The organism is Parahoeflea halophila (assembly GCF_900220985.1).
Taxonomy (GTDB): Bacteria; Pseudomonadota; Alphaproteobacteria; order Rhizobiales; family Rhizobiaceae; genus Hoeflea; species Hoeflea halophila.
The window spans coordinates 228,076-285,746 of sequence record NZ_OCPC01000004.1 but is presented as its reverse complement, the minus strand read 5'-3'; the positions used below and the strand labels follow the sequence as shown (position 1 = coordinate 285,746).

Genomic DNA, 57,671 nt, shown 5'->3' with positions numbered 1-57,671 from the left:
GGATCGGGGTTCGTGTCGGAACGCGGTCGTAAAGATCGCAGATATCCTGATTGATCAGCCTGACGCAGCCCGACGAAACGGCCTTGCCGATCGACTTGTATTCGGGACTGCCATGCAGGCGGTAGAGGGTGTCTTCGCCGTTCTGGAAGATATAGAGCGCTCGTGCACCGAGCGGGTTGTCGAGACCTGGCGCCATGCCGCCATTTTCCGCCGAGTAGGGCTCGAGTTCGGGCTGGCGCGCAATCATTTCCGCAGGCGGGGTCCATTTTGGCCATTTCTGCTTCCACTGGACCACGGCGCGGCCCGACCACGAGAAGCCTTCACGGCCGATGCCCACGCCGTAACGCATGGCCCGGCCATTCTCGCGCACCAGATAAAGGAAGCGCTGGCCGGTATCGACCACGATGGTGCCAGGCCTTTCACCCGTCGGATCCGCAACCTCCTGGCGCAAAAAGGCGGGATCGATCTCGTAGTAGGGAATGGCCGGCAGCGGAAACTGCTCGTCAAGTTTCGGGCCGTACATGCTGTCATAGAGCGGCGAAGTCCTGGCAAGACCTGCATTGCGGTTCTCGGGGACACGGTAAACCGGCGCGGTTTCATTCACGAACCGCTCGGTGGTCTGCGGCGCAGCACAGCCTGCGAGGGTTGCCGCAGCGGCAGAGCCAAGCGCGAGAAACCGGCGGCGAGAAAGGGCTTGCGACAGGGCATCACGCCCGGCAGGACCGGTCGCGGTCAGGTTATGGTCATTGGGTCCGGTCATGGTCGCGGGAAGTCCTCAGGTCTGTAAGATGATCATGCGTGTCACTGTCCGTCCAGGGATCCCCCCGGCCCGACTCAACGCGCAGGCCACAATTGGGTTCCGATCGTGACTTTCCCACGCTAGTCTTGTGGCGAACTTGCCACAGTGACCGCAATTGACCGGCGTGCACGCGAAAGCGCCTTGGAAGCCCCGCCTCAACCGGTCCTTGATACCGGTTCAAGGCGTGCAAATCGTTCGAGCCACTCCGCATCGGCTTTCTCGATCGCGAGCAGTCGTTTCAGGAAGGCTGCACTCCAATGGGCGACATCGTGCTTTTCCAGGTGGGAGTATAGCGCTCCGTGCCGTTGCCGGCGCTCGGCCAGCGGCATCTGCAGAGCCGTCCTGATGGCGTCGGCGACATCTTGCGGATCGTGTGGATTGATGATTAGCGCATCGGACATCTCTTCGGCCGCACCGGCAAATTGCGACAGGATCAGCACACCCGGGTCGGCTTCATCCTGAGCTGCCACATATTCCTTGGCCACCAGGTTCATCCCGTCGAACAATGGGGTGACCAATCCCACTCGCGAGTAACGGTACAGCACGGCCAGATCGTCGCGTGGCAGAGCGCGGTGGATGTATTGCACCGGGGTCCATTCGATGGTTCCGAAGCGGCCGTTGATCCGACCGGCGAGATGCTCCAGATCCGATCTGATGGCCTTGTAGGCATCGACATCGTCGCGCGTGGGGGGAGCGATCTGCAACAGGCCGACCTTGTTGCAAAACTCCGGGTTCTGGCTGAGAAAGGTTTCGTAGCCGAGCAGCCGCTGCGGGAGCCCCTTCGAGTAATCCAGCCGGTCGACCCCGATCAGCCTGGGCACCGATGGAGGCGCAGTTCGGGCTGCGCCGTCGACAGCCAGTTGCCTGAAGCCGCGGACGTCGATCGAAATGGGGAAGCAACCCAGGACCACTTCACGGCCATTGATGCCCATGTTGCCGTTTGGGCGGAGCTCGCCGCGCAGGGTATGGCGAAAGATGTTGATCAGGTGGCCGAGGTCGCGTTGGGTCTGCAAACCGAGCAGATCGTAGTCGGCGAGGCATCCGGCTAGTTCCTGCCACTCCGGGATCGCCTTGAAGGTTTGAAGGTCCGGCAAGGGAATGTGCAGGAAGAAGCCGATACGGCTGGTCACACCCAGCTTTCTGAGCTCGTGAGCCAGTGGTATCAGCTGATAGTCGTGCACCCATATCATACCGTCATGCGTAACGATCCGCGCAATCTGCCTGGCCAGCCGCCGTGCCACTTTGCGGTAGGCGGCGGAATAATGCGGCTGGACATCAATGAGGTCGACCCGGCCATGCAAGGCAGGCCAGAGGACCGAATTGGAGTAGCCGAGGTAATAATCGCGGTAAAGCTCTGGCTCCAACTCGAACAGCGCAATCTCGAAATCGGGGCGCTGGTGGAAGTTCAGTTCGTCCGCCGGGTTTTCGCTCTGCTTTGGCGCGCCGCCGATCCACAGCCCACCTTGCTGACTCAGTGCGTCCTTGAGTGCTACAACCAATCCACCCGAGTCACCGGCTCCATCCACCGACGGGGCCCGGTTGGACACAATTACGAGTCGTCCCATGCCTACGATCTCCCGGCTTCGACCTGTTCGCGCAACCAGGCTTTGAATGTGGAAGGGCTATGGGTCCTGTAGCGGGCGCAGGTTGGCCCTTCCCCGATCTTGACTGTGACTCCACCCTGCTGGTTGACCCAGGAGAAGGCACTTTCATCGGTATCATCATCACCGGCAAACATGATGCTGCGGCCTGAGAATTCCTTGAACGCCAGGATTCGTCCGATGGCGTCGGCTTTTGAAATGCCTTTCGGCTTGATCTCGACAGCCATCTTGGCTGACTGAAGTTCAAAAGCATCATCTTCGCCAACAAGAATGGTCAGGAAATCGCGCACCTTGCACTCGAGTTCCGGATGCTGGCGGAAATGAAGAACGATGCCAAAGCTCTTGTCCTCCGCGATTACCCGCGGATCGAGTACGGCAAATTCCTTCACCGCCTTCTTGATGTGATCAAGACGATCGGCATCGCATTTGACACCATGGAGATGCTCGCCTCCGTGACGCAACTCTGCGCCATGGCCACCCGAAACGGTCGGCGCACAATCCCCGAGATAGTGTTCAATTTCCTGAAGGTTGCGACCTGAGACGATGGCGACCGCACCGTTGTGGCGCCGGTTCAGATCTGTGAGCAGCGATTTCAGCGACCCGTCCACCGTAATGGCGTCAGGGGTGGGAGCTATGTCGACCAGAGTTCCGTCGAAATCGAGAAACAGCGCGGTTTCAGCTGCAACGACTGACAGACGCTCGAGATCATCGGGCGGATCCGTCTCGGGCGCAAATCCCACCATGTTGTAGTAATCCCATTGCTTCGACATGGCTGAAATAAGCTCTCTTTGAATGCGCTTTTTCAACGATGAAGCAAACTAATCGTTCCGCTCGTGCTGTAAAAAATTTGCCATTGCCGCCCGAGAGAATGACCGCACCAGCGCAGCCCGTGCACCTGTCGAAGACGGCCCTTTTCTCCTCTAAGATGAAGCAAGTTCTCTAGTCTACGCCGTTGAGGTCCGGGAGGATCATTGACGGCGACAGGTCGCGGTACTCGTCAGGCATTCTTGCCCGGTTGATCCAGAGCGTGCGAAAGCCGAATTTCGTAGCACCGGCGATATCCCAGCGATTGGATGACTGGAACGACACGGCGCCGGGATAGAGCCGGTAAGCCGTTGTCACCATGTCATAGACGGCCGGATCGGTCTTGAAGGTCTTTAGCTCGTCAACCGAGAAAACATCATCTATGACGGTGTCGAGCGCGGCATTTCTGACAGCAGAGTCCAGCATTTTCTCCGAGCCGTTGGACAGGATCCCGACCCGTGCGCCGCCGGCCTTGAGTCCCTTGAGAACCGCCGGGACTTCAGGATAGCAGTCGAGCTTGAAATAGGCCTCGAGCAATTGCGGCTTCAGGCTCTTGTCGGCACTGGGGATGCGTTCGAAGGAATAATCGAGTGCGTCTTCGGTCAGCGCCCAGAAATCACGCCACTGCCCCATCAACGCCCGCGTCCACGAATATTCCAGCTGCTTGGCGCGCCAGATTTCCGACAGAAGCTGTCCGTCCGGTCCGACCGCTTCGGCATGGCGGCGCACGGCGGAATGAACATCAAACAGGGTTCCATAGGCGTCAAAGATGTAGGCGGCATAGGCCATTTCAAGTTTCCTCATGCATGGTGCTTACGATGCCCGTGTTGCACTGCAACAGTCAAGCGTCAACCGGACATCAGATGGCAACGCCGGGTGTGCCCAATTGTTTCCTGGTGTGCCGGGTTGGCGCAAGGATCGTGCTATTGACGGATTCCTGTGTGTTTGAGGCTGTGCGGTGACTTGACGCCGATGGCGCCTGCGTTCGAATGTCGGACAAGAGAAAGCAACTGGCAGGAGGCCCTCATGACCGTCAACACCCAAGCCCGCACCAAGACCTGGACCTATGTCGACGGTGAGTGGCTGGAGGGCAATCCGCCGCTGATCGGCCCGGTCAGCCATGCCATGTGGCTGGGCTCGACTGTGTTTGACGGGGCGCGCTGGTTTGACGGGGTGGCGCCTGATCTCGACCTGCACTGCGCGCGGGTCAATCGTTCTGCTGCAGCGCTTGGAATGCGCGCCACCATGGAAGCCGAGACGATCCAAGAGCTGGCGCGCGAAGGACTGAAGAAATTCGACGGCAAGACGGCTGTCTATATCAAGCCGATGTACTGGGCAGAGCATGGCGGCTACATGTCGGTGCCGGCCGATCCGGAGTCGACGCGGTTCTGCCTGTGCCTGTTCGAAAGCCCGATGATTGCCTCTTCCGGTTTTTCGGTCAGCGTCTCGCCGTTCCGTCGCCCGACCTATGAAACCGCTCCGACAAATGCCAAGGCCGGCTGCCTCTACCCCAACAATGGCCGCGCGGTCATGGAGGCCAAGTCACGCGGCTTCGACAATGCGCTGGTGCTCGACATGCTCGGCAATGTGGCCGAGACCGGCACATCCAACATTTTCATGGTCAAGGACGGCGTTGTGTTCACCCCGGCGCCGAATGGCACCTTCCTGACCGGCATCACCCGTTCGCGCGCGATCAAGCTGCTGCGCGAGGCCGGAACCGAGGTCGTGGAAAAGACGCTTTCGGTCGCCGACTTTATGGAGGCGGACGAAATCTTCTCGACCGGCAACCATTCCAAGGTGGTTCCGGTGATTCGTATCGAGGATCGCGAATTGCAGGCCGGGCCGGTCGGGCGCAAGACCCGTGAGCTCTACATGGACTGGGCGCACAGCTAAGGGCTGCAGCGGCAAGGGGGCACCAGATGAGTGATAGACGCAAACATTCCACAGGCTCGCCGTTCGAAAAGGCGGCAGCCTATTCCCGCGCTATCCGGCAAGGCCCGTTCGTGCATGTATCCGGCACCACCGGCTACGACTACACGGCAATGGAAATGCCGGCCGATGTCGCCGACCAGGCGCGCAATTGCTTCACCACCATCGCGGCCTCGCTGGCCGCGGTAGATGCCAGCCTGAGCGACGTGGTGCGGGTCAGGTACTATGTCACCAAGCCGGAACACTTCGACGCCGTGGCACCGGTGCTGAAGGAGCATCTGGCAGGCATCGACCCCGCGGCCACCATGATCGTATGCCAGTTGATCCGTCCGGAGATGCTGATCGAGATCGAGGTTACGGCACAGGTGAGCTGATCCCGCCCGGGTTCAGAGCTCACCGCCCATTTCATCTTCAATGTGAATACGGATGATCTCTTCGAATGAGCTCTCGGCGCGAAAGCCGAGTGCTATGGCGCGGTCAGCAGCAAAACCGCGCGGCCAGGTGGAGACGATGCGCATGATCTCGGGCGACGGCTCGCGCCGGATCAGCGCCACTGCCGCGTCTCCGGCAACCGTCCGCAAGGCCTCGATCTGCTCGGCTACGGTCGCCGACACGCCGGGCATGTTGAGCACCCTGCGAGGACCGACGGGGCCGGTGTCCATCGTCGCGGCACGGACCAGGAACCCGACCGCAGCCCGGGGACTGGCATGCCAGTGCCGCACCGTATCAGGTACGGGCAGGATCGCCGGTTTGCCGACCAGCGGTTCGCGCAGAATGGACGAGAAGAATCCCGATGCTGCCGCATTGGGCCGGCCGGGGCGGATACAGATGGTCGGCAGGCGGATTGCCAGCCCGTCGAAAAAGCCACGCCGGGTGTAGTCCTGCAATAGAAGCTCGCAGATGGCTTTTTGGGTGCCGTAACTGGTCAGCGGTGCCGTGAGGAATTCATCGTCAATCTCATCGGGCACCGGCGCCCCGAAGACGGCCACCGACGAGGCAAAGACCAGACGCGGGCAATAGTTTGCGGATGCGGACTGATGCCGGACCGCCTCGAACAGGTAGCGGGTACCATCGAGATTGATGCGGTAGCCCTTGTCGAAATCCTGCTCCGCTTCGCCCGAAACGATGGCCGCGAGATGTATGATCACATCGGGCCGACCGGAAAGCAGCCGTGCTGCGGCTTGCGGATCAGAGATGTCGAGCGCCAGGCTAGTCACCTCGCCGGAAAAACCGTCGGGTTGTTCAGGTTCCATCGTGTCGGCCAGCGTCAATTCGGTCACGGTCTCTCCACCCAGCGTGCCGGTCGAGGCTATCGCGGCTGTAAACTTGCGGCCGATCATTCCTGCGGCACCGCTGATCAAGACATGCATGGCAAAGCTCCCCCATTTGCGGAGCGAACGGTACGGAATGAGCTTCGCAAGCGCAACAACAGGCTGGGAGGCCGTCCTGCCAATCCTGCTGCGGGCTCCGGCCTGACGCAGGCGGGTTTCACTCTGTGGTTGCTTTATCGCGCCGAATCCCCTTCTTTGTGCGGCGAGGCTGATGCGGCCATTCGCTTGGTAAGCCTCAACTTACATCTATAATGCCAGCGTTCCGGGCAACTTCACCGGCCGGTTCCAATGGAGATTCCAGCACATGCCTGACACCTACCAGCCGGTGAAGGCCGCACTCTGGATGTGTGGATCGATCGTGTCGTTCTCGATGATGGCGGTGGCGGGCCGTTATGTCTCCGCAGTCCACAACACCTTCGAGATCATGACGTTCCGCTCGCTGGTCGGTCTTGTCATCGTGCTCTCACTGGCGGCCGCCAGCCGCAGGCTGGGTGAAATCCGCCGCGAGCGGCTTAAACAGCATTTCTTCCGCAACCTGTTCCACTTCACCGGTCAAAACCTCTGGTTCTTCGCGCTGGCCTCGATTCCCCTGGCGCAAGTGTTTGCGCTGGAGTTCACCTCGCCGATCTGGGTCATCGTGCTGAGCTTCCTGTTCCTTGGCGAGCGCCTGACCGGTTCGCGCCTCATTGCCGCGGGTCTCGGCTTTCTCGGTATTTTGGTGGTCGCCCGGCCTGATTTTGGCGCCATGGAGCCGGGCACGGCCACGGCGGCAATATCGGCGATCTTCTTTGCAGCCACCATCATCTTGACCAAGGCCCTGACGCGGCATGAAAGCATCGTCTCGATCATGTTCTGGCTGACCGGGTTCCAGCTTTGCTTCGGGCTCGCGGCACTCTTTGCACACGACACCATCACCTGGCCGACGCTGGTGACGGCGCCCTGGCTGGTGGTAATCGGCGCCGCCGGCCTGATGGCGCATTACTGCCTGACCACCGCACTCTCGCTGGCGCCGGCCAGCTTCCTCATGCCGATCGATTTTGCCCGATTGCCGCTGGTCGTCGTTATCGGCATGGTGTTGTTCAACGAACCGGCGGACAGCCTGGTCCTGCTCGGCGGCGGCATGATTATCCTCGCCAACTGGATCAATCTGCGCAGCAGCAAGAGCGCTGTGGTGCGGCCAGCCACCTTGTAGGCCGCAAGATCGTGTCGTGGGAGAAATGGTGCCGCTTACGTGACTCGAACACGTGACCCCATCATTACGAATGATGTGCTCTACCAACTGAGCTAAAGCGGCGTACCGGTTCATGAGGCGCGGCACCCTGTGCCGCGCGGACATGATGGAGGGCAAATACCTTGGTTGCCCCCCGATTTCAAGCGGGCATGCATGGCCCGCCGTTATTTTTGGCGAGGCCAGGCACTGTCCCGATCCGCCGAAGGAAGCGGAAGCAGGTTGGGCCATATTGCCAGTTACAGTGCCAGGCGTTTGCGAGTGGCCGTGTATTCGCTTTCGAGCCGATCGACCAGATCCGCCACGGGGCCGATCTTCTTGACCGCGCCGATGCCCTGGCCCGAGCCCCAGATCTCCTTCCAGGCCTTCGGGCCGGAGGATGCCTTGTCGAAATCCATCTTGGTCGGGTCGGCCACCGGCAGATTGTCGGGATCGAGGCCGGAAGCGGAGATCGAGGGCTTGAGGTAATTGCCTGCAATGCCGGTGAAATAGTTTGAATAGACGATGTCCTTGGCGTCGCTGTCGACGATCATCTGCTTATAGGTCTCTTCCGCACGGGCCTCATCGGTGGCAATGAAAGGCGACCCGATATAGGCCATGTCGGCGCCCATCGCCTGCGCTGCGAGGACCGCACCACCGGTGGCAATCGCCCCGGACAGAAGCAGCGGACCGTCAAACCATTCGCGGATTTCCTGGACCAGGGCGAAGGGTGAAAGCGGACCGGCATGGCCGCCCGCGCCTGCGGCGACCGCGATCAACCCGTCGGCGCCCTTGCGGATTGCCGAGTTGGCATGGCGGTTGTTGATGATGTCATGCAGCACGATGCCGCCATAGGAATGGATGGCGTCATTGACCTCGGGCACCGCACCGAGCGAGGAGATCACCACCGGCACCTTGTACTTGACGCACATGGACAGATCATGCTCGAGCCGTTTGTTGGAACGGTGCACGATCTGGTTGACGGCAAAGGGGGCAGCCGGGCGATCCGGGTTCTTGGCGTTGTGATCGGCGAGGCCTTCGGTGATTTCGGCCAGCCATTCATCCAGCTGGGCTTCAGGCCGGGCGTTGAGCGCGGGAAACGACCCCATGATGCCTGCCTTGCACTGGGCCATGACCAATGGGGGATGGGAAATGATGAACAGAGGTGCGGCCACAACCGGCAGCCTGAAATTGGACTTGAGAATGGCAGGAAGGGTCATAAGGCCTCGCAGATCAGAGTGACGTTTACGCAAACGTCAATTTTCATAGCAGAGCCATTCCACGCTGAAAAGGCTTGACTTGCCGCGCCACATCCACAGCCGGATGCAGCGTGATCTTGCTGCAAGCTTGAGTTTTTAAGGGTTAGCGGATAGGCACAGCGTAACGGCAGGCACCGATGCTCGGCGGTTGACCGGGCATTCCTTGCCCGGCTCCGGCAGCATGATCCTGATTGCCTGCACTGATTGATCCGGACCGGCACCAGCCGGGCCGGACGGCACGGAGACAGACCATTGATCGGTATGGAAGCTGCAATTCGCGGAGCTCTGGACAAGGCAGGCATTCCGGGCGCGCAGGCGCGCCGGCGGATCTACGATTCCGCCCGAACAGCGCTTGACCGCAGCCTCGAACGGCAGGGTATCACCGATCCTGCGCGGATCGGTGAACACCGGGAGAAACTCGAACTGCTGATCTCCGAGATCGAGGCCGAATGGACGCCACCGAACGAGGGTTCCACCCCGGCAGGAGCAGCGCCTGAGGTTTTCGCATCGCGCGGCGGCACGGCAGCCGCGCAGCCGCCGGCCGCTGCTCCACCGGTCCAGCCGGCTCCGGCAAAGCCGCCACAGAGCCGATCTTCAGCAGTTCAAGCGGCACCGGCAGCGCCTTCCGAAAGCCGGCCTGTTCAAAAGGACCCACAAGCTCCAGCCCCCCACGCAGTCAAGCCCGACATGCGGGGTCCGCAGGTGCTCGGCCCGGAGCATGACTATCCCGCAACGCAGGAAGCGCCCTGGAGTGACCTCGATACACCAAGGGCCGTTTCGCATCAGCAGCCCCCGACGGTCGCCCCGGTTTCACCGCAGCCAAAGGGCAATGTCCGGCATGACGCGGCAACAGATGATGCCATGCTGGATTTCGTTCCCGGGGCTGCCGGCGCCTCGGCCGCGGCGGGTGCTGCACCCGAATTGAATGCCGAGCGGCCGCCGCACATCACAGCCCCCGGCGGCGCCAAACCGCAAGAGCCCGGCAAGAAGGAAAAGGTGGCCAGTTTCCGCAAGGAAAAGCGCAAACGCCCGGTCTTCGCCTCGCTGTTCTCGGCTGCGGTGATGCTGTCGTTCGTGGGCATCGGCGTCTGGTGGCTGATTGAAAGCGGCGCCCTGATGAGCGCGGAAGAACGCGACACGGGAGTTCCCAATCCGCCCCCCTCGCTCAGTCGCGACGATTTCGCCGGCGGTCCGCAGCAGCTCAATCCCGGAGCGGGCTTTTCCGGCGACTGGGCCAATATCTACACGCCGGGACGCGACGGCACAGCGGAAGCGGGCGCCAACGCCAGCGCGGAGGTGATCGAGGACGCCGAAGGCAACGTGCTCAGGATCGTGTCCGGTTCCGCTGATGTGAATGGCGAAGTGCGCGTGCCCCTCGGTGCGGAGGTGATGCAGGCCCTTGCGGGCCGCCAATCGATGCTGGCGCTGACCCTGCGGTCGGCAACACCAGAGGCGACCCAGATCTATGTTCGCTGCGAATTCTCGGTCCTGGGGGATTGCGGCCGGCGGCGCTTCGACGTCACCTACGATACCACCGACATCCTGTTGAGTCTCGATTACGACCGGGCGCTTGCGCCCAACCAGGGCGGATATCTGATCATCAACAGTGATGTGTCCGGCGGCGCGAAGGGCGTTGACCTGGTTGCCGTACGGATCAAGCCATTGACGTGATCGTGGGGACCTGGAAGCCGAAGCGCAGCGCTGCTCCCTGGACAAGAAAACGCCCGCTCCACAGCGGGCGTCTTGGGTGGAGAACCTAAGACGGCCCCGCTGCAAGCTCCTGTGCCGCCTGGTGCTGGCTGAGGAAAACCTTGCCGCTGAGGTGACGCAGGAAATCACTGCAGCGCAGCCGGTCCATCACTGGTCCCTTGACCTCGCTGAGATGGAAGGTCACGTCCAGCGCCTTCAGCCGCTCGTTGATCGCTTCCAGCGACTCCAGAGCGCTCATGTCGATCTCGTTGACCGCCGGGCACATCAACACGACATGCTTGAGCTGGGGACGCGCGGCGACCATGTCGTAGAGACTGTCTTCCAGATAGCGCGCATTGGCGAAGTAGAGGCTTTCATCGACCCTGAGCGTGAGCACGGTCTCGTCAGTTTCCACCTGGTGACGCTTGACGTTGCGGAAATGCTCGGTGCCCGGAACCCTGCCGACCACGGCCAAGTGCGGCCGCGACGACTTGTAGAGATGGATCAGGATCGACAACAAGACACCAGCGGTGACGCCGGCCTCGACGCCGAAGAGCAGCGTAAGGACGATGGTGGTGCTGACAGCCGCGAAATCGGCACGCGAATAGACCCAGGTCTTTTTCAGGATCGAGAAATCCACCAGCGAGAGCACCGCGACGATGATGGTGGCAGCCAGCGTTGCCTGCGGCAGGTGATAGATCAGCGGCGTCAGCAGCATGGCCGCAAGCAGCAGCCCGACCGCGGTGTAGGCACCGGCGGCAGGCGTTTCCGCCCCGGCGTCGAAATTGACCACCGAACGGGCAAAGCCGCCGGTGACAGGATAGCCGCCGGTGAAGGCCGCGCCGACATTGGCAGCACCAAGGCCGATCAGTTCCTGGTCGGGAACAATCCGCTGGCGTTTGCGGGCGGCAAGCGTCTGGGCGACCGACACGGATTCGACAAAACCGATGATGGAGATCAGCACGGCGGGGCCAATCAACTGGCCCAGCAGATCGGGCGAGAAGGACGGCATGGTCAGCGGCGGCAGGCCTTGCGGCACGTCGCCGACAACGCGGACGCCTGCGGTTTCGCCGAGATTGAAGACCCAGGCGACAAAGGTGGTGACAAACACCGCAGCAACGGGGCCGGCCTTGGCGAGCACGCCGGCCAGTTTCGGCTTCATGCCGGTCGACAGCAGTAGCGGCATCAGGCCCTTGCGCACCCAGAACAGAAAGGCGGTGGCGCTCACACCGATGACAAGGGTGATCCAGTTGATTTCGCCAAGATGCTCGAACAGGGATTGCAGCAGCTCCGGCAGAGTTGCACCGCTGGCGGAGATGCCAAGCACATGGCGCAGCTGGCTCATGGCGATGAGAATGCCCGAGGCGGTGATGAACCCCGCGATCACCGGATGCGAGAGAAAGTTGGCGAGAAAGCCGAGCCGGAAGACACCGAGCAGCATCAGGAAGACACCTGACAGGAAAGCAAGCGTTACCGCTGCGAGCAACAACTCCGAAGAGCCCGGCTCGGCGATATTGCCGATCGCGGCTGCGGTCATCAGCGAGACCACCGCCACGGGCCCGACGGCCAGCGCCCGGCTTGTTCCGAAGATGGCATAGAGAATGATCGGCGCGATCGAGGCGTAGATCCCGGTCTCCGCCGGCAAGCCCGCGAGAAGCGCATAGGCCAGCGACTGCGGGATCAGCATGATGGTGACAATCACAGCGGCAACGAGATCCCTGCCCAGCGCGTCACGGTCATAGCGCCGTCCCCAATCAAAAACCGGCATGAAGCGCGCAAGGCGGTCAATGAAGGCGGGATCTTTCAGCATGCCGATGTCCTTGCTGTGTACGCAGCTCAAATTTCACGGGTCGTGTTGACCCCCGGCGAAGCTTGCCGGCTGCCGGTGAGGTGGAATTGGGATATGGTTTCGGTCCGCTCAGCCGGCAACCTCCGGCCTGACCGTCAAAGTCCGTTGACAGGTACCTTCAGCACCGGGCGCCCGTCCTTGTCCTTGGGCACTTCACCGGCGCGCATATTGACCTGCAGCGACGGGATGATCAGCCGCGGCATCGCCAGTTGTGCATCGCGCTCGGTACGGAACTTGATGAAGTCCCCGCGGCTCTTGCCGCCGCCAACATGGATGTTGTGCGCCTTCTCGTCGCCGACGGTGGTTTCCCACTGGATATCACGACCGTTCGGACCGTAGTCATGGCACATGAACAGCCGCATCTCGTCGGGCAGCGACAGAACCTTCTGGATCGAATCGTAAAGCATGCCAGCGTCACCACCGGGGAAATCCGCGCGGGCCGATCCCCCATCGGGCATGAACAGCGTGTCGCCGGTGAAGGCGGCATTGCCCATCACGTGTACCATGCAGGCGGGGGTATGGCCCGGCGTGTACATGGTGAAGGCCTGCATGGTGCCGATCTGGTAGGTGTCGCCGTCCTGAAACAGCGCATCGAACTGCGAGCCGTCGCGCTGGAACTCAGTGCCCTCATTGAACACCTTGCCGAAGGTGTCCTGCACGACCATGATCTTGTCGCCGATGCCGATCTTGCCGCCGAGCTTCTCCTGGATGTAAGGCGCTGCCGAGAGATGATCGGCATGGACATGGGTCTCGATGATCCACTCGAGCTTCAGGCCGTTGTCCTGAATGTAGACAATCATCGCGTCGGCATGGCCATAGGTGATCCGTCCCGCGGCATAGTCGATATCCATGACCGAGTCGATTACCGCACAAGACGTCGTGGCGGGGTCCTTGACCACATAGCTGATGGTGTTGGTGTCGGGATCAAAGAAGGCTTCGACTTCGGGTGTGACGGACATGTCCACTGGATAATTCGACATTGCAGCATCTCCTTTTGGTCGCGTCTGGTGTGAAGCCGCCTGAAAGGCGGCCTCGGCTCGGGCCGCGTCACCGCCTGGCAACACGCATTTCAGTCGTTATGCCCTGGCAGGCTTGTGGCGCAGGCCATCGAGCAGGCGGGCAAGCGCGATGCCGGCAATCATGGCGCCGATGAAGGTGACCACCGGCAGGCCGCCAAAACCGAGTGCGGGAATGGCGCCGCCGGGACAGAATCCGGCAATGCCCCAGCCGATGCCGAAGGTGGCCGACCCGGCAATGAGCCGTGCATCGATAGTCTTGTTGACCGGCAGATAAAACGCGCCATCAAAAACCGGCTGCCTGCGGGTGCGAAACACAATTGCGTAACCGATTGCAGTGGTGATGAGCGCGCCGCCCATGACAAAGATCAGGCTTGGATCCCAGGTACCGGCGACATCAAAGAAGTTTAGAACCTTGGCCGGGTTCGCCATGCCGGAAATGGCGATACCAAGGCCGAAAATGGCTCCTGCGAGAGCGGAGAGAAACAGTTTCTGCATGGATCAGATCCCCGCAATGTGGCGGACGACGTAGACGGTCAGCCCGGTGAAAATCATGAAGGTGACGGTGGCGGCGATCGAGCGCGGCGACAACCGCGCCATGCCACAGACTCCATGGCCCGAAGTGCAGCCGGCACCGAAATAGACACCGATACCGACGATCAGGCCGCCCAGCGCCAGCAACGGCAGCGAGACCGGGACGGCGAAGGGAATGGCGCCGCCTGAAGCCAGAAAGACCAGCGGCGCAAGCACTGCCCCGGCCAGAAAGGCGACGCGCCAGGTCCAGTCTGTCGAAACCGGCGGGATGATACCGCTGACAATACCGGTCATGCCGGCAATGCGGCCGTTGAATATCATCAGCAGAATCGCCGACAGGCCGATCAGAATGCCGCCGCTCAGCGACATCCATGGTGTGAATTCTGTTTCCATCGTCTTTTCCTTGTGAGCTCCGCCGGCAGGACCCGGCCTTGCATCATAGTAGCTGACCACGATATATATAAGCGACTTTCTATATTCAAGAGATTGTATGTATTTTCTGCGCGGTCATCGCCAGCCAGTTTCCCGGTTCTGGAAATGGCGCGTCTGAACCAGTGCACGGCAACGCTTGAGTACCGCCCGTCCGTTCTGTCACGCGGCACCGGCAGATCAACCTGTCGGGATTATGCAGGACCAGATGATCCTTGTAGAGGCCGGACAATCTGGCCTGCCTCAGGGGCGTTTGAGCTGATCCATCAGATGTACCAGCAACCCTGCCAGCAGGCCCCAGAAGGCGGCGCCGATCCCGAAGGCGGCAACACCGGACGCGGTGACGGCAAAGGTGGCGGCCGCGGCAAAGCGGGTAGCTGCCAGATCGAAGGCTGAAACCAGCGCGCCGATCAGCGGCGGGATCAGCGCAAGTCCGGCGACCACGGCGATGATTTCGGGTGGCATGGCCAGGATCGCCGGAACAATGACAGGTCCGAACAGACCAAGCATGATCCAGACCAGCGCGTAGACCAGCCCCACTTTCCAGCGCTGGCTCTTGTCGGGGTGAACATCGTCACCAAGACAGATGGCAGCGGTGATCGCAGCCATGTTGATGGTGTGGGCGCCAAACAGGGCTAGGAAAACCGAGAGAAGACCGGTGACACCGAGTGCTTCTGTGACCGGGGGCTCATAGCCGTTGGCGCGCAGCACAGTGAAACCGGGAAGGTTTTGCGATGCCATGGTGACGAGGTAGAGCGGCACACCGAGACCCAGCAAAACGGCTGGATCGAACTCGGGCGCGATGAAGGTCAGCCATGTCCAGTCAACATCGGCGGAAGGCAGTGGCGCCCCACCAAGGGTGAAGGCGATTACCAGACCGGCGATGAGTGTGGCCAGAACAGCCATCAACGGATTGATCAGCCGTACCAGCAGAAAGACGGCGATCAGCGGTAACACCAGCGCGGCCTCACTGGCCGCGTGATGCGCCACCGCCATGGTAAAGGGCAACAGCACGCCGGCAAGCATTCCCGAGGCAATGCCGGCGGGAATGGCGTTGACAGCCCGGTTGAGCGGCTGGATCGCAGCGGTCAGGGCAATCAGAAGACCTGCAAAGATGAAGGCGCCAACCGCCTGATGGATGTCAACTCCGGTGGAGGCGGCAATCAGCGCAGCCCCCGGTGTTGACCAGGCCAACACCACCGGCACCTTCTTCCACGTGCTCAGCAGAGCCGAGCCTATGGCCTTGGAAAAGCAGATGGCCGCGACCCAGGACGCCGTTTGCCCTGCGTCCGCCCCGACGGCTGCAGCAGCGGCGAGCACCAGCGCGATGGTGGAGCCGTAACCAACGAGGGCTGCCACCAGCGCAGCCGAAATCATCGAAACAGGCACGGAAATGCTCCGGTAGATTGGGACGAGGGTCTGGCTCAGGCCGGTCTGCGAGGCGATAGCTCGGGACCGGCCGGATCAGTTTTCGCAGGCTGTCAGGCGGGCGATGCGGTCGATCGCCAGCAGGTAGCCCTGGGTTCCGCAGCCGGCGATAACGCCGTCGGCGCGCAGCGAGACAAAGGAATGGTGGCGGAATTCCTCGCGCTTGTGGACGTTGGAAATATGCACCTCGATCACCGGGCCTTCGAAGGTATTGAGTGCATCAAGGATCGCTACCGAGGTGTGGGTGTAGGCAGCCGGATTGATGACGATGGCCACCGCCTTTTCGCGGGCTTCGTGGATCCAGTCGATCAACTGATATTCGGCGTTGGACTGCAAAAAGTTCACGTCCAGGCCATGGGTCTTGGCCTGGCTGATGGCAGCCGCTTCAACATCGGCAAGCGTTTCGCTGCCGTAGATTTCGGGTTGGCGCTTGCCCAGAAGATTGAGGTTCGGTCCATTCAGGACATAGATCGTGCCGGTCACCAAGGCTGCCTTTCCGTTATGCCCCGTTGGACGGAGCGATGCGTTTTCCTAGCCCGACTGCATGACCTGCCGCAAGCCTGGCCTGGTTACTCCAGACCATAGGGCACGGTTCTGCGGGTGTTGGGATCGACGATCAGCCGGCGCTTGAGCGGCGGCACGGCACGCTGGTGGCAGTTGCGGCGCTCACAGATCCGGCAGGAGACGCCGATCGGCTCGAAGGCCTCGGCGCGGGCAATGTCGAGATCATCGGCATAGACCAGTTCACCGGCGTGCGCCACTTCGCAACCGAGCGCCAGCGCATAGGACTGCACCGGATCGCGCCAGCCGCCGGACGGTTTTGAGACTGCGGTGGCGAGACAGAGATAGCGCACGCCGTCGGGGGTTTCGGCCAGTTGCCGGATTATGCGGTTTGGCGTCTCGAACGCACTGTGCGCATTCCACAACGGGCAGGCCGAGCCGAAGCGGGCGAATTGCAGTTTGGTGGCGGAGTGGCGCTTGGTGATGTTGCCGGCCTTGTCGACCCGGGCGAAGAAGAACGGCACCCCTTTCTGGCTCGGGCGCTGGAGGGTGGAAAGCCGGTGCGCCACCTGCTCGAGGCTGGTCGAAAAGCGGTCGGCCAGAAGCACGAGATCGTGGCGCAGTTCCCGCGCGGCGGCGCTGAACGTACCATAGGGAAGCAATGCGGCGCCTGCGAAGTAGTTGGCCAGTCCGATGCGGCAGATGCCAGCGGCGTCGGCAGAACGAAAGCGGGCACCCTCGATGATGCGGGTCATGTCGGTGTCGTGCTCGATCAACGCGATCTGGCAGGCAATCTGGAAGGCCTGTGTCGAGGCCGGGGTGCGCGGATTTAGCCAGAGCACGCGGGAGACGGGATCGAAACGGCGCAGGCCGCTACCGTTCGGCTCGTCCCGCCCTGCCCCGGACCCGCCGCCAGAACCGATCACCACCCGCACCCTGTGACGGCGCTCGATATGGTCGGCCAGCGCCTTGAGGCTGATGCCGCGGCTCTTCGCCAGATCCCGGCTCAGCGCTTCGCCGGCAAGATCAAGCTCGTGGATATAGTTGTCGACATAGTGGAAGAAGTCGCGGACCTCTTCATAGGGCGTCGGTTCGGAAAGTGCGCCGGAGCGCTCCAGCGTCTCGTCGAGTTCGGCAAGTTGGTCGCCGGATCGGCGCATGGCCTGGTGAAGCGACAGGAAGGCGCGTGCGAAGGAGGGTGCGTTCTGAACCACCAGCTTGACGTCGGTCAGGGACGGCTGCGCGCCACCAGTTACCGGATCGGCAAGCGCCTCGGAAACATCGGCGAGCAGACGATCGGTGTCCTGATCCGACAGTGTGGTGATGTCGACCGAGAAGGCCTCGGCAAGCGCCAGCAGTACCGAAGCACTGACATGACGCTGGTTGTTCTCGATCTGGTTGAGATAGCTGGTGGAAATGCCAAGCTTTTGGGCAAACCCGGCCTGGGTCAGGCCCTGCTCGCCGCGAATGGCGCGTATCTTGCCGCCGATGAAGAGTTTGCGGGTGCGCATGGATATTCGCAACTTTGCAAAATTGCAGTTGCAAACATTGCTAGTGCAACATGCTTACCTTTTCAACCCTGTCCCGTTTACGCCAATTGCGCTAGGACCGGGCAACATGCCGATGGTCGGATTGTACGCGGGCGTGCGATGTTACACTGTCGTCAAGACAGGAATGCTCCCGGGAAACCGGGATCGTGGCGGAAACGGGAGACTTGTATGCGCGAGATTATCGAAGAAGTTGAAAAGCGGCGCGAACAGGCCCGGCTTGGCGGTGGCCAGAAGCGCATCGACGCGCAGCACGCCAAGGGCAAGCTGACCGCGCGTGAACGGCTGGAAGTGCTCCTCGACGAGGGTTCGTTCGAGGAATACGACATGTACAAGACCCATCGCTGCACCGATTTCGGCATGGAAGAACAGATGTTCCCCGGTGACGGCGTGATCACCGGCTGGGGCACCATCAATGGCCGCCCGGTCTATGTTTTCTCCCAGGATTTCACCGTGTTCGGCGGCTCGCTGTCGGAGACGCATGCAGAGAAGATCTGCAAGGTGATGGATCTCGCCGTGCAGAACGGCGCACCGCTAATCGGGCTCAACGATTCCGGTGGCGCACGCATCCAGGAAGGTGTGGCCTCGCTCGGCGGATATGCGGAGGTGTTCTGGCGCAATGTCCAGGCTTCGGGCGTGATCCCGCAGATCTCGGTGATCATGGGGCCATGTGCGGGCGGTGCGGTCTATTCGCCGGCGATGACCGACTTCATCTTCATGGTCAAGGATACGAGCTACATGTTCGTAACCGGCCCGGATGTGGTCAAGACCGTGACCAACGAGATCGTCACCGCGGAAGAACTCGGCGGAGCCTCGACCCACACCAAAAAATCATCTGTTGCCGACGGGGCCTACGACAACGACGTCGAGGCGCTGATCGAAATCCGCCGGATGTTCGATTTCCTGCCGCTGTCGAGCCGCGAGCAACCGCCGGTAATTCCGACGGCGGACGCGCCGGACCGGATCGAGAACGCGCTCGACACGCTTGTGCCGGACAATCCGAACAAGCCCTACGACATGCGCGAGGTGATTTCCCGGGTTGGCGACGAAGGCGACTTCTTCGAGATCCAAGCCAATCATGCCAAGAACATTCTGTGCGGTTTCATCCGGCTCAACGGCTCGACGGTGGGCGTTGTCGCCAACCAGCCAATGGTGCTTGCGGGCTGCCTCGACATCGATTCATCGAAGAAGGCCGCGCGCTTCGTGCGCTTCTGCGACGCCTTCAACATTCCGATCCTGACCCTGGTCGATGTTCCCGGCTTCCTGCCAGGTGTGGGCCAGGAATATAACGGCATCATCAAGCACGGCGCGAAACTCCTGTTCGCCTATGCCGAAGCGACGGTGCCGAAGGTCACCGTGATTACCCGAAAAGCCTATGGCGGCGCCTATGACGTGATGGCCTCCAAGCACATCCGCGCCGACGTCAACTACGCCTGGCCGACGGCGCAGATCGCGGTGATGGGCGCCAAGGGTGCGACCGAGATCCTCTATCGCTCGGAGCTCGGCGACCCGGACAAGATCGCGCGGCGGACAGCCGATTACGAGGACCGCTTCGCCAACCCTTTCGTCGCCGCCCAGCGCGGCTTCATCGACGAGGTGATCATGCCGCACTCGACCCGCCGCCGCGTCGTACGGGCATTCGAGATGCTCAAGACCAAGAAGGTGACGCAACCGCTGCGCAAGCACGACAACATTCCGTTGTAATTACTCGCCCACCCAAAGGATCACGCCATGAAGATCACCCGCGCAGGATCGACGCCCTCGGCCAAGGGGCCGGAAGATTACTTCACCGGAACCGTGCGGCTCGACAAGCTGTTTCAGGCCGAGGAACCGGGACGGGTTCAGGGCGTGTCGGTGACATTCGAGCCCGGGGCACGGACGGCATGGCACACGCATCCGCTGGGGCAGACGCTGATCGTGACCGCAGGCGTGGGCCGGGCGCAGCGCGAAGGCGGGCCGGTCGAAGAAATTCGGCCGGGTGACGTGATCTGGTTTCCGGCAGGCGAGAAGCACTGGCATGGGGCGTCACCTGACGTGGCGATGACGCATCTGGTCATCCAGGAAGCACTCGACGGCGTGGTCGTCGACTGGCTCGAGAAGGTGGACGATGCGGATTATCTGGGATGAGGCAGGGAAGAGGCCGCGCTCACGGGTATTTGACCGGTTACCCGGTGACGGAGGCGGCTGCAATGTGCGGACCATTGACCTATATCCCCGGTGAGACACATCTCGCCAACAAGGATCTGATTTCATGACTGAAGAACACAAGTTCCCGCCTGAAAACAACTTCCCCGCCGGCTATGAGCCTGCGAAAGTGTGGGAATGGAAACAGGGCAATGGCGGTCGCTTTGCCAGTATCAACCGACCGATCTCCGGCCCAACCCATGACCAGAAATTGCAGGTCGGAAAGCACCCGCTGCAGCTTTATTCGCTGGCCACGCCAAATGGGGTCAAGGTGACGGTCATGCTCGAGGAGCTGCTCGCCGCTGGTCATGAGGGCGCGGAATACGATGCCTGGCTGATCAATATCGGCGACGGCGACCAGTTCGGTTCGGGCTTTGTCGAGATCAACCCGAACTCGAAGATCCCGGCGATGGTCGACCATTCGACACCGGAACCTACGCGGGTGTTCGAATCGGGTGCGATCCTTCTCTACCTAGCCGAGAAGTTCGGCGCGTTCCTGCCGAAGGAGCACCACGCCCGCACCGAAGCGCTCAACTGGCTGTTTTGGCAGATGGGGGCCGGCCCGTTCCTGGGCGGCGGCTTCGGGCACTTCTATGCCTATGCGCCGATGAAGATCGAATACGCCATCGACCGCTACGCCATGGAGGTCAAGCGCCAGCTTGACGTGCTCGACAAGCACCTGGCCAAGAACGAGTACATGGCGGGAATCGAATACTCGATTGCCGACATGGCGATCTGGCCCTGGTACGGCACGCTGATGCAGGGCAAGGTCTACAATGACGCAGCCACCTATCTCGACACCGGCATCTATACCAATGTGAAGCGCTGGACCGATCAGATCGCCGAGCGTCCTGCCGTCAAGCGTGGCCGCATGGTCAACCGCGCCTCCGGCGATCCGGCCGGGCAGCTGCGCGAGCGCCACGACGCATCCGATTTCGAGCTGAAAACGCAGGACAAGCTCGAGGCGCAGAAGGAAGGCGGGGCCTGATGGCAAAATTGCCTGAAATGACCAAGCACCGCGGGATCCCGTCCGGCCTGCCCGGCACGGGGTTCCAGTTCACCATCCGCCGCGCCAATCCGCGCGGCGTGACGGCGATCTTCAAGCGGCAGCGCATGGCCGACCGGACATCGACCGAAAAGCTTGCCGACGCGGCCTTCCTGCATGCGCTGTGGCACAAGTTCGGCGACGAGCCGTTCGAGCGCGGCAATCTCGATGCAGGGCGGATCAGCTGGCTGTTCGGACGCGAAATCGTGCCCGCGGAAGAGCCTTTCGATCCGAAATCCTACCAGGCGCTGCTCCGTATCGACGAGCGCGTGGGGCGGGCGAGCTATCCGGCCGCGTTCGAGGATGTGCTGGAGGTTTGATTCAAGCCTCGACCATCTCGTCATCCTCGGGCTTGTCCCGGGGATCCACAACCGGACGAGGCGGCAAATAGCTGGTGCTGCTGGCACCAAAGTATTGGGTCCTCGGGTCAAGCCCGAGGATGACGACGGTAGTAAGGGGCCGCAGGCCCATCAGCGGGGGTAGAAGTGCATGTTTTCCAAGATCCTGATCGCCAACCGTGGTGAAATTGCCTGCCGGGTCATCAAGACCGCGCGGGCGATGGGCATCAAGACGGTTGCCGTCTATTCGGACGCCGACCGCAACGCCGTCCACGTGGAAATGGCCGACGAGGCGGTGCATATCGGTCCGCCGCCGGCGGGCCAGTCCTATCTGATGGCGGACAAGATCATCGAGGCCTGCAAGCAGACCGGGGCGCAGGCCGTGCATCCAGGCTACGGGTTCCTGTCCGAACGGGCTTCGTTCTGCGAGGCGCTCGAGAAAGAGGGCATTGCCTTCATCGGCCCGAAGGTCAAGGCCATCGAGGCGATGGGCGACAAGATCACATCGAAGAAGATCGCCGCCGAAGCCGGCGTTTCGACGGTTCCCGGCCACATGGGGCTGATTGACGACGAGACCCATGCGGCGAAGATCGCAGCCGAGATCGGCTACCCGGTCATGATCAAGGCATCGGCCGGCGGGGGCGGCAAGGGTATGCGGATTGCCTGGAACGACGCCGAGGCCCGCGAGGGGTTCTCCCGCTCGAAATCGGAGGCGGCGAGCTCGTTCGGTGACGACCGGATCTTCATCGAAAAGTTCATCGAGGAGCCGCGGCATATCGAAATCCAGCTGATCGCCGACAGCCACGGCAACACGGTCTATCTGGGCGAACGCGAATGCTCGATCCAGCGGCGGAACCAGAAGGTGGTGGAGGAGGCGCCCTCGCCGTTCCTCGACGAGGCAACGCGCAAGGCGATGGGCGAACAGTCGGTGGCGCTGGCCCAGGCCGTGGACTACCAGTCGGCCGGAACGGTGGAGTTCATCGTCGACAAGCACCGTAACTTCTATTTCCTCGAGATGAACACGCGGCTGCAGGTCGAGCATCCCGTGACCGAGCTGATCACCGGCATCGACCTGGTCGAGCAGATGATCCGGGTCGCCGCCGGCGAGAAGCTGCCGTTCACGCAATCCGACGTGAAGCTCAATGGCTGGGCGGTGGAAAGCCGTCTCTACGCCGAAGACCCCTACCGCAATTTCCTGCCGTCGATAGGCCGGCTGACCCGCTACCGGCCGCCGCAGGAGGGCACGACCGAAGGCATAACCATCCGCAACGACACCGGCGTGACCGAAGGGTCCGAGATCTCGATGTTCTACGATCCGATGGTGGCAAAGCTTTGCACCCATGCGCCGACACGGCTCGAGGCGGTGGACGCCATGGCCGACGCGCTCGACAGGTTCGAGGTCGAGGGGATCGGCCACAACCTGCCGTTCCTGTCGGCGCTGATGCAGCACCCGCGCTGGCGCGAAGGGCGGCTGTCGACGGGCTTCATCGCAGAGGAGTATCCGGACGGCTTTGCTCCGGTGCCGCCCAATGACGACACCGTCGAACGCTTTGCCATTGCCGCGCTGCTGCTCAGCCACATCCTGGGCGAACGCAATGCGCAGATCTCCGGTGCGCGTTTCAGCCAGGCAGAAAAGCGGGCGCATGAGGACAAGGTCGTCCGCATCGCGGGCCGTGAGATCACCGGTCATATCGACGATACCGACGAGGTCTACCTGGTGCGGCTGCCAGGCCAGGAGCCGCTGCCAGTGACGACCGACTGGACGCCGGGCGCCAGGCTCGCAATCTTCGACATCGACGGGGAAACGAACGCCATCAAGGTCGAGCCCGCCGACGCCGGCTGGCGGCTTCGGCAGCTGGGTGTGGATGTGCGGGCACAGGTGTTTTCCCCGCGCGTCGCCGAACTCGCCCGGCTGATGAAGGAGAAAGTGGCGCCAGACACGTCGAGCCTGCTGCTCTGCCCGATGCCGGGCCTGATCGTCTCGATCGCCGTCAACGAGGGCGACGAGGTGCAGGAAGGCCAGACGCTGGCCGTGGTCGAGGCTATGAAGATGGAGAATGTGCTCAAGGCCGAACGCAAGGGCGTCGTCTCGCGCATCCCGGTGAAACCCGGCGACAGCCTGGCCGTCGACGAGATCATCATGGAGTTTGCGAAATGACCAGGACCACGCGCGACTGGCTCGAGCTGGCCACCAGGGATCTCAAGGGCAAGCCGATCGAGAGCCTGAACACCGAAACGCCGGAAGGCATCACGCTGAAGCCGCTCTACACGGCGGAAGACCTGCCCGAAACAGCTGCCTCGGAATTGCCGGGCTTCGCGCCGTTCACACGTGGCGTCCGCTCGACCATGTATGCGGGCCAGCCCTGGACGATCCGGCAATATGCCGGCTTCTCCACGGCGGAGGAATCCAACGCGTTTTACCGCAAGAATCTCGCTGCCGGACAGAAGGGGCTGTCCGTGGCCTTCGATCTCGCCACCCATCGCGGCTATGATTCCGATCATCCGCGGGTGACCGGCGATGTCGGCAAGGCCGGGGTGGCGATCGATTCGGTCGAGGACATGAAGATCCTGTTCGACGGCATTCCGCTCGGCGAGATGAGCGTGTCGATGACCATGAACGGGGCCATCATCCCGGTGCTGGCGATGTTCATCGTTGCCGGCGAGGAACAGGGTGTCGAGCGGGCCAAACTTACAGGCACGGTGCAAAACGACATCCTCAAGGAGTTCATGGTCCGCAACACCTATATCTATCCGCCGGAACCATCGATGCGGATCGTCGCCGACATCATCGAGTTCACGGCAAAGGAAATGCCGAAGTTCAACTCGATCTCGATCTCCGGCTATCACATGCAGGAAGCCGGCGCGACGCTGGCGCAGGAACTCGCCTATACGCTGGCCGACGGCATGGAATATGTCCGCGCGGCGCAGGCCAAGGGGCTCGATGTCGATGCCTTCGCCGGCCGGCTGTCGTTCTTCTTCTGCATCGGCATGAACGTGTTCATGGAAGCGGCAAAACTGCGCGCGGCGCGGCAGATGTGGTCGAAGATCATGACTGATTTCGGCGCCAGGTCGGAGCGCTCGAAGATGCTCAGAACCCATTGCCAGACCTCCGGAGTTTCGCTGACCGAGCAGGACCCGTACAACAACGTGGTGCGGACCGCGTTCGAGGCGATGGCCGCGGTGCTCGGCGGCACCCAGTCGCTGCACACCAACTCGTTCGACGAGGCGATTGCACTGCCGACGGAATTTTCCGCCCGCATCGCCCGCAACACGCAGCTGATTTTGCAGCACGAGACCGGCATCACCAATGTCGTCGATCCGCTGGGCGGCTCCTATTACGTAGAGAAGCTGACCGCCGATCTGGCTGAGAAGGCCTGGGAGCTGATCGCAGAGGTGGAGGCGCTCGGCGGCATGACCAAGGCGGTCGAGCAGGGTCTGCCGAAAATGCGCATCGAGGAGGCCGCCGCACGGCGGCAGGCGCGGATCGACCGGGGCGAGGATGTGATCGTCGGCGTCAACCGGTTCCGGCTCGCCGACGAGCCGCAGGTCGACATTCTCGACATTGACACGGACAAGGTGCGCGCCGGGCAGATCGCACGGCTGAAGAAGATGCGCGACAGCCGCGATCCGAAGGCGCATGAAGCTGCAATTGTGGCGCTGGAACAGGTGGCTAAATCGGGCAAGGGCAACCTGCTCGAAGCTGCCGTCGAGGCGGCACGGGCGCGGGCCTCGCTGGGCGAGATCTCCGACGCCATGGAACGCGGTTTCGGCGGCCGCCACCACGCGACAACCCGCGTGATCGGCGGCGTCTACAAGGACGTTTATCAGGACGACCCGGAGTACAAGGCGATCCGCGACCGCATTGCGGATTACACTGCCGACAAGGGCCGCGCGCCGCATGTTCTGGTCGCCAAGATGGGCCAGGACGGCCACGACCGCGGCGCCAAGGTGATCGCCACGGCATTCGCCGACATGGGCTTCAAGGTGGATCTGACCGACATGTTCGAAACGCCCGCGGAAGTCACCGAGAAAGCCATCGCGCTCGGCGTTGACGTGGTCGGCGTCTCATCGCTCGCCGCCGGTCACAAGTCGCTGGTGCCCGAACTCATCACCCGGCTCAAGGACCAGGGCCGCGACGACATCCAGGTCGTCGTCGGCGGCGTGATCCCGGAACAGGACTACGCCTTCCTGCGCGAAAAAGGCGTCGCCGAGATTTTCGGGCCAGGCTCGAATGTACTCGATGCGGCAAACGCGGTGCTGGCGCGGGTGGCAGGGTTGAAAAGGAACGTGTGAAGCTTTCTTCGGGTGTTCCGTAACTTTCCGGAGACGGATGAGTGGCGCTGCGTCGACGGAATCACACCCCCCAGGTCCGTTCCAGAAGCGCAATCCAGTTCTTCCGGGCGATCTTCTCGATCAGCGCCTCGCCATATTGCCGTTCGTGCATCTGCCCGATCAGCGCCTGAACGCCCGTGACATCGCCGATGACGTCGGGCAGTTCGGCGCCGTCGAAGTCGGAGCCGAAGCCGACATGATCTTCGCCGAGCTTCTCGATGAGATGATCGAGGTGGCGCATCACCGGGTCCCAGCCGCAATCGGTGGCCTTGCGGCCGTCTTCACGCAGGAACACGGTGGCGTAGTTGAGGCCGACCATGCCGCCACTCTCGCGGATCATTGAAAGCTGACGGTCGGTCAGGTTGCGGGTCGAGGGCGTGACCGCGTGGGCGTTGGAATGGGTGGCGACCAGCGGGGCATCCGAGAGGCGGGCGACATCATCAAAGCCCTTCTCGTTCAGGTGCGACAGGTCGATCATGATCTTCAGCTCGTTGCAGGCCTTGACCAGCTGCTTGCCGGCATCGGTGAGGCCTGGCCCGGTGTCGGGATCTCCGGGAAAGCGGAACGGTACGCCGTGGCCGAAGACGGTCGGCCTGCTCCAGACCGGGCCAAGCGATCGCAGACCCATGGCATGAAAGGCGTAGAGCGCGTCGAGGTCGGGGCCGATGGCTTCGGCACCCTCCATGTGCATGATTGCCGCGATGGTGCCGGTCTGCATGCAGGCGTTGAGATCGGCCGTGCTGCGGCAGATCTTCAGAGCGCCCTTCGAGGTTCGTTCCATCCACATCAGATGGGCCGCCATCTGCAATGCGGTGGCTTGCGTTTCATCGGCGCTCATCAGTTGCGGCAGCGGCAGATCATAAGGCGGCGCGTCCATCATCGCCTGATAATCGGGCGCGCCGGGCTCTTCCGGAGACGGAATGTAGATGGCGAAGAAACCGCCGGCGAAGCCCGCCTTCTGCATGCGTGGCAGGTCGAGGTGCCCCTCCTGCCACTCCTCCAGCCACAGCGCCTCGCGGTTTTCAGGCGCGCGCAGCAAACGCAGCAGGAAGTCATTGTGGCCGTCGAAAAATGGCGTCTTTGCCATGGCTGGCTCCATCAGCGCGGACGGGCGGGGCTACGGGTAAAGCCCGCGCTCGCCGTCAGCAGGTTGCGGGTATAGGTCTGGGTCGTCTCGTGGGCCTGCAACGCTTCGCGTGTCAGTTCTTCGACCACCTCGCCCGACTGCATCACCACCAGCCGGTCGCACATGTGCGAGACGACTGCAAGATCGTGGCTGACCAGAATGTAGGTAAGGCCGCGCTGCGCCCGCAAACGGTCGAGCAGATTGAGCACCTCGGCCTGGATCGAGGCGTCAAGTGCCGAGGTCGGCTCGTCGAGCAGGATGATTTTCGGTTCCAGGATCAGCGCACGGGCGATGGCAACGCGCTGGCGCTGTCCGCCTGACAGCTGGTGCGGATAGCGGAAACGGAAGCCTGCACCCAGCCCGACATCCTCAAGCGCCTGTTCAACCCGCTTCTCCACATGATCGAGGCCGTGGATGACCAGGGGCTCCGACAACACGCGGTCGATGGTGTGGCGCGGGTGCAGCGAGGCATAGGGGTCCTGAAACACCATCTGCACCCGGCGATAAAATGCCTGGTCGCGCGGCGACGGCACAGGCTTCCCGTCGATGCTGATGCGGCCGGCGGTTACCGGCGTTAATCCGCACAGCGCGCGCAGAACCGTCGACTTGCCGGAGCCGCTTTCGCCGACGATGCCGAAACTATCTTCTTCCTCGACCGCGAGCGACACGCCCGTGAGTGCGCGGACGTGACGGCCGCCGCCGGAAAACGTGACTTCGAGGTTCTCTATGTCGATCAAGGCCATGCGCGTTTCCTATTCGAGCCAGGCGTCGTCGCGCGCGAGAACCGGCAGCGGGCGGGTGTCGCCGGAAATCGTCGGCAGGCAGTTGAGCAGCCCCCTGGTATAGGGGTGACTGGCCTGATCCATATGCCGGGCGTCGAGTTCTTCCACCACACGCCCCGCATACATGACCAGCACCCGGTCGCAAAAGGTCGCGACAAGCCGCAGATCGTGGCTGATGAAGACCAACCCCATGCCACGTTCGGTGACCAGGCGATCGAGAATGCGCAGGACCTCGATCTGCACGGTGACATCGAGTGCCGAGGTCGGTTCGTCTGCGATCAGCAGATCAGGCTCGGTGATCAGCATCATGGCAATCATGGCGCGCTGGCCCATGCCGCCGGAAAGCTCATGCGGATAGGCCGCCATCACACGTTCAGGGTCACGGATTTGCACGGCTTCAAGCATGGCGAGAGACTTGTCCCTGGCTTCCGTCTTGCCGCCATGCAGCTTGACCGCTTCCATCAGTTGACGACCGACGGTCATCACCGGGTTCAATGAGAATTTCGGATCCTGCATCACCATCGACATGCGGGCGCCGCGCAACTTGCGCCATTGCCGCGGACTGGCATTGCGCAGATTGATGCCGTCGAACTCCAGCCGCTCGGCGGTGGCGGTGCCTGAGACCGGGGTCAGGCCGAGAATGGCGCGGCCGGTCTGAGACTTTCCGGATCCGCTCTCGCCGACAATGCCGAGCCGTTCACGGCCAAGACTGAAACTGACACCGCGCACCACTTCCACAGGGCCCTTTCGCGAGGGAAAGGCAATGCGCAGGTTTTCGACCGTCAGCAGCTGGCTCATTTCCCGGCCTTCGGATCGAGCACGTCGCGCAGGCCGTCGCCGAGCAGATTAAAACCGAGCGAGACGGCGAAAATGGCAATGCCGGGCATGGTCGCCACCCACCAGTAATCGATGATGAAGCGCCGGCCGCCGGCGATCATCGCGCCCCATTCGGGTTGCGGCGGCTGCGCGCCAAGCCCGAGGAATCCCAAGCCGGCTGCGGTCAGAATGATCCCCGCCATATCGAGGGTGACGCGAATGATTACCGAGGACAGGCACAGCGGCACCACATGTCCCCAGATAATACGCGGTGAGGATGCGCCCTGCAGCCGAATCGCGTCGATGTGCTCGGCATTGCGGATGGTGAGTGTTTCGGCGCGGGCAAGCCGTGCATAGGGCGGCCACGAGGTAATAGCGATGGCGATGATGGCATTCTCGATGCCCGGGCCGAGAGCGGCAACGAAAGCCAGCGCCAGGATCAGCCGCGGGAAGGCCAGGAAGATGTCGGTGATACGCATCAGCACCGTGTCGACCCAGCCGCCGAAATAGCCCGAGACGGTGCCGACGAGCAGTCCGATCGGTGTGGCGATGATAGCCACCAGAGCGACGACAAGCAGCGTCAGCCGCGCGCCGTGAACCACACGGCTGAAGATGTCACGCGCCAGATCGTCGGTGCCCATCAGGTGTTCCCAGGAGGGTGGCAGCAGGCGTTCGGTGCGCAGATCGCCGCCCAGCAGCGGGTCGTAGGGCGCCATGACATTGGCAAAGATCGCAACCAGCACCAAGAGAACGACAATTCCCAGGCCAACCATTCCGAGCCGGTTGCCGCTGAACAGTTTCCAGGTCCGCCAGATTTGGCCAAGCCGTGCCTGACTGCGCGAGACCGGCTGCTCGCTTGTGAGCCAATCGCCGAGGCTCTGGCGTGAAACCGGGGTGCTCATGAGCGCCTCCTGACCCGGGGATCAAGCACGGTGTAGAGGAAATCGGACAACAGGTTGAGGCCGACGAAGATGATGCCGATCAGAAGAGTGCCGCCGAGCACCGCATTCATGTCGGCATTCTGCAGCGAATTGGTCAGATACTGACCTAGGCCGGGCCAAGCGAAGACGGTTTCGGTCAACACCGAACCTTCGAGCAGGCTCGCATAGGAAAGGGTGATCACGGTGACCAGCGGCACGGCCGCATTCCTGAGCGCATGCACCCAGATGATGCGCCATTCCGCCACGCCTTTTACCCTCGCCGTGACGACATATTCCTGCGCCAGCTCGTTGAGCATGAAACTGCGCGTCATCCGCGCAATATAGGCCATGGAGAAATAGCCCAGCAGTGCTGCGGGCAAGGCAATGTGGGAGACCACGTTGCGGAAGGCGGCCCATTGACCCTGCATCGCGGTGTCGAGAAGAAACAGTCCGGTGGTGGGGGTGAAGGCATATTCGTAGGAAATGTCGATGCGGCCGGGGCCGGCGACAATGCCCCATTTGGCATAAAACACCAGTAGTCCGAGCAGACCGAGCCAGAAGATCGGCGCCGAGTAGCCCAGCAACCCGATGATGCGAACCACCTGGTCAACCAGCTTGCCCTGCCGGACGGCGGCCCATACTCCGACCGGAATTCCCAGCAGCGTGCCGATGAGGATCGCCACCGTGGCCAGTTCAAGCGTCGCGGGGAAAGCACGGGCAATGTCATCGATGATCGGTTTTTTGGTGAGCAGGCTTTCGCCGAAATCACCGGTGACCGCCTTCTCGACATAAAGACCGAACTGCACATAGAGCGGGCGGTCAAGTCCGAGCTCGACGAAGGCCTTGTCATAGGTCGACTGCGAAGCCCGGTCGCCAACGACAGCAAGCACCGGGTCAACCGGGACCACCCGGCCAATCAGGAAGGTGACGACGAGCAGGCCGAAAATGGTCACGGCTATGGTGGCAAGAAGCCGGGAAGCCTTGCCGAACAGTGCCGGAAGGGCGCGCTGGCGCCCCTCCGTTAGAGCGGGGATTGCAGACACTTACTTGGTCACGGCCTTGAAAGAGTTGTCGTTGAACGATGGCCCAATGACAAAACCCTCGACATTCTTGCGGCGTGCCAGAACCTCGATCTCCTGGAACATGATGACAAAGGGCGATACCTGCTGATGTTCTCTTTGCAGATCGATATACATCTGGGCGCGCTTGGCCGCGTCGGCTTCGAGAATCGCCGCGTCGGCCTTGAGCGTCATCTCCGGGATATCCCAGGCATTGCGCCAGGCCAGCGGTTTGGACGCCGCATCATCGGAGTTGTCGGGATTGCGGGCGAATGTATCGGCATTGGTGTGCGGATCCTGATAGTCCGGGCCCCAACGGCCAATGTAGATGTCGTGGTTGCGGGCGCGGTACTTGGTCAGCGTTTGTTGTCCGTCGCCAGGGATCAGTTCCATGTTGATGCCGGCCTGCGCCATGGTCTGCTGGATGGCCTGACCCATCGAGGTGATTTCAGGTGTGTTGCGTGTGTCCATGGTGACCGTAAAACCATCGGCCAGACCGGCTTCGGCAAGCAGTTTCTTGGCCTTTTCGACATCGAGCGAAAACGGCGTGTCTTCCAGCGCGCCGAGGAACCCGCGCGGGAGGAAGGCCTGATGCGGCACCACCTTGCCCTTCATGATGGTGTCGGCGATGGTCGCGTAATCGACGAGATGTTTCATCGCCTGACGCACCTCGGGCTTGGCCAGGTTTTCGTTCTTCTGGTTCAGCCCGAGGTAGTAGATCGACCCCTTGACGCCGCTTTCGATGACGATGTCGGCATTGGTCGACAAGGCCGCGATCTCTTCGGCGCTGACATTGCGGGCAATGTCGATATCGCCCTGCTCCAGCAATAGCCGCTGGGTCGCGGTTTCGGGAATGTGGCGATAGATGGCGCGCGCCATTGCCGGAGCATCACCGGAATAATTGTCGTTGCGCTCAAGCACCACGGCTTCGTTGGCGCGCCAGTCACGGATGGTGAAGGGACCGGAACCGGCGTAATTGGTCTTGAGCCAGTTGTAGCCGAAATCGCCGTCTTCCTCGTGGCTCTTGACCAGTTCGCTGTCGACGATGAAGCCCACTGTCGCCGTCAGGCAATAAAGCACCAGCGTCGGCGCATAGGGCTTGTCCATCTCGAACTCGAAAGTCATGTCTCCGGTCTTGCGGATCATGGCATCGACATTGTCGGCGTTGAAGCCGAACTGGGTGAGAATGAAGGCCGGTGACTTGTCGAGCTTGATCACACGCTGCAGGGTGTAGACTGCATCATCCGCGGTAATCGGGTTGCCCGACGCAAACTTCATGCCCGGGCGGATGGTAAAGGTGAAGGTCTTGCCGTCCTCGGAGATGTCCCACTTCTCGGCCACCACACCGAAGATCTCGGAGACATCATTGACGTTGTATCCGACGAGGCCCTGGTAGGCGTTGCCGAGGATTTCCGATGCCGAAAACTCGAACACTTCAGCCGGGTCAAGCGTTATGATGTCGTCAATTGCCCAAGCCTGGATAAGGGTGTCGGCCGGCGTCTCAGCCTGTGCCGCGACCGGCGCAAAGGCTGCAGCAGCGCATAGCAGCCCTGCCGCGATAACTCTCTGAAATTGTTTCATGATACCGTTCCCAGTTGAGGTTCCCTGTCTTCACAGCGTGCAGGCGCGGTATGTTCTCCTTGTCGCCCCTGTGAAAGGTTCATTGAGGACACAGGGGCCTGGGTGTGTCAAGCACTTGCGGCGGCAGTAGTGCGGGCCATTTTTACGGCTTTCTGCCGAGCTGAACCGACGCAAAAACGGCGATATGGATAGCGAACCGGCTGTCAGAGTCCTGCAAGTCCGAGCGAGACTGCCGCCCAGGCCAGTGTCAGGAGAAACAGTGTTTCAACCACGATGACAGCTACATGCCGCCAGCCCAGCTCCATCATCGCCTTCATGTTGGTGCGCACGCCCAGCGCCGAAATGGCGATGATCAGCAACCAGGACGAGGCATCGACCAGAAAGCCTCCAACTGCTGACGGGAGCAGGCCGGTGCTGTTGGCGATCGTGACAGTGCCAAAGCCGACCACGAAGAGCGGTAATCGCACCTGGGAGAAACCGGTTTCGCGGCGCGCGGTGGCCAAGGCAACAATGATCAGGACCACGGGCAAGAGTGTTACACGCAGCAGCTTTACGATGGTCGCGGTGTCGCCGGCTTCGGTCGAAATCGAATACCCGGCCCCCACCACCTGGGCCACGTCATGGATTGTGGCGCCGATGAGAAAACCGCTCTGTGCGTCGCTCAATCCGGCCAGGCCAAAAAGGACTGGATAGATGATCATGGCGATGGTCGACAGCGTGGTGACAGCCACCACCGTAAACAGCACATTGCGCTCGGTCTTGTCATTGGCCGGAATGACGGCTGCCAGAGCCAGTGCTGCCGATGCGCCGCAGATGGCGACGGCGCCGCCGGTCAGAACGGCAAAACGCCAGCCGCGCGAAAACAGTCTGGCGCAGACAAAGCCGAAGCCGATGGTGAGCGCCATCAGTGCCGCCACCGTGGCCAGTCCGGAGGTTCCGATGCCAGCGATATCACCAAGTGTAATGCGCGCACCCAGCAGCACGATACCGAGCCGGAGCAGGGTCTTGGAAGCGAAAACGACGCCCTCTGCGGTCCGGTCCTGGTCTGCCATGAAGTTGAAGGCCATACCGATCAGCAGCGCAAACAGCATGACCGGCGCGATGTAATGCTCCGAAAGGAATTTTGCGGCAGCGGCAATCGTCAAGGCCAGCAGCAGACCGGGAAACAGGCTACGGGCGCGCGCCTGCAGATCGGAAATGGCCATTTATTAAGCTCCGCAAATCAAAGAATTATCAAAACGAACCGACCGGACGAGCTGCACCCAGCGTAATACGCATCATCAACATTCGATAGTAGCGTGGCATCTCCTGAGACTGTCCATATCGCCTGCCCCGGTTGGGCAAGACACCCATTCATGGCCTTAGGATAATCTTTGGCGCAGCCGCCCGGCCGGCCCGGATATCGGCGAAGGCTTCGGCGCCCTCTTCAAGCGCGCGACATTCGGCCCAGTCGAGGTTTCCGAAACGGCCATCGAAAATGGCTGCGGCGGTGTCACGAAAATCCTGCGGTGTGTAGGTGTAGGCTCCAATGAAGCTGACTTCCTGCAAGGTCATGCGGCGGATGTCGAGCCCGTCAATGGCGTCTCCTAGACCGATGTGAACGATGATACCACCGGGCCGGACGGCGCGGCTGGCTGCTGCCCTTGTTGCTGAAAAGCCGACGCCATCAATCACCAGATCATAACCGCCGGGTTCCTGGCCCAGAATGTCATCCGGCGTAATGACGTGGAAATCACCGGCCGAGGTCAAGGCCGGAACCCGGCGCTGATTGGCTTCGCTGATGGTGACGTCGGCGACGCTGTTGGCTTTCAGCGCCAATGCGGCGCCGAGGCCAATGGCGCCGCCGCCGATGACGAGGCACTTGGTATCCAGAAGGCCACCCAGTGCGTGCGCGCCCAGGCGCATGGCGTGCCAGCCGCAGGCCAACGGCTCGGCCAGGCATGCCGTCTCGAAGGAAACATGGTCGGGCACCTCAACCAGATTTTCCGGCGGGATGGCAATGAGTTCGGCAAATGCCCCCTGACGCGGCGCCATCGACAGGATTTGACGCTCGGGGCAGAGATTGTTGCGGCCTTCCCGGCAGGCGCGACATTTGCCACAGGTAGCAAGCGGATTGATCGTGACCCGGCTGCCCTTACCCGGCCCGTCAACCACCACCCCGGCCGCTTCATGGCCGAGAATCAGCGGCGCAGGCCGCCGTTCGTCATGCCCGAGATAGGCATGCATGTCTGAGCCGCAGATGCCCACCGCCTCGACCCGGACGAGGCATTCCCCGACGGGAAGCACAGGCGCAGGTTGTTCGCGATAGACGAGGCGTTCAGGCGCGGTGTAGACGAGCGCTTTCATTTGGCGGTGTATCCTCCGTCCACGAAGAGTACCTGGCCAGTGACATAGGCCGAGGCGCCGGAGGCCAGAAACAGCAGTGGTCCCTCAATGTCCGCCACCTTACCATTGCGGCCAATGCAGGTGGATGCGGCATGCCGGGCGGACACCTCCTTGTCGGCGAAGACCGGGCCGGTGAGTTCGGTGGGAAAGAACCCGGGCGCAAGTGCATTTGCGTTGATACCGTCGCGCGACCAGGCCTCGGCCATGGCGCGGGTCATCTGCTCGACACCGCCCTTGGATGCGCCATAGGCGATGCCGTTCGTAAATGCCCGGCGCGATTGCAGCGAGGCAAAATTGATGATCCGGCCCCAGCGCTTCTCGCGCATGGCGGGGACCAGTGCCTGGGCCAGGAAAAACGGAACCGTGAGGTTGAGGCCAATGGTTTTTGCCCAGCCTTCTTGCGTCACCTGATCTGCCGATTGGCGCAAATTGAGACCAGCGGCATTGATCAGGATATCCGGTGGACCGAACGGATCGGCAACCCTGCCGGCGAGTGCGGCAAGGTCGATTTCTGTTGCGAGATCGGCAGCAAGGGCCGCGGTTTCGCCGCCGGCTTCGCTCCGCCATTGCTCGAGCGCTTCGGCACGGCGCGCCACGCCGACCACCTTCGCACCGGCCCGGACCAGAAAGCTTGCGGCGGCTCGCCCCAGCCCGGAACTTGCCCCGGTCACCAGTGCGACGCGGCCGGTCAGATCGAACAGGTTGCTGCCGTGCATCTCAGATATCCTGTCCGGTGCCGGAGAGATCGAAGTTCTCGCCGGGGAAATATTTGCGCAATCTGATGTCGGCGGTGCGGGCGTGGCCTTCCATGCCCTCGAGCCGCGAGATCCGGGCCGTCGCCTCGGCAATCGGCCGGGCGCCGTCGCGGGTGGCGCGCTGCCAGGTGACGATTTTCATGAACTTGTGCACCGACAGCCCGCCGGTGTAGCGCGCGGCTCCGGAAGTCGGCAGCACGTGGTTGGGACCCGAAGCCTTGTCGCCGAAGGCGACAGTGGTTTCCTCGCCGAGAAACAGCGAGCCATAACAGCCAAGCCGGCCCAGCCACCAATCGAGATCGGCAGCCTGAACGGTGAGGTGCTCGGGCGCATAGTCATCCGATGTCGCGGCCATTTCCTCACGGCTGTCGCAGAGAATAATTTCGGCGAAATCACGCCAGGCGGCTTCGGCGTTGTCGCGGTTGAGGTCGGGCAATGTCGCGATGTGCCTGGGGACGAGCTCCATAACCGTTTCGGCCAGTTCGCGGTCGTCGGTGACGAGCCAGACCGGTGAGTTGTAGCCGTGCTCGGCCTGACCGACGAGGTCGGCTGCGACTATCTCCGGATCTGCATGTCTGTCGGCCAGGATCAGGCTGTCGGTCGGGCCCGCAAACATGTCGATGCCGACGCGGCCGAACAGGATGCGCTTGGCTTCGGCGACGAACTGGTTGCCGGGGCCGACCAGAATGCCCGCGGACGGCACGTCGAACAGACCGAAGGCCATCGAGGCCACGCCCTGGACCCCTCCCATGGCGAGGATCGTATCGGCGCCACAAATATCGGCGGTGTAGAGAATTGCCGGATGCACGCCGACTTCAGGGCGCGGCGGCGAACAGACGGTGATGTGCCTGCAGCCGGCAACCTTAGCCGTGGTCACGGTCATAATGGCCGAGGCGACATGGCTGTAGCGGCCACCGGGCACATAACAGCCGGCAGCCTCGATCGGGATGGTCTTCTGCCCGGCGACAAGGCCCGGCACGATCTCGATCTCGATGTCGGTGAGCGTTTTCTTCTGGGCTTCGGCGAACTTGCGCACATTGTCATGGGCAAAGCGGATGTCGTCCTTGAGCTTCTGTGGCAGGCTTGCCGCTGCCGCGTCGATCTCCTCGCGGGTAACCTTGATGTTGCCGGTGTAGCGGTCGAATTTCTCGGCATAGCTGCGGGCTGCCGCCTCGCCGCCGGCTTCGATCTCGTCAAGAATCGCCTGAACCGTTTCGCGGACGGAACCGGAGTCAGAGGTCGAGGTTCTTGCGGCTTTCTTGAGATAGGTGCTTGACATGTCTCCGGTCCTCCTGTTGAGAGATTGCAGGCAGCAGCGTGGCGGACAACGCGGGTACTAAGGCAACGAGCAAAACCACGATCAGCATGAAACATGCGAACGGGATCACCTGCCAGACTATTCTCAGGATCGATTCACCGGTAATGCCAGATATGATCAAAGGGTTGAGTCCAGGCGGCAGCGTGATGAAACGACAGCGGGCGCAATCATCATCGTGATGCGAAGCGTGAGCGAAACGTCAACGGTGATGGACATGCGCGGTGCCCTCGATCGGCGCAGCCGGCGTCAGTGAAAATTGCGGCCTTTCGGCAAGGCCCGGCCCGCGGCCCTGACACTTGCCATTTCTTCGTAATCCTGGCGCAGCTCCGGCGCATCCCGGATCAGCCTGATGATCTGGGCTGCGGGCTTGCGGTCGCGGCCGCGCATATCGTCAATCGGACGGCGAACCTCATCGGCATTGGCAAGCCCGCCCATCTCGCCCGCCATGTCGGAAATCTGCGCCATGATCGGGGTCAGGTCCTCGAGATATTCGGCCACCACATGGATGACGCCCTGCTCGTTCTGCAGCCTGCCGCGCACACCGATGCAGCGGCTGCCGAGCACGATGGCGCGGAACTTCTCGAACACCTTGGGCCAGACAATGATGTTGGCGACGCCGGTCTCGTCCTCGATGGTCTCGAACACCACCCCTTTGGCCGAGCCCGGGCGCTGCCTGACCAGCACGAGCCCCGCCACCTTGACCACCCTGCCGGAGCGGATTTTTTCCAGATCGACATTCAGCCGGCATCCCTTGCCCGCAAGCCGTTCGCGCAGGAAGGACATCGGGTGCGCCTTCAATGAGAAGGACAATGACTGGTAATCATTGATCACCTGCTCGCCCAGCGGCATCGGTGGCAGGTCGACATCGGGCTCCTTCTGCAGATCGTGACCGTCGGCAAGCGCGAACAGCGGCAGCCGCTCGGCGCTGGAGAGCGGGTCGAGCGCCTTGACCGCCCACAGCGCATCGCGGCGATCGAGCCCGATGGAGCGGAAGCAATCGGCTTCGGCCAGTTGCTCGATGGCACGGCGTGGCAGGCCCGAGCGCATCCACAGATCGCGGACACTGTCATAGCCGCGGCCGCGGTTCTGCATGAGCTGCAGGGCTTCGGCCTCGCCAAATCCCTTGACGTGGCGCAGCCCCAGCCGCACCGCATGGCTGTGTTTCATGATGTCCTTCATCTCGCGGTGCCGGGCTGACAGCGGCTGCGGATCGGCATCAGGCTCCAGCGTGGCATCCCAGTCCGAGCAATTGATATCGACCGGGCGAACCTCGACGCCATGCTCGCGGGCATCGCGGATCAGCTGGGCGGAAGCATAGAACCCCATCGGCTGGGAGTTGAGAATGGCGGCACAGAAGACATCCGGATAATGGCATTTGAGCCAGCAGGAGACATAGACCAGCAGCGCGAAACTGGCGGCATGGCTTTCGGGGAAGCCGTATTCGCCAAAGCCCTCGATCTGGCGGAAACAGTGCTCGGCAAAATCGCGCTCGTAGCCGTTTCGAACCATGCCCTCGACCATCTTCTGCTGGAACGAACCGATGGTGCCGACGCGGCGGAAAGTGGCCATGGCGCGGCGCAGCTTGTCGGCCTCCCCCGGCGAGAAACCGCCGGCGACGATGGCGATGTTCATCGCCTGCTCCTGGAACAGTGGCACGCCGAGCGTCTTGCCGAGCACGGCGCGCAATTCCTCCTTGGGAAAGGACACCTGTTCCTTGCCCTGGCGGCGGCGCAGATAGGGATGGACCATGTCACCCTGGATCGGGCCGGGGCGGACAATCGCCACCTCGATGACCAGATCGTAATAGGTGCGTGGCCGGAGCCGCGGCAGCATCGACATCTGCGCCCGGCTTTCGATCTGGAAGACGCCGATGGTGTCGGCGCGGCAGATCATGTCATAGGTCGCGCCATCCTCGTCGGGCAGCGAGGACAGCGTCTCGCGGCGGCCGTAATGGGTGTCGAGAAGGGTGAAGGCCTTGCGGATGCAGGTCAGCATGCCGAGGGCCAGCACGTCGATCTTGAGCATGCCGAGGCTTTCGAGGTCGTCCTTGTCCCACTCGACGATGGTTCGGTCCTCCATCGCCGCGTTCTCGATCGGGATCAGCGAGGAGAGCTTGTCGCGGGTGATGACAAAGCCGCCGACATGTTGCGAGAGATGGCGCGGGAAGCCGGTGATCTGGGAGGCGAGATCGAGCATCTGGGCAAGATGCTTGTCCGCCGGATCAAGACCGGCGCGGCGGGCGTCCTCGGGGTCGACCTCGCGTGACCAGCCGCCCCATTTGGTTCCGGAGATAGCGCTGATCGCGTCGTCGGAGAGGCCGAACACCTTGCCGACCTCGCGGATCGCCGAGCGGGCGCGGTAGGTGATCACGGCGGCCGCGAGCCCGGCCCGCTCGCGCCCATACTTTGAGTATATGTACTGGATCACCTCCTCGCGCCGCTCGTGCTCGAAGTCGACATCGATGTCGGGCGGCTCGTTGCGCTCCTCGGAAATGAAACGCTCGAACAGGAGGTCGACCTTGCCCGGATCGACCTCGGTGATCTCAAGACAGTAGCAAACGGCGGAATTGGCGGCCGAGCCGCGGCCCTGGCAGAGAATCTTTTGAGAACGGGCGAAGCGGACAATGTCGTAGACGGTGAGGAAATAGGGCGCGTAGTCGAGCTTTCTGATCAGTTGGGTTTCATGGGCAATGGCTTTCAGGACCTTGTCCGGCGCACCGCCGGGATAACGTTTCTTCAGGCCGATTTCGGTGAGCTTTTCCAGCGCCTCCTGGGCCGATTGCGGATCCGGCCCGAGTTCGTCAAACACCGGCGCGTCGGGATACTGGTAGCGCAGCTCGTCGAGCGAAAAGCGGATGCGCTTGAACAGCGAGGCGGCTTGCGCCACCGCTGGCTCGTAGCCCTTGAACAGATGCAGCATCTCTCTGTGCGCGCGCAGATGCCGTTCGGCATTGGGCTGCAGCCTTGTGCCGGCGGCCGCCAGTGTCCTGCCTTCGCGGATGCAGGTCAGCACGTCCTGCAGCGGCCGACGATCGGGCGCATGGTAGAGCACGTCGCCGATTGCCACCAGCGGCAGGCGGTGCTTGCGCGCCTGCCGGGCGAGCATCGCCATATGGCGCTGGTCGGCGCTGCCATAGGCCCGGGACAGGGCCAGATGAAGATGATCGGGGAAGGCGGCACGCAGCTCTTCCAGTGTGGAAGTCAGCCCCGCGCTAACCGCACCGGCAGGCGCAACGACGGCCATCAGAAGGCCCTCGCCGTGGGTGAGCAGATCCTCGAGCGTCAGATGGCATTCGCCCTTCGGAGCGCGGCGTTTGCCTGCCGTCAGCAATTCACACAGATGGGCGTAAGCAGTGCGGTCTTCGGGCCAGACGAGAATGTCCGGTGTCGCATCCATGAACACCAGCCGGCAACCCGGCGCGTAGGCCAGCCCGGCTTCCTTCGCCGCCATGTGGCCACGGACCACGCCGGCGAGCGAATTGCGGTCGGTTATCGCGATGCCTCCAAGGCCGAGCCGCGCGGCCTGCACCACCAGTTCCTCGGCATGGGATGCGCCGCGCAGGAAGGAGAAATTGCTGGTGGCGGCCAGTTCGACATAGGCCGACCCTGTGGATGGCACGCTCATGCGAACAGCCCGTGCATGTACCAGGCGGGATCACTGGTCTCGCGTCCGTAAAGGCCGTGGCGGAACATCCAGAACCGGTAGCCCTGGCGGTCCTCGACGCGGAAATAATCCCGGGTGCGGGCGCCGCGGCCGTCGAGCCACCATTCGCAGGCAATGCGTTCGGGGCCTTCGGAGCGGTTGACCTCGTAGGCCACACCGCGCCAGCGGAACTTGAGCGGCGGGCCGTCGGGCACCTCGGCGATGGTCTGCATCAGTTCGGGCCGGTCGAACAGAATCAGCGGCCGGGTGACAATGCCGGCAGGGAGGTCAATTTCCGGCGTGAGCGCCAGCACGGCATTGCCTGCGGCTTGCCTTGCCGAAGCCGCGCCAAGATGGGCCACCGGCTGGCGGCCGAAACTGCGCTCGGGAATATGGGTGTCAGCCAGCACGAAGCGCTGGACCCGCTCCAGTCCGAGCCGCGCGCCGAGCCTGTCGACCAGGGCATCCTGGCCCTGGCCGGCTGAATGGCCCGCCATCATCTCGGCTTGCGCCGCATCGAAGGGATCGGCATGAACCACATCGAGCCGGACCAGATCAAAGCCGAAACCGGCGTCAAGATCGTCATGCAGGCCGGCGATGCGTTCGGCGAACAGGCGACGGATCAGCGGGGCGTCGCGCAAGGGCCGTGCGGTCTGCACGTCGAGTTCACTGACATGGCCATCGACCCGGAACAGCTTGAGCCGTCCGTGACGCAAGCCCAAACCGCGCCGTTCCAGCGGCTCGATGATGCCTTCGGCAAGGGCCGCGGTCACATGGCTGATCTCGTCGTGATGGGTCAGCGGCTCGGCAAAACGGCGTTCGGTGGAAAGCTCCGCCACCGGCATGATCGGCGAAATCGCTTCGGTCTCGCGGCCCAGCGCCTGATCGAGGCGCTGCATCAAGCGGGCACCGAAGCGGGCGGCCAGGGGCGCGCGCGGCAGTCCGGCGATGCAGCCGATGGTCTTGAGACCGACACGGCCAAGCGAGGCGACCATGGCCGGCGGCAAGCGCAGGCCGCTCAGGCTCAGCGGCAGGATTGCCTCGGCGTGGGCGCCCTCGGCGATGATCCGGGCCTGGCCGTAGCGCGCCATCGCCCAGGCAGCCCCCGGGGTATCGGCGAGGCAGAGCCGGGCGTGGAAACCCTGTGCGCGCAGCCTTGCCTCGAGATCGGAAACCAGCCCCGCCTCGCCGCCAAGCAGATGGGCGCAGCCGGTGATGTCCATGAACAGGCCGTGGTTGCCCTCGGCCTCGGGGGCCGCATCCAGCGCAACAAGCGGGGTGTAGCGCTCGCACCAGCCGGCGATCTTCAGCAAAAGAGCCCGGTTGCGGGCGCCATCCGCCGGGTGGCAATCGAGATCCGGCACCAGCGCGCGGGCATCGCTCAAGCTTTGATTGAGCCGCACGCCGCTGTTGCGGGCGCGTTGATCCAGGGCGGTGATGCGGATGGCATTCTTGATGGTGTCGGTGACGACGACCGGCGGTGCGTCAGGATGCGCGTCCAAAATCCCGTCTGAGATCCAGGACTTGCCCCATCTTGCCCGATGGATCGCGTCGGTTGGCAGAGACGGGAAGGCGATCGAGAGAATGCGCTGACGGGTTGGCGCGGGCCTGTGGGTTTGGAGCGGCATGGTGGAAACTTCTGTCTTTGGGGTTCCAGGCTAAAAGCCATTGGCCGGTACGTCCGGCGCGGTTGCGTTCCAGCGTCAGGGACAGCCGCATTGCCCCGACGCCATTTTGATAGTTGTCGTCCGCCCCGGACATTTCCGTGTTCACCCTCCAGCGCGTTGCCGCCGCACTCGCCTCCTCCTCACCGCTCTGGCGCAGGGTCAGTGCCAGCACGCCGCTGCCACGCGCGCGCAGCATCAACCGCCGGGTCGCCGTCATGTCGAAGCGCGCCGGGTTGCCCTTGATCTGGAAGATCAGCGCCGCCAGACCGGCACAGCCCGCCGCCTCGTCGGCGGCCCACATGGCACCTTGCAGATCGCCCGGTTCGACCATTGTCAGACAGGACGGATCGAGCCCGTACTGGGCGAGACCGGCGGGAAACAAGCCGCCGCCATCAACGCGCGTGGCCGGATCCGTGACCCAGACGATTCCAGCGCGTCCACCGCGATCAGCCGCCATGGCACGGGCTGCGAGCCCGAGCGCGAATCCTGTCGCCGCGCCGATGTCACGGGCCAGCGGGCTGCGCACCTCGTGCAAGCCACCGCAGGCCAACCCGCCTTCGAGACAGTGGTCGACGGCGCTGGCGCCCAGCGTCAGCGGTGAGGACGTCTCACCACCGCCGAGCGCCATCTCCCGGTGCGCCTGACACGCCTTGGCCTCGTAGGCACGGGTGCACGCCTGCAAGATATCGGTCGCGGTCTGCAGCCTCGAGAGACTCATGCTCAATCCATCGTGTTCCTGTTATGTTCTAATAAACACCGGACTCGGCGTGGGAGTCAATCTGATGATTTGTGGATAAGAACACGGGGGCTTTTTCCCGGCCGGCAAAACAGGCCCAGCACTGCCGCGGCACCGTCCCCCCGGACTGCCTCGATCAAGACCAGATTCGAGCCGCAATCATCACATCACGGCACCCATCTGCCAGGGCACGAATTCGGCGCCGCCGAAGCCCAGTTGCTCGCTCTTGGTCTGCTCGCCAGAAGCAACCCGCAGGAACAACTCGAAAATCTCGCGGCCCTTGTCTTCAAGGCTGACGGCATCGCTGATGATGTCACCGCAATTGATGTCCATGTCGTCTGACATGCGGCCATACATTTCGCTGTTGGTGGCGAGCTTGATGCAGGGTGTCGGCTTGTAGCCCGACACCGAGCCGCGGCCGGTGGTGAACGCAATCAGGTTGGCGCCCGACGCGATCTGACCGGTCACCGAACAAGGGTCATAGCCCGGACTATCCATGAACACGAAGCCGCGCTCGGTGATCTGTTCGGCAAACCTGTAGACCTGGGTCAGCGGCGCTGTGCCGCCCTTGGCCACAGCGCCAAGCGATTTTTCCAGGATGGTGGTCAGGCCGCCCTTCTTGTTGCCGGGCGAAGGATTGTTGTCCATCTCGCCGCCATTGCGCTCGGCGTAATTCTCCCACCAGTGGATGCGTTCGACGATCTTGGCGCCGACTTCCGGCGTTACCGCGCGACGGGTGAGCAGATGCTCGGCACCGTAGATTTCCGAGGTTTCCGAAAGGATGGTAGTGCCGCCATGGGCGACCAGCAGATCGGACGCCGCACCCAGCGCCGGGTTGGCGGTGATGCCGGAATAACCGTCCGAGCCGCCGCATTGCATGCCGATCACCAGATGTTCGAGACCGGCGGGCGCGCGGGTGACCCTGTTGGCCTCTGCCGCCATTTCCTTGAGCTCAGCGATACCGCGCTCGATGGTCTTGCGGGTGCCGCCCGATTGCTGGATCGTCATGTAGCGGAAATTGCCGTCAGAGCGCATGCGGCCACGGCCGACCAGATCCGGCACCTGCATCACCTCGCAGCCCAGGCCGAGGAGCAGGATACCGGCAAAGTTCGGATTGCGGGCATAGCCCTGCAAGGTACGGAACAGGGTGTCGTAGCCCTCGTCGTTGCCCGACATGCCGCAGCCGGTGCCGTGGACGATCGGCACGATACCATCGACGTTTTCGAACTCGTCGAGCCAACCCTGTTTCTCGGATGCTTCGGCGATGAAGCGGGCCACCGAACCGGAACAGTTTACCGAGGTGAGAATACCGAGATAGTTGCGGGTACCAACGCTGCCGTCAGCGCGGTGATAGCCCATGAAATGGCGTTTCTCGCCGGGATCCGGAAGCGGACGCACTTCGGTCGAAAACTCCTGCGCCTCGGCGTGGCCACCCATGCCGAGATTGTGGACATGGACATGGGTCCCCGCTGCGATGGCGCTGGTTGCGATGCCAATGGTCTGGCCGTAGCGGATGACTTTCTCACCCTTGGCGATTGCCCGGGAGGCTATCTTGTGCCCACGCGCCACGGCTTCCGCGAGGGGGACATCCAGTCCGGGGAGCACCGAGCCTGTGGCCAAGTCCTTGAGCGCAATGATCACGTTGTCACTCTGGTTGAGGCGAATTGTCTGGGGCAGATCTTTTGACATTGGCTAGGTCCTGGGGACAGGTGCGGGTGTGACCGGAATGCGGCTTGACAGACGCAGACCTTTACTAACATGTTAGTATGCCAGCTGATGAGGATAGTCCACTGCCAGACGCAAAAAAATCACGAGCCCTCCTGCCGCTTGAGGATTTTACCGGTTCGCTGTCGCAGAAGGTCCATGGCTCCCTCAAGCAGGCCATCCTGTCGCTGTCCTACCGGCCAGGCGAGCTGATGCAGAAACCCGAGATCTGTGCTGAACTCGGCGTCTCGCGGTCTCCGGTCAGCGAAGCCATGGCGCGGCTTGCTGCTGAAGGGCTGGTCGAGATCGTGCCGCAGGCTGGCACCTATGTAACCCGGTTTTCAATGGCGGAAATCCGCGAAGGCGCTTTCCTGCGCGAGGCGCTGGAGCTGGCAGCCGTCGAACTTGTGGCCACCACAATCAGCAATGACCAGCTGCTGCAGCTCAAGCGCAACCTGCGCGTTCAGGAAGCGTTGATGCAGGATGGCGATACGGCAGGTTTTCACCAGATGGATGCAGAGATGCACGAGCTGATCCTGTCATTTACCGGTTACCGGCGGCTGACCTCTCTGGCTGAAACAGCCTGGATCCACGTCAACCGGGCGCGTCATCTCAATCTGCCGGTTCCAGGCCGGATGCAGTCCACGCTTGCCGAGCACACGGCGATCATTTCCGCGATCGAGGCACGTGATCCGCAAGCCGCCCGAGCGGCCACAAAGCATCACCTGGCACAGTTGATCCTGTCGCTTGAACCGCTGCTCATCGAACGGCCGGATCTGTTTACAGGCGGATAGATCACCATGCGCCGGATATGGCGCCGGCGCACTCAGTTATGGACCGGCGCGTCCTGACGCATCAGTCCTTCGGCTTTCAGATCAGCCCAGAGCGCGGGCGGAATTTCCGCTGTGGCCGCGACACCATTGGCTACCATTTCCGCCACCCCCTGCCCGCCCGGAATCACCGAGACAACGGCCGGATGGCATAGCGGAAACTGGAAAGCGGCATCGACCATACGCACGGTATGGCGCCGGCAAACGTCTTCGATCTTGGCCACGCGGTCGAGAATGTGTTGCGGCGCCCGGTCATAATTGTAAAACGCGCCGGGCTTCGGCCCGGTGGCCAGAATGCCGGAATTGTAAGGTCCGCCAATGACGATCCCAACGCCACGCTCGGAAACCAGCGGCAGGAATGACTCCAGTGCCTCCTGCTCCAGGAGCGTGTAGCGGCCAGCCAGCAGGAACAGGTCGAAATCACCGCGCTCGATAAGCCACTGGCAGGATTGCCATTCATTGACGCCGGCACCAAACGCCTTGACCACCCCCTGATCGCGCAAGGACACGAGCGCCTTGTAGCCGCCAGCCATCAGCTCATTGAGTTTTTCGTCACGCGCGGCTTCGCTGCCATGAGTAAAGACGTCGAGGTCATGGGCATAGAGTATGTCGATGCTGTCGGCGCCGAGCCGCTCGAGCGAGAATTCCAGCGAGCGCATGACGCCGTCATAACTGTAATCATAGACTTCGACGCGCGCTGGAACATCAAAGAACTTGCCCTCGCCGGTACGTTCCTCCCCGGGCCCGCAGCGGCGCAGCAACCGGCCGATCTTGGTCGAGAGCACGTAATCGCCACGCGGCTTGCCGCGCAGGAAGCGGTTGAGCCTGGTTTCGGCGAGGCCCAGCCCGTAGAGAGGCGCGGTGTCGAAATAGCGGACACCAAGATCCCAGGCTTTTTCCAAAACCGCGTGGGCATCATCATCAGAGATGGCGCGATAGAGATTGCCCAGAGGGGCGGTGCCAAAGCCAAGCTCGGTAAATCTCAGCCCGCCATTTCCGATCCTGTCCCAGTGCCGTGTCTTGAGTTGCATATCACCCTCCCGTGTGCTGCCCAAACTATCCGATCCTTCTCGAGAACGCATCCTATGCGCGAGCTATGCCGTCGTTTTCCAACGAGACTTTCCGGCAATAAGCCATTTGAACTTGAAAGCCGGGCAACCCGACTGCAGGATCAGGCAGATTTGCGCCGGCGAGAGAGCGGCGCGAGACCCAACGGGAGAACGACATGCTAAAGGGACTGGATCCGCGGCTGAACGCGGAAGTGCTGTATGCGCTTCGCGCCATGGGGCACGGCGACACGCTGATTATCGCCGACACGAATTTCCCTTCGGACACCATTGCCCGGCAGACCGTGTTCGGCGAGTTGCTTCGGATGGACAACCTGACAGCAGCGGAGGCCGCCGAAGCGGTGCTCTCGGTGTTGCCGCTCGATACATTTGTCGATGATTTTGCCGGACGCATGGAAATTGTCGGCAGCCCGGACGAAATTGCGCCGGTTCAGGCCGAAGTGCAGACCGTGATCGACACGGCGGAAGGCACGCCGCGGCCGATGGTCGGCATCGAACGGTTCGCGTTTTACGACATGGCTAAACAGGCCTACGCAGTGATCCAGACCGGCGAACGGCGGTTCTACGGTTGTTTCATGTTGCGCAAGGGCGTCATTCCGCCGGACGCATGAGCCAGACCCTCACTGCACCGGACGATAAAGCAGGTATTTGCGGTTTTCCACGACTGGTGTGACGGCGTCGCCAAAACGGGCAACGAATTCGCCTTGGCGGTGTTTCGGCACCAACACGCCGTCACCGGGGGCCATCCATGTGCTCACGTCATCCAGGGTCTTGAGCCGCGTGATCTTGCCCCGTGTGTAGAACTCGGCGGAATAACTGCGGCTGTTAAGAATCGCCAGGCGCCCGGCTCCGTCGAACGCCTCGATCAGCGACGCCTCGGACGGGATCGCCGCACGGCCCAAGCCCAGAAAAGCGATTACGGTCAGTCCGGCAGAGACAACCAGCACTTCCGATACCCCAAGATGCAGCCATTTCGGCTGAGCCGGCCCGATCCGCACCCACAGAATGACCGAAAGCAGTGCGGCAGCCGGCACACCCGGCAGCACATAGGTGATGAGAATGTTTGCGGCAGGGGTAAACAGCACCAGTGGCGCGAGCGCAAACAGCAGCAGATAAACGTAGAGGCTGCGGTCTGCGGTGGAGTCCGGGGTTTCCGTCCGGGGCAAACCCTTGCGCAGGCGCCACAGCAGAAGCGGCAGCAGCGGGCTCCAGGGCAGAGTGGCCAGAAACCAGAACACCCAGATCATGCCCTTGGGATGAGCACGACCGGCGCCATAAAGATCGCCCGACCAGCCAGGCTGCAGGAAGCGCTGGATGTGTTCGCCGACGAGAAAGTAATGCAGATAACCCGGGGTGGCGATTTCCGCTGCCAGGTACCAGGGCAACACCAGGACCGCGAGCAGAACCGTTCCGCCAATCAAGGGCAAACGCAGCAGATCTTTCCAGTTGCCCCGCCAGAGCATGAAAACGGTGATGGGCATCATGGTGAGCACGGTGGCGACCGGCCCCTTGGCCAACAGCCCGATTGCGAGACCCAGGAAAAAAAGCCAGCCCCAACGACGCTCGCCCTGCAGGCCTCCATAAAAGCCGGCCATGCTGGCAGTCACGCCGAGGGTCAGCGCCATGTCGGTCTGCACGAAACCGAGGGCAACGAAAAACAGGCCGGAACTGGCGGTCACCAACACGGCAACACCCGCCGTCACCCGGTCGGTCAGCGTGCGGGCCCAAAGCCAAAGGATCAGCAGCGTGGCAAGGGCCGATACCAAGATCCCAAGCCGTGCGGCAAACGGGTTCACACCCAGGCCGGCGATGCCGAGCGCGGACAGCCAGGTGTGTAGCGGCGGCTTGGCCCAGAAAGGCACACCATAGTCAAATAGCGGGGTGATCCAGTTGCCGGTTTCCGCCATCTTGCGGGCGATCTCAGCATAGCGCGCCTCTGTCGGGTCCGTCAGCGGCACCCAGATCATCGCCGCAACGCGAACGATGAGCAGCAGGAGCAATCCCCAGAGGATGGCACGGCCTTTTGTCACTTCACTGCCCCTTGAAGTAGGATTTGTGTTTCGCAGCCACGGCTTTGGGGCGCGTGGCCATTGCACTGCACTTCATCCCCGGCGTCCCCCGGATGCAGCATGACCAGACAGTCCGGATCAGCTGCCGACAAAAGGCGTGGCAACCAGTGACGAACCTTGGCCGGATCGTCAAGTCGGAGGAACCCCGAGAAATCACCGTTAACCTGCCATCCGGCACTCCGGAACACAGGCCTCGCCCTCGCCGCCAGCCCCATGATCAGTATGCCCTTGATGCCGCCGGCACGCAGATTGAGCCACCGCCCAGACCATGTGGAAGGCAGCGGAACCCGGATCCATTTTTTCGGTTCGGACGGCAAATTCGCGGCAAGCGGTGCAATTGCCGGGTAACAATGACAGTGCTGATGTCCGTCGTAGAAATCCGGCAGACGACCGAAGAGTGTGACGAAGTGATCAGCCTGCCGGAAAAACGATCCCCTAATTGCGTCCAGCAGATGCGCATTCAGCGTTGGCCTGAGGAGCTGCGGCATGGGCCAAACGGCGCTGATTCCCGGCAGGATCTGGGTCAGGTTCAGATGCAGTCCGATCTGTGCACCGGCATCCCAGGCGGCACACAGCCTTGCAATGTCTTCAGGGGCGATGGCATCGTTGACCATGACAGATGTCCCATCCAGCCGCCCCGTTTCAATCAAGGACAGGATGACCCGGTCATGCTTGCGTCCGAGGCCGAAATCATCAGCGATCCGCAACCCCATCCCCCTCGCGCGTAATGTCTTCGGCAAGAATGTAGGGCGGCCGCTTCTTGGCTTCCTGGACCGACTTGCCGATATATTCGCCCAGAAGTCCGAGAAAGATCATCTGCATACCGCCGAAGAAGGCGATCAGTGTGAGCACCGAGGCAATGCCATTCGCAACCCCGGTGAAAAACAGGGTCTCGATAATGACAAACAAGCCATAAGCGGCACTGAACATGGCAATGAAGATGCCGGCCATGGCCATCAACCGCAGCGGTGTCGTGGTGAAGCTGGTGATGGCGTCCATCGTCATCGAGAACAGCCGGAACGCGCTGAAGCTGCTCTGGCCGTGCTCGCGCATCGGCGGCTCAAGCGGCAAGCCGGTCTGGCGAAAGCCGACCCAGCCATAAAGTCCCTTCATGAAGCGATCGCTTTCCGGAAGCGAGCGGAGCGCCTTCATGAACCGGTGATTGACCAGCCGAAAATCCCCGGCATCCGGCGGGATATGATAGCGGATATTGCGATTGATGACCCAGAAGAACAACCGCGACGCAAACGCCTTCAGGTAACCCTCCGAATTGCGGCGGCTGACCTTGTAGGCATAGACGCTGTCGACGCCTTCGCTGAGCCAGATGCGCACGAACTCCGAAATCATCTCGGGCGGATGCTGGAGATCGGCATCCATCAGAACCGCAGCGTCAGCAGACTGTGCTGCGTCGATTCCCGCAGACAATGCAGCCTCTTTGCCGAAATTGCGCGAAAACTGCAGCAGGCGCACGGGTCGCTGCCCAAAATCGTGGGAGTCGAGAACCGCAAAACTGTCATCGGTGCTGCCATCATCGACAAAAACAAAGCCCACCGTCAACTGGAACCTCTCTGCAAGGCTGGTGGCAAGCCGCTCGAGCTGCGCAAGCAGTTCCGGCAGCACATCAACCTCATTGTAGACCGGGATGACGATGGACAGTTTTTTCCCGGTCATGAAGACCTCTTTGCGAATATGACTGTCGAGGACATCGCGAAATTGATGATCGAGACAAGTCCGATAGCCCCGAGCAGGGCGATGGCCAGCGGCAGACCGGCATAGAGGAAGGCCTTCAGCAGCACCGCTCTGAGAAAGAAGATCAGCGCACTCCAAGCCATGAACATGGCATATCGCCTGAGCAGGTTGTCATTGGCTTCGTCAAAGGTGATGCGGCTGTGAAACCGGAAAACCACGGAAGCACTGATGAACATGGACAGCGCCAGGGCGATGGCAGGGTCCAGCCTCAACCATTCGCTCAATCCGAGAGTGACGACATAGTCGATGACCGCACCGATGACAGAGCCACTGGCAAAAAGCGAAAGTCTCCTGAGCATCATCCATTCTTCCGGTTCTTAGCCGTCGTGAAGGCGGCAAGCTGCTGGAATGCCGGTATATGGGCTGTCGCCATGAACAGCAAGGGACCGAGGGGACAACGCGAATGTCTCAGCGGAGGCTGCCGCCTTGCGACGAGCGATCGCACAGGCTTCAGCCCATGGTAAAGCTCAGCGTTGAGCTGTCCCCGTCAGGGCGGCTGTCTATGCGCAGGTGCGGCTTCATCGAGTTTCGCACCGGGCCTGGGCACCAGCACTGCAACTACGCCCTCGCCGAAATCAGCGTGTGGCACGCCGATCACGGCAGATTCCAGCACACCCTCCTCCTCGTCCAGCAGCAATTCGAGCTCCTTGGGATAGATGTTGTAGCCGCCGGAGATGATCAGGTCCTTGGACCGGCCGACGATCTGGACATAGCCATCGGCATCCATCACCCCGACATCGCCGGTGATGAAGAAGCCGTTTTCGCGCAGCTCCTCTCTGGTTTTCTCGGGCATCTGCCAATAGCCCGAAAAGACGTTGGGTCCCCTGACCTCGATGATGCCGATCTCACCCTGCGGCAACACATTTCCGCTCTCCGCGTCGACAATGCGCAGCTCCACACCCGGCAGTGGGAAACCAACTGTCCCGGCGCGGCGCTCACCGTCATAGGGATTGGAGGTGTTCATGTTGGTTTCAGTCATGCCGTAGCGCTCGAGAATGCGATGGCCGGTTCGCAGTTCGAATTGGACATGGGTTTCAGCCAGCAGCGGTGCGCTGCCCGACACGAACAGCCGCATATGCTTTACCAGTTCGCCGGTGAAGGTAGGCTCATCAAGCAGGCGGGTGTAGTAAGTCGGCACACCCATCAGCGCGGTAGCATCGGAAATGTTGGCAATAATCGCCTCCGGGCTGAACCCGGAGAGGAAAATCAGCGAGGAGCCGGCCACCAGCGTCACGTTGGTGGCGACAAACAGGCCGTGGGTATGGAAGATCGGCAGTGCGTGCAGCAGTACGTCGTCCCTGGTAAAGCGCCAGACATCAACCAGCGTCTCAGCATTGGACAGAAGGTTGGCGTGGCTGAGCATCGCGCCCTTGGAGCGCCCGGTGGTGCCGGATGTGTAGAGAATGGCGGCGAGGTCATCCGCTGATCTGGCGACGGTTTCGAACGCCGTTGGTGCCGCAAGCCCTGCATCGGCGAGCGAACCGGCGCTGGTCTCGTGATCCTTCCACACCCCCAGGGTGTCGAGCCTGATGCCGAGCCTGTCTGTCAGCGCCTCGTAGTCGCTGCGTTTCTTCGGGTCGCAGACAAAAACACGCGGGGTCGCATTGTCGAGAAAATACTCTATCTCTGCCGGCGTGTAGCCGGTGTTGAGCGGCAGAAAAACCGCACCCAACCGAACAACGGCGAGATAGAGCATGATCGCTTCAATGGATTTGGGTACCTGCACGGCGACGCGGTCGCCCGGTTCCACACCAAGGCTGACGAGCACATTGGCAAAACGGCCTGAAACATCTTCGACATCGCCATAGGAGTAGCGGCGGCCATCTTCTGGCAGCACCGCAAACACCGCATCCCGACCCTGGGGCGTGTTCAACTTGTCGGCAAGCAGCCCGTCAAAGAGATAGTTGTCAGCCATTGTTCGCTTTCCTGCCATTGATGAGCGTGTTCGCGTCTCCACGGTTCTCGCGGAACGGCAAACACCATGCCCGCGAAAATCTCGCTGCTCCACGTCTCAGATTGCTGCTATCACGGGACATTCGCTGAAGACCGTGACGACGATTCTCGACCGGTATCTTGCACGCACACGCACGCTTGCTGAAGAAGCGATAGCCTTGTTCGAGAACACAAGGAGCACAGAGTTTGCAAACCGGTTGCAAACTGCGGATCAAAAGGACGCTGGGACTTGAGCTAAGCTATTGAGAAAAATGGCGCGCCCGAAAGGATTCGAACCTCTGACCCCCAGATTCGTAGTCTGGTGCTCTATCCAGCTGAGCTACGGGCGCGCGCTGCAGGTGTCGTTTGCCTGCGAGGCGTTCTCCTAAAACGGACTGCGGGGGATTGCAAGCGGATTTGGAGAAAAAAGCACCTGCTGTGGATTTAATCCATTCCACGCCAAGCGGAGCGGCGGGATGATGGCTGCAACGCGCAGGGTCGAGGCAGCGAAGCCTGCCATCCGAGACCGGTCTGAAGCGGGATCCACCGGCCCACGACTGCGGCCACCCCGATACGCGACCGGCATTATCGATGCCAACACGCCAATGTTGCCAGTAGTCAAACAGACGATCCCGGAGCGGTCAGCTTACATGACCTGTCTTTTCGCTGGGTCCATCAAAAAGGCTTCAGTCGAGACGACAGAAGGACACGCGCGCCGCATTCCGGAAGGCTGAGAAACATGTTGGCACGCTTCCAGCTGCCCCACCGCCCCTGCCCCCACGCGACATCAGGCGCGGGCACGGTACCGGTCGAGCGGCAGCGGCTGGTCGGGAAGCTCGATGCGGAAGGCGGTGCCCTGGGTGACCGTCTCGTCAAGCGATATGGTACCGCCATGGGCGATGACCAGTTCGCGTGCAATGGCCAGCCCGAGACCGGTGCCGCCGGCGCGGGCCGAACCACGGAATGGCTGGAACAGGTTCTCGCGAGCCTTGGCGGGAAGCCCCGGACCGGTATCGGCAACCCGGATCTCGACCACCAGACCCTGGCGGCGGGCGGAAAAGGTGATGCGGCGCACGATGGCGTCTTCATCGCTTGCATCGGCCTCAAGCGCCTGCACCGCGTTGCGGGCGAGATTGTAGATGACACGGAACAACTGCTCGTTATCGGCCTCGATCTCGATGTCCTCGTCCATGTCGAGGATGAAGCTGATATCGGTGCTCGTCTCCTCGACAATGACATCACGGACTTCGCCGGCAAGCACGGCCAGATTTATGAAGCGGCGGCGCGGCGCGGCCTCGCGCGCCTTGCCATAGGCCAGCACCTCGCTGGAATAGGACACGGCCCGGTCGATGGTGCGCAAGAGCTTGGGCGCAAAGCGCTTGACCAGCGGATCGTCGATCATCGCCAGCCGGTCCGACATCAGCTGCGCCGATGTCAGGATGTTGCGCATGTCGTGATTGATCTTGGACACGGCAAGGCCGAGATCGGCCAGGTGCCGCTGTTCCTTCAGCGTCTGCTGCAAGCGCGTCTGCATGGCCGCCAGATGGCCCTCCGCGGCCGTCAGCTCGTCAACCGCCGGGGCGGGCACAATGATGTTGTTGGGATTTTCCGGATCCTCGGAGAAGGCCTGCATGTTGTCAGTCACTCTTTGCACCGGACGCAGCAAGAGGCGGGAGATGGAGAAGAACATCAGTCCGGCCGTGATCATCGAAATCAGGACAGAGAGAAAGAACACGTTGCGGCCGTAAATCAGCATAGCGTGGCGGAGATCCTTGTCCTCCAAGACCAGATCTATCACCGTATCGGGGTCGCCGCTGACCGGGCCGTAGATGCGGATCACCCGGTCGCCGCCAAACAGGATCGTGTCAAAGGCGTCGATAATGGCATCGAGCGGCGTGACTTCAGCCAGATTGTACTGGTGGCTGACAACGGGGGGCATGTCGGCCACCGCAATCATGCGCGACATGCCGTCCTTGCGCAGTGCGATGGCTTTGGTCCCGGTGGCCATGATCGCGTCGTTCTGGATCACCCGGGGCAATGCCAGGTCAGTGACGCCTTCCAGAACCACCGCGGCGCCAGCGGCGATGTTGAGCCTGCTGTCGAGCCAGCGTAGCCGCGTGTTGGCGACCGAGGGCACAAAGATCAGGACTTCGGCGATCATCACGAAGAGCACCGTCAACCAGAACAGCTTTCCGGTCAGGCTTCTGGGCTTTGGCTTCCACCACGGGATCGTCTCGATCTCAGTCTTGGTCTCCACCATCGTCCACCCTCCGCGCCTGCCAGCCTGCTATCCGAATCGTCTCAGAAAGCGTACGATCCAGCGCACATATGGTTTGCGTGTCATGGGAATGTAATAGGACACCGCAGCGCGCTTTCCAATCTCTGCCATCGTCGGATAGGGGGGCACATAGCCGCGCACATCCTTGAGCGTCAAACCCTTGCTGACGGCGAGCGCCCACATGTTGATCATTTCGCCGGCTCCGGCGCCGGCTATGGAGACGCCGAGAATGCGAGCCTTGCGGTCGACCACCAACTTGATCAGTCCCGTCGTCTTGCGTTCCGCCTGGGCGCGGTCGTTCTCGGCATAGGGCCAGCGCAGGATCGAGATCCGGCCGCCATGGCGCTTGCCCGCCTCTTCCTCGCTCAAGCCGACATGGGCGAGCTCGGGATCGGTGTAGGTGGCCCAGGGAATGATGTCGCGGTTTTCCTTTGCCGGCACCCGAAACAGGATCTGCTGCACCACCAGGCCGGCATGATAGCCCGCAACATGGGTGAACTGCAGACCACCTGCGACATCGCCGATGGCGTAAATCCGCTTGTTGGAGGATCTGAGATTGGCGCCGACCTTGATGCCGCGACGGTCATGCTCGACACCGGCCGCGTCCAGCCCCAGCCCTTCGACATTGGCGAGACGACCAACGGCGACAAGCACATCCGAGCCGTCCACGAAGGCCTCCCCGGCATCGCTTTCGTAATGGACCCGGACCCCGGTCTTGCCACGCTTTTCGACCGAGGTGACCTTCGATCCCTCGTGGATGGTCACGCCCTCGGCACGAATGTTTTCGAGCACGATCGCGGCCAGCTCAGGGTCGTCCTTGCCAAGGGCTCTGGCGCCCTCGAGAACGGTGACCTCGGCGCCGAGCCTGCGGTGGGCCTGGGCCATCTCCATTCCAATCGGGCCGCCGCCGATAATGATCAGATGCCTGGTGGCGCGAGTACGGTCGAACAGGGTCTCGTTGGTCAGGTAGTCAACCGTGTCGAGGCCGGGAATCGGCGGCACCAAGGCCGTGGACCCGGTCGCGACGACATAACGCCGGGCGCGGATCTCGGTCTTTCCAGCCATCAGCGTGGCCTTGTCGACGAACCGCGCCTCGGCCTCGATCACGTTGACGCCCATGGCGCGAAATCGCTCTGCCGAATCATTCGGGGCAATCGCGCCGATGACCGAATGAATGTGATCGTGGACCTTTCCGAAGTTGACCTTGGCCTCGCCGGCGGTGACGCCGAAAGACGGCGCTTCCCTGATCGCGTGGGCGTGCTTGCCGGCCGCGATCATCGCCTTGGAGGGCACGCAGCCGTAGTTCAGGCAATCGCCGCCCATCTTGCCCATTTCGACGAGAACCACATCGACACCGAAAGATGCCGCCGCAGCGGCCACCGAAAGGCCACCGGAGCCGCCGCCAATGATGCAGATGTCAGGAGTCAAAGGGCTGCTCATGGGATTGTCTTTCCAAAATTGAGGCCCGCACGGGGCCGAAGCGCTACGCGGGGATCAGGAACGGGCGCGGAACTTGCGGACTATGGTGGGGATTGCCGCAACGATTGCAAGCCCGAGGAAGGCAATGGTGATCTCGGGGGTGATCAGATCGGCAATCGAGATCTCGCGGCCGGCGGCGGCGACAATCACGCTGTCGAGCCCCTGACCCAGCCAGGTGTAGGCGAAGGTGCCGGGGATGATCCCGAGAAAGGTCGCGGCCATGTAGGTTCGCAGCTTGATGTCGAAGAAGGCGGGCGCAATGTTGATGACGAAAAACGGGAACACCGGGGCCAGACGCAACACGAGCAGGTAGCCAAAGGCGTCCTCGGCAAAGCCGTCGGCCAGCCTTGCGGCGAACGGCCCGGCACGCTTGCGCAACACATCGCCGAAAGCCGACCGGGCGGCGAGGAAGATCGCGGCGGCACCCGTGGTGGCAGCGAAGACCGTCAAGATGCCGGCAATCAACCAGCCGAACACAAAGCCCGCGAAAATCGTCAGGACGGAGGCCGCTGGGAAGGCGAAGGCAATGGCGACAGCATAAAGCACGAAATAGCCCAGGATCGAGGTAACGCGATGCTCCGCCACGAACGCCTTGAGCGCATCGCGCTGCTCGGCAAGCACAGAGAGCGTGAGGTAGTCCTGGAGGCCGGCCACATAGGCGGCGATCAAGCCCGCCAGGATAACGGCCAATGGCAGGAACCGCCGCCAGGTCAGGGGCTTGGACGCTTCGGTCTCTGTCGCGCAAGGGCATGCGTCGGCTTTTTCATCTTGCCCTGATCGGGAGTGCGAAGTCATGCCGGTTCTCCAGTTTCGGTGCTGCAGTCATCCGACTGCGACGGGTACGACCGATACTTAATGGACGGCGGCGCTGGCGACCAATGACAATCCCTCGCCAATTTCCCAATCCCGCGTGAGGCAAGCACCGAAAATCCTCACGGCAGCGTGAACTTCATGTCATCCGGGCTAAAGCGCGTTGATGCTCCAGTCATAGTCGTAGCCGGAGATGGAGGCGGCTGCAATTTCTGATGCCTTTTGCGGTGTTGCGAAGGACATCCAGTGGTCCTTGAGCCTGCCCCTTCCGCCAAAATCGCTCGCATACCAGGAATAGATTTTCGAGGCTGTAATGCGTCCACCGTCAACGCTGACTCCGCGTGGATGATTGACATAGGCTACCGCATTTTGTCTCAGCAGAGCATCAACATTTGCGCCAGTGAAAGCACTGGTCGCGAGGTTGGGACAGGAATAAGAGGCGCAATTGAGCCCATAATGGGACATCGGGTCCTTGAAAAGGGCGCGGACGATTTCATGCTCGACATCGTCGAGCGACAGTGCCGTGGCATTGACCGTCATCAGCTTGGCTTTCCAGGGCCCCGAGCCAAACAGGAATGAGCCGCCGAGATTGATCTTCTTGATGGAGCTCACCGGGTAGGCGTCGGCCACCACTTCAAGCGTCTTGGCGTTGTAGAGATTGATCCAGAAGGCATGCGCCTCATTAGGTGACAGGGAGACTGGATCGGTTGCCTCCAGCGATGCGATATAGCCACGCAGGGCTGGCAAGCCGGACCTGACGCCGCGATAGTCGACCCGGTTGTAGCCCGCGGCATCCGGCTTTACATGGACCTTGAGCAATTTGTCGAAAGCGGAATGATCCACAGCCGCCTGCCCTTTTGGCCGGAAACCGGTCAGAGCGGCGGAGGCTGTAGGTGGCATAAGAGCCATCGCGGCCGCCAGGCTGGCAGATCCGGCAATCAGGGTACGGCGGTCAAGGGACGGCATGGGCTAAGATCTCCCGGGCTAAGTTTCGTGGGGAATGCCGACAAAGACTTGGCGCAGGGCGAGACATGAGGCAACCGCAGAAGGCGCGATGTCACCGGCTTGTGAACCGACGTGACCGGGGACCTGCGCTTGAGCACTATGGCGGGGTCAGAATAGCCGGACAACACATGCCCGGATCA

At 62.1% G+C, this 57,671-nt stretch carries 49 protein-coding genes and 2 tRNA genes (1 of these 51 running past the window's edge); 12 read left to right on the top strand and 39 right to left on the bottom strand.

Translation table 11 applies throughout. From position 1 onward, the window contains the following. The 4 genes from CRO46_RS14640 to CRO46_RS14625 form a co-directional block, all read right to left on the bottom strand. A protein-coding gene (locus tag CRO46_RS14640) for a L,D-transpeptidase (protein ID WP_097108527.1) crosses the window boundary here: on the bottom strand, positions 1 to 760 show its 5' portion. It extends 11 nt beyond the left edge of the window; the window shows 760 of its 771 coding nt (coding positions 1-760); its start codon is at positions 758 to 760; its stop codon lies off the left edge, out of view. Between the two features lie 194 nt (positions 761 to 954). After that, complete coding sequence (locus CRO46_RS14635; RefSeq protein ID WP_097108526.1) at positions 955 to 2,364, bottom strand: alpha,alpha-trehalose-phosphate synthase (UDP-forming); 1,410 nt, start codon at positions 2,362 to 2,364, stop codon at positions 955 to 957. Positions 2,365 to 2,366: 2 nt separating this feature from the next. Further along, positions 2,367 to 3,170: a trehalose-phosphatase gene (otsB, locus tag CRO46_RS14630; protein ID WP_097108525.1), complete on the bottom strand. Its 804-nt coding sequence runs from the start codon at positions 3,168 to 3,170 to the stop codon at positions 2,367 to 2,369. 169 nt (positions 3,171 to 3,339) lie between these two features. Beyond that, a complete protein-coding gene (locus CRO46_RS14625; protein ID WP_097108524.1) occupies positions 3,340 to 3,993 on the bottom strand; it encodes a haloacid dehalogenase type II in 654 nt (217 codons plus the stop codon). Positions 3,994 to 4,230: 237 nt separating this feature from the next. Here CRO46_RS14625 and CRO46_RS14620 point away from each other — a divergent pair, with 237 nt between their 5' ends. Next, positions 4,231 to 5,097, top strand: coding sequence for a branched-chain amino acid aminotransferase (locus CRO46_RS14620; protein ID WP_179759075.1), 867 nt, complete (start codon positions 4,231 to 4,233; stop codon positions 5,095 to 5,097). 26 nt (positions 5,098 to 5,123) lie between these two features. Beyond that, positions 5,124 to 5,507, top strand: a complete 384-nt coding sequence (locus CRO46_RS14615) for a RidA family protein (RefSeq protein ID WP_097108522.1) — start codon at positions 5,124 to 5,126, stop codon at positions 5,505 to 5,507. A 12-nt stretch (positions 5,508 to 5,519) separates the two neighbouring features. Here CRO46_RS14615 and denD read toward each other — a convergent pair whose 3' ends face one another. Beyond that, positions 5,520 to 6,503 carry a D-erythronate dehydrogenase gene (denD, locus tag CRO46_RS14610; protein ID WP_097108521.1) on the bottom strand — a complete coding sequence of 328 codons (984 nt, stop codon included), beginning with the start codon at positions 6,501 to 6,503 and terminating at the stop codon, positions 5,520 to 5,522. A gap of 265 nt (positions 6,504 to 6,768) precedes the next feature. Here denD and CRO46_RS14605 point away from each other — a divergent pair, with 265 nt between their 5' ends. Then, entirely contained in the window at positions 6,769 to 7,656 is an 888-nt protein-coding gene (locus CRO46_RS14605; RefSeq protein ID WP_244577907.1) for a DMT family transporter, read from the top strand. A 26-nt stretch (positions 7,657 to 7,682) separates the two neighbouring features. Here CRO46_RS14605 and CRO46_RS14600 read toward each other — a convergent pair. Both CRO46_RS14600 and CRO46_RS14595 read right to left on the bottom strand, forming a co-directional pair. Further along, positions 7,683 to 7,758, bottom strand: a tRNA-Thr gene (locus CRO46_RS14600). Positions 7,759 to 7,931: 173 nt separating this feature from the next. Next, the gene (locus CRO46_RS14595; protein WP_097108520.1) at positions 7,932 to 8,891 is read right to left on the bottom strand and encodes an NAD(P)H-dependent flavin oxidoreductase; all 960 of its coding nucleotides are present in this window, start codon (positions 8,889 to 8,891) and stop codon (positions 7,932 to 7,934) included. 291 nt (positions 8,892 to 9,182) lie between these two features. Between CRO46_RS14595 and CRO46_RS14590 the strand changes: the two genes are divergently transcribed. Further along, positions 9,183 to 10,601 carry a hypothetical protein gene (locus CRO46_RS14590; protein WP_143439055.1) on the top strand — a complete coding sequence of 473 codons (1,419 nt, stop codon included), beginning with the start codon at positions 9,183 to 9,185 and terminating at the stop codon, positions 10,599 to 10,601. Between the two features lie 85 nt (positions 10,602 to 10,686). Here CRO46_RS14590 and CRO46_RS14585 read toward each other — a convergent pair whose 3' ends face one another. From CRO46_RS14585 to CRO46_RS14555, 7 genes are all read right to left on the bottom strand, one after another. Continuing rightward, positions 10,687 to 12,429, bottom strand: a complete 1,743-nt coding sequence (locus CRO46_RS14585; protein WP_179759074.1) for a SulP family inorganic anion transporter — start codon at positions 12,427 to 12,429, stop codon at positions 10,687 to 10,689. 134 nt (positions 12,430 to 12,563) lie between these two features. Further along, positions 12,564 to 13,448, bottom strand: coding sequence for an MBL fold metallo-hydrolase (locus CRO46_RS14580; RefSeq protein WP_097108518.1), 885 nt, complete (start codon positions 13,446 to 13,448; stop codon positions 12,564 to 12,566). 96 nt (positions 13,449 to 13,544) lie between these two features. Beyond that, the gene (locus CRO46_RS14575) at positions 13,545 to 13,982 is read right to left on the bottom strand and encodes a DUF6691 family protein (RefSeq protein WP_097108517.1); all 438 of its coding nucleotides are present in this window, start codon (positions 13,980 to 13,982) and stop codon (positions 13,545 to 13,547) included. A gap of 3 nt (positions 13,983 to 13,985) precedes the next feature. Then, positions 13,986 to 14,411 (bottom strand): YeeE/YedE family protein, encoded by a 426-nt coding sequence (locus CRO46_RS14570; RefSeq protein ID WP_097108516.1) that lies wholly within the window; start codon positions 14,409 to 14,411, stop codon positions 13,986 to 13,988. 279 nt (positions 14,412 to 14,690) lie between these two features. Then, positions 14,691 to 15,836, bottom strand: coding sequence for a benzoate/H(+) symporter BenE family transporter (locus tag CRO46_RS14565; protein WP_097108515.1), 1,146 nt, complete (start codon positions 15,834 to 15,836; stop codon positions 14,691 to 14,693). Positions 15,837 to 15,911: 75 nt separating this feature from the next. Next, positions 15,912 to 16,358, bottom strand: a complete 447-nt coding sequence (gene aroQ / locus CRO46_RS14560) for a type II 3-dehydroquinate dehydratase (protein WP_097108692.1) — start codon at positions 16,356 to 16,358, stop codon at positions 15,912 to 15,914. A gap of 86 nt (positions 16,359 to 16,444) precedes the next feature. Beyond that, positions 16,445 to 17,887, bottom strand: coding sequence for a helix-turn-helix domain-containing protein (locus CRO46_RS14555; RefSeq protein WP_097108514.1), 1,443 nt, complete (start codon positions 17,885 to 17,887; stop codon positions 16,445 to 16,447). A 207-nt stretch (positions 17,888 to 18,094) separates the two neighbouring features. Here CRO46_RS14555 and CRO46_RS14550 point away from each other — a divergent pair, with 207 nt between their 5' ends. From CRO46_RS14550 to scpA, 6 genes are all read left to right on the top strand, one after another. Further along, positions 18,095 to 19,627 (top strand): acyl-CoA carboxylase subunit beta, encoded by a 1,533-nt coding sequence (locus tag CRO46_RS14550; RefSeq protein WP_097108513.1) that lies wholly within the window; start codon positions 18,095 to 18,097, stop codon positions 19,625 to 19,627. A 27-nt stretch (positions 19,628 to 19,654) separates the two neighbouring features. Further along, the gene (locus CRO46_RS14545) at positions 19,655 to 20,050 is read left to right on the top strand and encodes a (R)-mandelonitrile lyase (RefSeq protein WP_097108512.1); all 396 of its coding nucleotides are present in this window, start codon (positions 19,655 to 19,657) and stop codon (positions 20,048 to 20,050) included. Positions 20,051 to 20,174: 124 nt separating this feature from the next. Further along, positions 20,175 to 21,095 (top strand): glutathione-dependent disulfide-bond oxidoreductase, encoded by a 921-nt coding sequence (gene yghU / locus CRO46_RS14540; RefSeq protein ID WP_097108511.1) that lies wholly within the window; start codon positions 20,175 to 20,177, stop codon positions 21,093 to 21,095. Next, on the top strand, positions 21,095 to 21,472 hold the full coding sequence (locus tag CRO46_RS14535; protein ID WP_097108510.1) for a hypothetical protein: 378 nt from the start codon (positions 21,095 to 21,097) through the stop codon (positions 21,470 to 21,472). The genes yghU and CRO46_RS14535 overlap by 1 nt, the downstream gene beginning before the upstream one ends. A 169-nt stretch (positions 21,473 to 21,641) precedes the next feature. Beyond that, positions 21,642 to 23,648 carry an acetyl-CoA carboxylase biotin carboxylase subunit gene (locus tag CRO46_RS14530; RefSeq protein ID WP_097108509.1) on the top strand — a complete coding sequence of 669 codons (2,007 nt, stop codon included), beginning with the start codon at positions 21,642 to 21,644 and terminating at the stop codon, positions 23,646 to 23,648. After that, positions 23,645 to 25,783, top strand: coding sequence for a methylmalonyl-CoA mutase (scpA, locus tag CRO46_RS14525; RefSeq protein ID WP_097108508.1), 2,139 nt, complete (start codon positions 23,645 to 23,647; stop codon positions 25,781 to 25,783). The genes CRO46_RS14530 and scpA overlap by 4 nt, the downstream gene beginning before the upstream one ends. A 61-nt stretch (positions 25,784 to 25,844) precedes the next feature. Here scpA and CRO46_RS14520 read toward each other — a convergent pair whose 3' ends face one another. From CRO46_RS14520 to CRO46_RS14460, 14 genes are all read right to left on the bottom strand, one after another. After that, a complete protein-coding gene (locus CRO46_RS14520; RefSeq protein WP_097108507.1) occupies positions 25,845 to 26,909 on the bottom strand; it encodes a dipeptidase in 1,065 nt (354 codons plus the stop codon). A gap of 11 nt (positions 26,910 to 26,920) precedes the next feature. Further along, positions 26,921 to 27,691 (bottom strand): ABC transporter ATP-binding protein, encoded by a 771-nt coding sequence (locus CRO46_RS14515; protein WP_097108506.1) that lies wholly within the window; start codon positions 27,689 to 27,691, stop codon positions 26,921 to 26,923. A 9-nt stretch (positions 27,692 to 27,700) separates the two neighbouring features. Beyond that, positions 27,701 to 28,528 carry an ABC transporter ATP-binding protein gene (locus CRO46_RS14510; protein WP_097108505.1) on the bottom strand — a complete coding sequence of 276 codons (828 nt, stop codon included), beginning with the start codon at positions 28,526 to 28,528 and terminating at the stop codon, positions 27,701 to 27,703. After that, positions 28,525 to 29,448 (bottom strand): ABC transporter permease, encoded by a 924-nt coding sequence (locus CRO46_RS14505; RefSeq protein ID WP_097108504.1) that lies wholly within the window; start codon positions 29,446 to 29,448, stop codon positions 28,525 to 28,527. The genes CRO46_RS14510 and CRO46_RS14505 overlap by 4 nt, the downstream gene beginning before the upstream one ends. Beyond that, on the bottom strand, positions 29,445 to 30,509 hold the full coding sequence (locus CRO46_RS14500; RefSeq protein ID WP_097108503.1) for an ABC transporter permease: 1,065 nt from the start codon (positions 30,507 to 30,509) through the stop codon (positions 29,445 to 29,447). Before CRO46_RS14500 ends, CRO46_RS14505 begins: the two co-directional genes overlap by 4 nt. After that, positions 30,510 to 32,105, bottom strand: coding sequence for an ABC transporter substrate-binding protein (locus tag CRO46_RS14495; protein ID WP_097108502.1), 1,596 nt, complete (start codon positions 32,103 to 32,105; stop codon positions 30,510 to 30,512). 203 nt (positions 32,106 to 32,308) lie between these two features. Beyond that, the gene (locus CRO46_RS14490) at positions 32,309 to 33,310 is read right to left on the bottom strand and encodes a YeiH family protein (RefSeq protein ID WP_097108501.1); all 1,002 of its coding nucleotides are present in this window, start codon (positions 33,308 to 33,310) and stop codon (positions 32,309 to 32,311) included. Between the two features lie 148 nt (positions 33,311 to 33,458). Next, positions 33,459 to 34,451 (bottom strand): alcohol dehydrogenase catalytic domain-containing protein, encoded by a 993-nt coding sequence (locus tag CRO46_RS14485; RefSeq protein ID WP_097108500.1) that lies wholly within the window; start codon positions 34,449 to 34,451, stop codon positions 33,459 to 33,461. After that, positions 34,448 to 35,206, bottom strand: coding sequence for an SDR family NAD(P)-dependent oxidoreductase (locus CRO46_RS14480; protein ID WP_097108499.1), 759 nt, complete (start codon positions 35,204 to 35,206; stop codon positions 34,448 to 34,450). The genes CRO46_RS14485 and CRO46_RS14480 overlap by 4 nt, the downstream gene beginning before the upstream one ends. 1 nt (position 35,207) lies before the next feature. After that, on the bottom strand, positions 35,208 to 36,524 hold the full coding sequence (hisD, locus tag CRO46_RS14475; RefSeq protein WP_097108498.1) for a histidinol dehydrogenase: 1,317 nt from the start codon (positions 36,522 to 36,524) through the stop codon (positions 35,208 to 35,210). Between the two features lie 285 nt (positions 36,525 to 36,809). Continuing rightward, the gene (locus CRO46_RS14470) at positions 36,810 to 40,187 is read right to left on the bottom strand and encodes an error-prone DNA polymerase (RefSeq protein WP_097108497.1); all 3,378 of its coding nucleotides are present in this window, start codon (positions 40,185 to 40,187) and stop codon (positions 36,810 to 36,812) included. Further along, positions 40,184 to 41,707: a Y-family DNA polymerase gene (locus CRO46_RS14465; RefSeq protein WP_244577906.1), complete on the bottom strand. Its 1,524-nt coding sequence runs from the start codon at positions 41,705 to 41,707 to the stop codon at positions 40,184 to 40,186. The genes CRO46_RS14470 and CRO46_RS14465 overlap by 4 nt, the downstream gene beginning before the upstream one ends. Next, complete coding sequence (locus tag CRO46_RS20170; protein ID WP_244577905.1) at positions 41,691 to 42,590, bottom strand: ImuA family protein; 900 nt, start codon at positions 42,588 to 42,590, stop codon at positions 41,691 to 41,693. The genes CRO46_RS14465 and CRO46_RS20170 overlap by 17 nt, the downstream gene beginning before the upstream one ends. 180 nt (positions 42,591 to 42,770) lie before the next feature. Next, on the bottom strand, positions 42,771 to 44,297 hold the full coding sequence (locus CRO46_RS14460; protein ID WP_097108495.1) for a UxaA family hydrolase: 1,527 nt from the start codon (positions 44,295 to 44,297) through the stop codon (positions 42,771 to 42,773). Positions 44,298 to 44,374: 77 nt separating this feature from the next. Between CRO46_RS14460 and CRO46_RS14455 the strand changes: the two genes are divergently transcribed. Then, on the top strand, positions 44,375 to 45,106 hold the full coding sequence (locus CRO46_RS14455; RefSeq protein ID WP_097108494.1) for a GntR family transcriptional regulator: 732 nt from the start codon (positions 44,375 to 44,377) through the stop codon (positions 45,104 to 45,106). 32 nt (positions 45,107 to 45,138) lie between these two features. Here CRO46_RS14455 and CRO46_RS14450 read toward each other — a convergent pair whose 3' ends face one another. Next, complete coding sequence (locus tag CRO46_RS14450; RefSeq protein ID WP_097108493.1) at positions 45,139 to 46,173, bottom strand: aldo/keto reductase; 1,035 nt, start codon at positions 46,171 to 46,173, stop codon at positions 45,139 to 45,141. Between the two features lie 194 nt (positions 46,174 to 46,367). Between CRO46_RS14450 and CRO46_RS14445 the strand changes: the two genes are divergently transcribed. Continuing rightward, positions 46,368 to 46,820 (top strand): RbsD/FucU family protein, encoded by a 453-nt coding sequence (locus CRO46_RS14445; protein ID WP_097108492.1) that lies wholly within the window; start codon positions 46,368 to 46,370, stop codon positions 46,818 to 46,820. 9 nt (positions 46,821 to 46,829) lie between these two features. On the opposite strand, the gene CRO46_RS14440 is transcribed toward CRO46_RS14445, so the two are convergent. From CRO46_RS14440 to CRO46_RS14395, 10 genes are all read right to left on the bottom strand, one after another. After that, a complete protein-coding gene (locus CRO46_RS14440) occupies positions 46,830 to 48,239 on the bottom strand; it encodes an ArnT family glycosyltransferase (RefSeq protein WP_097108491.1) in 1,410 nt (469 codons plus the stop codon). Continuing rightward, positions 48,236 to 48,991 carry a ChbG/HpnK family deacetylase gene (locus tag CRO46_RS14435; RefSeq protein ID WP_097108490.1) on the bottom strand — a complete coding sequence of 252 codons (756 nt, stop codon included), beginning with the start codon at positions 48,989 to 48,991 and terminating at the stop codon, positions 48,236 to 48,238. Before CRO46_RS14435 ends, CRO46_RS14440 begins: the two co-directional genes overlap by 4 nt. Beyond that, positions 48,972 to 49,949: a glycosyltransferase family 2 protein gene (locus CRO46_RS14430; RefSeq protein WP_097108489.1), complete on the bottom strand. Its 978-nt coding sequence runs from the start codon at positions 49,947 to 49,949 to the stop codon at positions 48,972 to 48,974. Before CRO46_RS14430 ends, CRO46_RS14435 begins: the two co-directional genes overlap by 20 nt. Then, positions 49,946 to 50,326, bottom strand: a complete 381-nt coding sequence (locus CRO46_RS14425; protein ID WP_097108691.1) for a GtrA family protein — start codon at positions 50,324 to 50,326, stop codon at positions 49,946 to 49,948. Before CRO46_RS14425 ends, CRO46_RS14430 begins: the two co-directional genes overlap by 4 nt. Positions 50,327 to 50,514: 188 nt before the next feature. Then, entirely contained in the window at positions 50,515 to 51,942 is a 1,428-nt protein-coding gene (locus CRO46_RS14420) for an AMP-binding protein (protein WP_097108488.1), read from the bottom strand. Positions 51,943 to 52,232: 290 nt separating this feature from the next. Next, a tRNA-Arg gene (locus CRO46_RS14415) sits at positions 52,233 to 52,309 on the bottom strand. 437 nt (positions 52,310 to 52,746) lie between these two features. Then, the gene (locus CRO46_RS14410) at positions 52,747 to 54,219 is read right to left on the bottom strand and encodes an ATP-binding protein (RefSeq protein WP_097108487.1); all 1,473 of its coding nucleotides are present in this window, start codon (positions 54,217 to 54,219) and stop codon (positions 52,747 to 52,749) included. 27 nt (positions 54,220 to 54,246) lie between these two features. Then, complete coding sequence (locus CRO46_RS14405; RefSeq protein ID WP_097108486.1) at positions 54,247 to 55,677, bottom strand: dihydrolipoyl dehydrogenase family protein; 1,431 nt, start codon at positions 55,675 to 55,677, stop codon at positions 54,247 to 54,249. Between the two features lie 54 nt (positions 55,678 to 55,731). Next, positions 55,732 to 56,511, bottom strand: coding sequence for a TVP38/TMEM64 family protein (locus tag CRO46_RS14400; protein ID WP_097108485.1), 780 nt, complete (start codon positions 56,509 to 56,511; stop codon positions 55,732 to 55,734). A 168-nt stretch (positions 56,512 to 56,679) separates the two neighbouring features. Continuing rightward, positions 56,680 to 57,492: a DUF547 domain-containing protein gene (locus CRO46_RS14395; protein ID WP_097108484.1), complete on the bottom strand. Its 813-nt coding sequence runs from the start codon at positions 57,490 to 57,492 to the stop codon at positions 56,680 to 56,682. Positions 57,493 to 57,671 lie beyond the last annotated feature (179 nt).

Excerpts from the sequence above, each read along its gene's own strand:
- CRO46_RS14635 (WP_097108526.1), bottom strand. The coding sequence starts at position 2,364 with ATGGGACGACTCGTAATTGTGTCCAACCGGGCCCCGTCGGTGGATGGA.
- otsB (WP_097108525.1), bottom strand. The coding sequence starts at position 3,170 with ATGTCGAAGCAATGGGATTACTACAACATGGTGGGATTTGCGCCCGAG.
- CRO46_RS14625 (WP_097108524.1), bottom strand. The coding sequence starts at position 3,993 with ATGGCCTATGCCGCCTACATCTTTGACGCCTATGGAACCCTGTTTGAT.
- CRO46_RS14620 (WP_179759075.1), top strand. The coding sequence starts at position 4,231 with ATGACCGTCAACACCCAAGCCCGCACCAAGACCTGGACCTATGTCGAC.
- CRO46_RS14615 (WP_097108522.1), top strand. The coding sequence starts at position 5,124 with ATGAGTGATAGACGCAAACATTCCACAGGCTCGCCGTTCGAAAAGGCG.
- denD (WP_097108521.1), bottom strand. The coding sequence starts at position 6,503 with ATGCATGTCTTGATCAGCGGTGCCGCAGGAATGATCGGCCGCAAGTTT.
- CRO46_RS14605 (WP_244577907.1), top strand. The coding sequence starts at position 6,769 with ATGCCTGACACCTACCAGCCGGTGAAGGCCGCACTCTGGATGTGTGGA.
- CRO46_RS14595 (WP_097108520.1), bottom strand. The coding sequence starts at position 8,891 with ATGACCCTTCCTGCCATTCTCAAGTCCAATTTCAGGCTGCCGGTTGTG.
- CRO46_RS14585 (WP_179759074.1), bottom strand. The coding sequence starts at position 12,429 with ATGCTGAAAGATCCCGCCTTCATTGACCGCCTTGCGCGCTTCATGCCG.
- CRO46_RS14580 (WP_097108518.1), bottom strand. The coding sequence starts at position 13,448 with ATGTCGAATTATCCAGTGGACATGTCCGTCACACCCGAAGTCGAAGCC.
- CRO46_RS14575 (WP_097108517.1), bottom strand. The coding sequence starts at position 13,982 with ATGCAGAAACTGTTTCTCTCCGCTCTCGCAGGAGCCATTTTCGGCCTT.
- CRO46_RS14570 (WP_097108516.1), bottom strand. The coding sequence starts at position 14,411 with ATGGAAACAGAATTCACACCATGGATGTCGCTGAGCGGCGGCATTCTG.
- CRO46_RS14555 (WP_097108514.1), bottom strand. The coding sequence starts at position 17,887 with ATGCGCACCCGCAAACTCTTCATCGGCGGCAAGATACGCGCCATTCGC.
- CRO46_RS14550 (WP_097108513.1), top strand. The coding sequence starts at position 18,095 with ATGCGCGAGATTATCGAAGAAGTTGAAAAGCGGCGCGAACAGGCCCGG.
- CRO46_RS14545 (WP_097108512.1), top strand. The coding sequence starts at position 19,655 with ATGAAGATCACCCGCGCAGGATCGACGCCCTCGGCCAAGGGGCCGGAA.
- yghU (WP_097108511.1), top strand. The coding sequence starts at position 20,175 with ATGACTGAAGAACACAAGTTCCCGCCTGAAAACAACTTCCCCGCCGGC.
- CRO46_RS14535 (WP_097108510.1), top strand. The coding sequence starts at position 21,095 with ATGGCAAAATTGCCTGAAATGACCAAGCACCGCGGGATCCCGTCCGGC.
- CRO46_RS14530 (WP_097108509.1), top strand. The coding sequence starts at position 21,642 with ATGTTTTCCAAGATCCTGATCGCCAACCGTGGTGAAATTGCCTGCCGG.
- scpA (WP_097108508.1), top strand. The coding sequence starts at position 23,645 with ATGACCAGGACCACGCGCGACTGGCTCGAGCTGGCCACCAGGGATCTC.
- CRO46_RS14520 (WP_097108507.1), bottom strand. The coding sequence starts at position 26,909 with ATGGCAAAGACGCCATTTTTCGACGGCCACAATGACTTCCTGCTGCGT.
- CRO46_RS14515 (WP_097108506.1), bottom strand. The coding sequence starts at position 27,691 with ATGGCCTTGATCGACATAGAGAACCTCGAAGTCACGTTTTCCGGCGGC.
- CRO46_RS14510 (WP_097108505.1), bottom strand. The coding sequence starts at position 28,528 with ATGAGCCAGCTGCTGACGGTCGAAAACCTGCGCATTGCCTTTCCCTCG.
- CRO46_RS14505 (WP_097108504.1), bottom strand. The coding sequence starts at position 29,448 with ATGAGCACCCCGGTTTCACGCCAGAGCCTCGGCGATTGGCTCACAAGC.
- CRO46_RS14495 (WP_097108502.1), bottom strand. The coding sequence starts at position 32,105 with ATGAAACAATTTCAGAGAGTTATCGCGGCAGGGCTGCTATGCGCTGCT.
- CRO46_RS14490 (WP_097108501.1), bottom strand. The coding sequence starts at position 33,310 with ATGGCCATTTCCGATCTGCAGGCGCGCGCCCGTAGCCTGTTTCCCGGT.
- CRO46_RS14485 (WP_097108500.1), bottom strand. The coding sequence starts at position 34,451 with ATGAAAGCGCTCGTCTACACCGCGCCTGAACGCCTCGTCTATCGCGAA.
- CRO46_RS14480 (WP_097108499.1), bottom strand. The coding sequence starts at position 35,206 with ATGCACGGCAGCAACCTGTTCGATCTGACCGGCCGCGTCGCACTGGTG.
- hisD (WP_097108498.1), bottom strand. The coding sequence starts at position 36,524 with ATGTCAAGCACCTATCTCAAGAAAGCCGCAAGAACCTCGACCTCTGAC.
- CRO46_RS14470 (WP_097108497.1), bottom strand. The coding sequence starts at position 40,187 with ATGAGCGTGCCATCCACAGGGTCGGCCTATGTCGAACTGGCCGCCACC.
- CRO46_RS20170 (WP_244577905.1), bottom strand. The coding sequence starts at position 42,590 with ATGAGTCTCTCGAGGCTGCAGACCGCGACCGATATCTTGCAGGCGTGC.
- CRO46_RS14460 (WP_097108495.1), bottom strand. The coding sequence starts at position 44,297 with ATGTCAAAAGATCTGCCCCAGACAATTCGCCTCAACCAGAGTGACAAC.
- CRO46_RS14455 (WP_097108494.1), top strand. The coding sequence starts at position 44,375 with ATGCCAGCTGATGAGGATAGTCCACTGCCAGACGCAAAAAAATCACGA.
- CRO46_RS14450 (WP_097108493.1), bottom strand. The coding sequence starts at position 46,173 with ATGCAACTCAAGACACGGCACTGGGACAGGATCGGAAATGGCGGGCTG.
- CRO46_RS14445 (WP_097108492.1), top strand. The coding sequence starts at position 46,368 with ATGCTAAAGGGACTGGATCCGCGGCTGAACGCGGAAGTGCTGTATGCG.
- CRO46_RS14435 (WP_097108490.1), bottom strand. The coding sequence starts at position 48,991 with ATGGGGTTGCGGATCGCTGATGATTTCGGCCTCGGACGCAAGCATGAC.
- CRO46_RS14430 (WP_097108489.1), bottom strand. The coding sequence starts at position 49,949 with ATGACCGGGAAAAAACTGTCCATCGTCATCCCGGTCTACAATGAGGTT.
- CRO46_RS14425 (WP_097108691.1), bottom strand. The coding sequence starts at position 50,326 with ATGCTCAGGAGACTTTCGCTTTTTGCCAGTGGCTCTGTCATCGGTGCG.
- CRO46_RS14420 (WP_097108488.1), bottom strand. The coding sequence starts at position 51,942 with ATGGCTGACAACTATCTCTTTGACGGGCTGCTTGCCGACAAGTTGAAC.
- CRO46_RS14410 (WP_097108487.1), bottom strand. The coding sequence starts at position 54,219 with ATGGTGGAGACCAAGACTGAGATCGAGACGATCCCGTGGTGGAAGCCA.
- CRO46_RS14405 (WP_097108486.1), bottom strand. The coding sequence starts at position 55,677 with ATGAGCAGCCCTTTGACTCCTGACATCTGCATCATTGGCGGCGGCTCC.
- CRO46_RS14400 (WP_097108485.1), bottom strand. The coding sequence starts at position 56,511 with ATGACTTCGCACTCCCGATCAGGGCAAGATGAAAAAGCCGACGCATGC.
- CRO46_RS14395 (WP_097108484.1), bottom strand. The coding sequence starts at position 57,492 with ATGCCGTCCCTTGACCGCCGTACCCTGATTGCCGGATCTGCCAGCCTG.